The 57,671-nt window shown below is 50.2% G+C and carries 54 protein-coding genes (1 of these 54 only partly in view); 49 read left to right on the top strand and 5 right to left on the bottom strand.

Features of this window, described 5'->3' with window-relative positions; genetic code table 11:
- The first annotated feature begins 140 nt into the window (after positions 1-140).
- The 10 genes from rimM (at position 141) to AWM72_RS01690 (ending at position 11,256) form a co-directional block, all read left to right on the top strand.
- The gene (rimM, locus tag AWM72_RS01735) at positions 141-665 is read left to right on the top strand and encodes a ribosome maturation factor RimM (protein ID WP_067972237.1); all 525 of its coding nucleotides are present in this window, start codon (positions 141-143) and stop codon (positions 663-665) included.
- Positions 665-1,411 (top strand): tRNA (guanosine(37)-N1)-methyltransferase TrmD, encoded by a 747-nt coding sequence (gene trmD / locus AWM72_RS01730; protein WP_067972233.1) that lies wholly within the window; start codon positions 665-667, stop codon positions 1,409-1,411. The genes rimM and trmD overlap by 1 nt, the downstream gene beginning before the upstream one ends.
- Before the next feature lie 136 nt (positions 1,412-1,547).
- Positions 1,548-2,891, top strand: coding sequence for an NAD(P)/FAD-dependent oxidoreductase (locus AWM72_RS01725; protein ID WP_067972230.1), 1,344 nt, complete (start codon positions 1,548-1,550; stop codon positions 2,889-2,891).
- Positions 2,881-4,305, top strand: a complete 1,425-nt coding sequence (locus AWM72_RS09340) for an AcpB/EbpR/MafR family transcriptional regulator (protein WP_067972229.1) — start codon at positions 2,881-2,883, stop codon at positions 4,303-4,305. The genes AWM72_RS01725 and AWM72_RS09340 overlap by 11 nt, the downstream gene beginning before the upstream one ends.
- Positions 4,306-5,573: 1,268 nt before the next feature.
- Positions 5,574-7,094 carry a glycerol kinase GlpK gene (glpK, locus tag AWM72_RS01710; RefSeq protein ID WP_067972224.1) on the top strand — a complete coding sequence of 507 codons (1,521 nt, stop codon included), beginning with the start codon at positions 5,574-5,576 and terminating at the stop codon, positions 7,092-7,094.
- Positions 7,095-7,107: 13 nt separating this feature from the next.
- The gene (glpO, locus tag AWM72_RS01705; RefSeq protein ID WP_067972222.1) at positions 7,108-8,946 is read left to right on the top strand and encodes a type 1 glycerol-3-phosphate oxidase; all 1,839 of its coding nucleotides are present in this window, start codon (positions 7,108-7,110) and stop codon (positions 8,944-8,946) included.
- A gap of 12 nt (positions 8,947-8,958) precedes the next feature.
- The gene (locus tag AWM72_RS01700; RefSeq protein WP_067972219.1) at positions 8,959-9,669 is read left to right on the top strand and encodes an MIP/aquaporin family protein; all 711 of its coding nucleotides are present in this window, start codon (positions 8,959-8,961) and stop codon (positions 9,667-9,669) included.
- 736 nt (positions 9,670-10,405) lie between these two features.
- Positions 10,406-10,552, top strand: coding sequence for a glycine zipper family protein (locus AWM72_RS09270; RefSeq protein ID WP_230080845.1), 147 nt, complete (start codon positions 10,406-10,408; stop codon positions 10,550-10,552).
- Between the two features lie 262 nt (positions 10,553-10,814).
- Positions 10,815-10,973: a hypothetical protein gene (locus AWM72_RS09430; RefSeq protein ID WP_168140240.1), complete on the top strand. Its 159-nt coding sequence runs from the start codon at positions 10,815-10,817 to the stop codon at positions 10,971-10,973.
- A 31-nt stretch (positions 10,974-11,004) separates the two neighbouring features.
- Positions 11,005-11,256 (top strand): hypothetical protein, encoded by a 252-nt coding sequence (locus tag AWM72_RS01690; RefSeq protein ID WP_067972213.1) that lies wholly within the window; start codon positions 11,005-11,007, stop codon positions 11,254-11,256.
- A gap of 1,077 nt (positions 11,257-12,333) precedes the next feature.
- Here AWM72_RS01690 and tpiA read toward each other — a convergent pair.
- Positions 12,334-13,089, bottom strand: coding sequence for a triose-phosphate isomerase (tpiA, locus tag AWM72_RS01685; RefSeq protein WP_067972212.1), 756 nt, complete (start codon positions 13,087-13,089; stop codon positions 12,334-12,336).
- A gap of 343 nt (positions 13,090-13,432) precedes the next feature.
- On the opposite strand from tpiA, the gene AWM72_RS01680 reads away from it, so the two are divergent.
- The 6 genes from AWM72_RS01680 to dhaM all read left to right on the top strand — a co-directional run bounded on the left by AWM72_RS01680 (position 13,433) and on the right by dhaM (position 18,385).
- On the top strand, positions 13,433-14,140 hold the full coding sequence (locus tag AWM72_RS01680; protein WP_067972209.1) for an HAD family hydrolase: 708 nt from the start codon (positions 13,433-13,435) through the stop codon (positions 14,138-14,140).
- Positions 14,141-14,259: 119 nt separating this feature from the next.
- Positions 14,260-14,610 carry a 50S ribosomal protein L19 gene (gene rplS / locus AWM72_RS01675; protein WP_067972206.1) on the top strand — a complete coding sequence of 117 codons (351 nt, stop codon included), beginning with the start codon at positions 14,260-14,262 and terminating at the stop codon, positions 14,608-14,610.
- Positions 14,611-15,249: 639 nt separating this feature from the next.
- Complete coding sequence (locus AWM72_RS01670; protein WP_158444710.1) at positions 15,250-15,984, top strand: CPBP family intramembrane glutamic endopeptidase; 735 nt, start codon at positions 15,250-15,252, stop codon at positions 15,982-15,984.
- Positions 15,985-16,447: 463 nt separating this feature from the next.
- Positions 16,448-17,428 (top strand): dihydroxyacetone kinase subunit DhaK, encoded by a 981-nt coding sequence (gene dhaK, locus AWM72_RS01665; protein ID WP_067972201.1) that lies wholly within the window; start codon positions 16,448-16,450, stop codon positions 17,426-17,428.
- A 2-nt stretch (positions 17,429-17,430) separates the two neighbouring features.
- A complete protein-coding gene (gene dhaL / locus AWM72_RS01660; protein ID WP_067972194.1) occupies positions 17,431-18,024 on the top strand; it encodes a dihydroxyacetone kinase subunit DhaL in 594 nt (197 codons plus the stop codon).
- The gene (dhaM, locus tag AWM72_RS01655; RefSeq protein WP_067972191.1) at positions 18,017-18,385 is read left to right on the top strand and encodes a dihydroxyacetone kinase phosphoryl donor subunit DhaM; all 369 of its coding nucleotides are present in this window, start codon (positions 18,017-18,019) and stop codon (positions 18,383-18,385) included. The genes dhaL and dhaM overlap by 8 nt, the downstream gene beginning before the upstream one ends.
- Positions 18,386-18,587: 202 nt before the next feature.
- Here dhaM and AWM72_RS01650 read toward each other — a convergent pair whose 3' ends face one another.
- Together AWM72_RS01650 and AWM72_RS01645 are read right to left on the bottom strand one after the other, a co-directional pair.
- Positions 18,588-18,953, bottom strand: coding sequence for a PH domain-containing protein (locus AWM72_RS01650; RefSeq protein ID WP_067972188.1), 366 nt, complete (start codon positions 18,951-18,953; stop codon positions 18,588-18,590).
- Positions 18,954-19,207: 254 nt separating this feature from the next.
- A complete protein-coding gene (locus tag AWM72_RS01645; RefSeq protein WP_067972185.1) occupies positions 19,208-20,569 on the bottom strand; it encodes an FAD-dependent oxidoreductase in 1,362 nt (453 codons plus the stop codon).
- Between the two features lie 180 nt (positions 20,570-20,749).
- Between AWM72_RS01645 and AWM72_RS01640 the strand changes: the two genes are divergently transcribed.
- A complete protein-coding gene (locus AWM72_RS01640; RefSeq protein ID WP_067972183.1) occupies positions 20,750-21,634 on the top strand; it encodes a mechanosensitive ion channel family protein in 885 nt (294 codons plus the stop codon).
- A 598-nt stretch (positions 21,635-22,232) separates the two neighbouring features.
- Here the strand turns inward: AWM72_RS01640 and AWM72_RS01635 are convergent.
- A complete protein-coding gene (locus AWM72_RS01635; protein ID WP_067972179.1) occupies positions 22,233-22,556 on the bottom strand; it encodes a nucleotide pyrophosphohydrolase in 324 nt (107 codons plus the stop codon).
- 174 nt (positions 22,557-22,730) lie between these two features.
- On the opposite strand from AWM72_RS01635, the gene hpt reads away from it, so the two are divergent.
- The 12 genes from hpt (at position 22,731) to AWM72_RS01575 (ending at position 36,144) form a co-directional block, all read left to right on the top strand.
- Positions 22,731-23,267: a hypoxanthine phosphoribosyltransferase gene (gene hpt, locus AWM72_RS01630; protein WP_067972177.1), complete on the top strand. Its 537-nt coding sequence runs from the start codon at positions 22,731-22,733 to the stop codon at positions 23,265-23,267.
- 529 nt (positions 23,268-23,796) lie between these two features.
- Positions 23,797-24,504: a DUF937 domain-containing protein gene (locus AWM72_RS01625; RefSeq protein WP_067972174.1), complete on the top strand. Its 708-nt coding sequence runs from the start codon at positions 23,797-23,799 to the stop codon at positions 24,502-24,504.
- A 107-nt stretch (positions 24,505-24,611) separates the two neighbouring features.
- A complete protein-coding gene (locus AWM72_RS01620; RefSeq protein ID WP_067972172.1) occupies positions 24,612-25,163 on the top strand; it encodes a GNAT family N-acetyltransferase in 552 nt (183 codons plus the stop codon).
- Positions 25,160-26,026 carry an NAD(P)-dependent oxidoreductase gene (locus AWM72_RS01615; RefSeq protein WP_067972170.1) on the top strand — a complete coding sequence of 289 codons (867 nt, stop codon included), beginning with the start codon at positions 25,160-25,162 and terminating at the stop codon, positions 26,024-26,026. Before AWM72_RS01620 ends, AWM72_RS01615 begins: the two co-directional genes overlap by 4 nt.
- Before the next feature lie 1,105 nt (positions 26,027-27,131).
- Positions 27,132-28,664, top strand: coding sequence for a 2-isopropylmalate synthase (locus tag AWM72_RS01610; RefSeq protein ID WP_067972166.1), 1,533 nt, complete (start codon positions 27,132-27,134; stop codon positions 28,662-28,664).
- Positions 28,665-28,667: 3 nt separating this feature from the next.
- The gene (gene leuB / locus AWM72_RS01605) at positions 28,668-29,723 is read left to right on the top strand and encodes a 3-isopropylmalate dehydrogenase (protein ID WP_067972163.1); all 1,056 of its coding nucleotides are present in this window, start codon (positions 28,668-28,670) and stop codon (positions 29,721-29,723) included.
- A 3-nt stretch (positions 29,724-29,726) separates the two neighbouring features.
- Positions 29,727-31,133 (top strand): 3-isopropylmalate dehydratase large subunit, encoded by a 1,407-nt coding sequence (gene leuC / locus AWM72_RS01600; protein ID WP_067972156.1) that lies wholly within the window; start codon positions 29,727-29,729, stop codon positions 31,131-31,133.
- Positions 31,120-31,716 (top strand): 3-isopropylmalate dehydratase small subunit, encoded by a 597-nt coding sequence (gene leuD / locus AWM72_RS01595; RefSeq protein WP_067972153.1) that lies wholly within the window; start codon positions 31,120-31,122, stop codon positions 31,714-31,716. Before leuC ends, leuD begins: the two co-directional genes overlap by 14 nt.
- A 21-nt stretch (positions 31,717-31,737) precedes the next feature.
- Positions 31,738-32,526 carry an L-threonylcarbamoyladenylate synthase gene (locus AWM72_RS01590; RefSeq protein ID WP_067972150.1) on the top strand — a complete coding sequence of 263 codons (789 nt, stop codon included), beginning with the start codon at positions 31,738-31,740 and terminating at the stop codon, positions 32,524-32,526.
- Between the two features lie 1,008 nt (positions 32,527-33,534).
- Positions 33,535-34,668: an ATP-NAD kinase family protein gene (locus tag AWM72_RS01585; protein ID WP_067972147.1), complete on the top strand. Its 1,134-nt coding sequence runs from the start codon at positions 33,535-33,537 to the stop codon at positions 34,666-34,668.
- A gap of 216 nt (positions 34,669-34,884) precedes the next feature.
- A complete protein-coding gene (locus tag AWM72_RS01580) occupies positions 34,885-35,445 on the top strand; it encodes an HD domain-containing protein (RefSeq protein WP_067972145.1) in 561 nt (186 codons plus the stop codon).
- A gap of 123 nt (positions 35,446-35,568) precedes the next feature.
- On the top strand, positions 35,569-36,144 hold the full coding sequence (locus AWM72_RS01575) for a hypothetical protein (RefSeq protein WP_067972143.1): 576 nt from the start codon (positions 35,569-35,571) through the stop codon (positions 36,142-36,144).
- 1,022 nt (positions 36,145-37,166) lie between these two features.
- Here AWM72_RS01575 and AWM72_RS01565 read toward each other — a convergent pair.
- On the bottom strand, positions 37,167-38,141 hold the full coding sequence (locus AWM72_RS01565) for an asparaginase (RefSeq protein ID WP_067972139.1): 975 nt from the start codon (positions 38,139-38,141) through the stop codon (positions 37,167-37,169).
- Positions 38,142-38,375: 234 nt separating this feature from the next.
- Here AWM72_RS01565 and AWM72_RS01560 point away from each other — a divergent pair, with 234 nt between their 5' ends.
- From AWM72_RS01560 to rsmH, 20 genes are all read left to right on the top strand, one after another.
- Positions 38,376-39,533, top strand: coding sequence for a helix-hairpin-helix domain-containing protein (locus tag AWM72_RS01560; RefSeq protein ID WP_067972136.1), 1,158 nt, complete (start codon positions 38,376-38,378; stop codon positions 39,531-39,533).
- Between the two features lie 224 nt (positions 39,534-39,757).
- Positions 39,758-40,951, top strand: coding sequence for a dicarboxylate/amino acid:cation symporter (locus AWM72_RS01555; RefSeq protein WP_067972133.1), 1,194 nt, complete (start codon positions 39,758-39,760; stop codon positions 40,949-40,951).
- 109 nt (positions 40,952-41,060) lie between these two features.
- Positions 41,061-42,416: a Y-family DNA polymerase gene (locus tag AWM72_RS01550; RefSeq protein WP_067972130.1), complete on the top strand. Its 1,356-nt coding sequence runs from the start codon at positions 41,061-41,063 to the stop codon at positions 42,414-42,416.
- Positions 42,397-42,792 (top strand): hypothetical protein, encoded by a 396-nt coding sequence (locus AWM72_RS01545; RefSeq protein ID WP_143485101.1) that lies wholly within the window; start codon positions 42,397-42,399, stop codon positions 42,790-42,792. Before AWM72_RS01550 ends, AWM72_RS01545 begins: the two co-directional genes overlap by 20 nt.
- Positions 42,793-42,870: 78 nt before the next feature.
- Positions 42,871-45,471 (top strand): ATP-dependent chaperone ClpB, encoded by a 2,601-nt coding sequence (clpB, locus tag AWM72_RS01540; protein WP_067972125.1) that lies wholly within the window; start codon positions 42,871-42,873, stop codon positions 45,469-45,471.
- 802 nt (positions 45,472-46,273) lie between these two features.
- Positions 46,274-47,749: a pyruvate kinase gene (locus AWM72_RS01535; protein ID WP_067972122.1), complete on the top strand. Its 1,476-nt coding sequence runs from the start codon at positions 46,274-46,276 to the stop codon at positions 47,747-47,749.
- 165 nt (positions 47,750-47,914) lie between these two features.
- Positions 47,915-48,487: a histidine phosphatase family protein gene (locus AWM72_RS01530; RefSeq protein ID WP_067972118.1), complete on the top strand. Its 573-nt coding sequence runs from the start codon at positions 47,915-47,917 to the stop codon at positions 48,485-48,487.
- 278 nt (positions 48,488-48,765) lie between these two features.
- On the top strand, positions 48,766-49,299 hold the full coding sequence (locus AWM72_RS01525) for a YqeG family HAD IIIA-type phosphatase (protein ID WP_067972114.1): 534 nt from the start codon (positions 48,766-48,768) through the stop codon (positions 49,297-49,299).
- Positions 49,289-50,389 (top strand): ribosome biogenesis GTPase YqeH, encoded by a 1,101-nt coding sequence (gene yqeH, locus AWM72_RS01520; RefSeq protein WP_067972111.1) that lies wholly within the window; start codon positions 49,289-49,291, stop codon positions 50,387-50,389. Before AWM72_RS01525 ends, yqeH begins: the two co-directional genes overlap by 11 nt.
- Positions 50,390-50,406: 17 nt before the next feature.
- Positions 50,407-50,718: a ribosome assembly RNA-binding protein YhbY gene (yhbY, locus tag AWM72_RS01515; RefSeq protein WP_067972107.1), complete on the top strand. Its 312-nt coding sequence runs from the start codon at positions 50,407-50,409 to the stop codon at positions 50,716-50,718.
- 11 nt (positions 50,719-50,729) lie between these two features.
- Positions 50,730-51,371, top strand: coding sequence for a nicotinate-nucleotide adenylyltransferase (locus tag AWM72_RS01510; protein ID WP_067972104.1), 642 nt, complete (start codon positions 50,730-50,732; stop codon positions 51,369-51,371).
- On the top strand, positions 51,361-51,978 hold the full coding sequence (gene yqeK, locus AWM72_RS01505) for a bis(5'-nucleosyl)-tetraphosphatase (symmetrical) YqeK (RefSeq protein WP_230080844.1): 618 nt from the start codon (positions 51,361-51,363) through the stop codon (positions 51,976-51,978). The genes AWM72_RS01510 and yqeK overlap by 11 nt, the downstream gene beginning before the upstream one ends.
- Positions 51,978-52,337 carry a ribosome silencing factor gene (gene rsfS, locus AWM72_RS01500; RefSeq protein WP_067972102.1) on the top strand — a complete coding sequence of 120 codons (360 nt, stop codon included), beginning with the start codon at positions 51,978-51,980 and terminating at the stop codon, positions 52,335-52,337. The genes yqeK and rsfS overlap by 1 nt, the downstream gene beginning before the upstream one ends.
- A 1-nt stretch (position 52,338) precedes the next feature.
- Positions 52,339-53,103 carry a class I SAM-dependent DNA methyltransferase gene (locus AWM72_RS01495; RefSeq protein ID WP_067972099.1) on the top strand — a complete coding sequence of 255 codons (765 nt, stop codon included), beginning with the start codon at positions 52,339-52,341 and terminating at the stop codon, positions 53,101-53,103.
- A 1-nt stretch (position 53,104) separates the two neighbouring features.
- Positions 53,105-54,310, top strand: a complete 1,206-nt coding sequence (locus AWM72_RS01490) for a nucleotidyltransferase family protein (protein WP_067972096.1) — start codon at positions 53,105-53,107, stop codon at positions 54,308-54,310.
- A gap of 114 nt (positions 54,311-54,424) precedes the next feature.
- A complete protein-coding gene (locus AWM72_RS01485) occupies positions 54,425-54,976 on the top strand; it encodes a YceD family protein (protein ID WP_067972093.1) in 552 nt (183 codons plus the stop codon).
- Between the two features lie 24 nt (positions 54,977-55,000).
- Positions 55,001-55,186 (top strand): 50S ribosomal protein L32, encoded by a 186-nt coding sequence (rpmF, locus tag AWM72_RS09165; RefSeq protein ID WP_083272321.1) that lies wholly within the window; start codon positions 55,001-55,003, stop codon positions 55,184-55,186.
- 433 nt (positions 55,187-55,619) lie between these two features.
- Positions 55,620-55,997 (top strand): DUF3397 family protein, encoded by a 378-nt coding sequence (locus AWM72_RS01480; protein ID WP_067972090.1) that lies wholly within the window; start codon positions 55,620-55,622, stop codon positions 55,995-55,997.
- Between the two features lie 600 nt (positions 55,998-56,597).
- On the top strand, positions 56,598-57,029 hold the full coding sequence (gene mraZ / locus AWM72_RS01475; protein WP_067972087.1) for a division/cell wall cluster transcriptional repressor MraZ: 432 nt from the start codon (positions 56,598-56,600) through the stop codon (positions 57,027-57,029).
- 14 nt (positions 57,030-57,043) lie between these two features.
- Positions 57,044-57,671, top strand: the 5' portion of a protein-coding gene (gene rsmH / locus AWM72_RS01470; protein WP_067972085.1) for a 16S rRNA (cytosine(1402)-N(4))-methyltransferase RsmH. Its footprint extends 329 nt past the window's final position; only the first 628 of its 957 coding nucleotides appear in the window; it begins with the start codon at positions 57,044-57,046; its stop codon lies off the right edge, out of view.

The raw sequence follows: 57,671 nt of genomic DNA, 5'->3' as shown, positions 1-57,671 counted from the left end.
TAGATGATATAGTAAATCTTTTTTGCTAGCATTAACTAATAAATTGTAATCATCTATACTAAACCCTATTCACTATCTATTTATTACTAAGACAAATATTGTTTCTTTACAATCAAAACCAGTAAAGGGAGGTCATGCAGATGACAGAGACTTATTATCAGGTGGGGAAACTGGTTAATACCCACGGCATTCGCGGCGATGTCCGCGTGATTTCGTCCACCGATTTTCCAGACCAGCGCTACCAAGTGGGGAGCCGGTTGACCCTCTTCGACAAGGGCAAAGCGGTGACGGAGGTGGAAGTGGACAAGCACTACGTTCACAAGAACTTCCACATCCTCCACTTCAAGGGTTACCCGTCCATTAACGATGTGGAGCCGTTTAAGGGCATGGTGCTCATGGTAGCCAGCGAGGACCGCGAGGACGACCTGGAAGAGGGGGCCTTCTACTATGAAGACATCATCGGCCTGGAAGTTCGCACGACAGAGGGCGAGCGCTTGGGCCGGGTCCGGGAGATTACGGCGCTAGGTCCCAATGATGTCTGGCATGTCCAACGTTTTGCCAAGGGGGCGGATATCCTCCTCCCTTATATCGAAGATGTGGTCAAGGAGGTCAACCTGGACGAGGGCTATGTCCTGATTGACCCCATGGAAGGATTGATCGATTAATGCAGATTGATGTTTTAAGTTTATTCCCCGAAATGTTTGCGCCCCTGACCCAGTCCATCATCGGCAAGGCCCAGGAAAAAGGTCTGGTCTCGATTCGGATCACCGACTTCCGCCAATACGCCGAAAACAAGCACGGTCATGTGGACGACTATCCCTTCGGCGGCGGGGCTGGCATGCTGCTCCAGGTGGGGCCCATCTACCGGGCGCTCGAAGCGATTAAAGCGAGCCATCCCGACACCGACAAGCGGGTCATTCTCCTCGATCCAGCAGGCAAAACTTTCGACCAAGCCCAAGCCGAATCCTTAGCCCAGGCGGACCACTTGATCTTTATCTGTGGCCACTATGAGGGCTATGACGAGCGGATCCGCCACTATGTCACGGATGAAATTTCCCTGGGCGACTTTGTCCTAACCGGGGGCGAACTAGGGGCCATGGCAGTGATTGACGCTACCGTCCGCCTCCTGGATGATGCAGTCGGCAATGCCGAATCCGTGGTCGAAGACTCCTTCTCCACCGGCCTCTTGGAGCACCCCCAATACACCCGGCCGCGCGAATTCAATGGCATGGCCGTCCCCGACATCCTCCTCAGCGGCGACCACGCCAAGATCGCTGAGTGGAAGCAAAAAGAATCCTTGCGCCGGACCCTGGAACGCCGACCAGACCTCCTCGAAGACTATGACCTCTCCGACCAAGAAAAAATCTGGTTGGCTGATATCCAAGCCGACCAGGAAGAAAATGACGAATAAAGTGCTATGAAACCGGGTAAAATCGCCCGGTTTTTCTTCGCTCTCGAAATTTATAAAATAGCCAGTGACACTTTTGCATTTCCCAGCTCGTCTCTCTATAATAGGAAGAAAGTAGAAATCAAGAGGAGGGAAGACCATGCGAATTGTGATTATCGGTGGCTCTTTTGCGGGAGTGGCGGCGGCTTTGGCTTGCCGGGAGGAATATCCCGAAGCGGAGGTCAAGCTTTTTGAAGCTGGGGAGGAATTGGCTTTTAGCCCGAACAGCTTGAGGGAGGTTTTGACGGGGCGCTTGGCGGACTTGAGTCAGGGAGCGACCGCCAGCCTTGACCAGCTTCAGGAACAGAGGATTGACTGCCACTTGCAAGCACCGGTCCAGGCGATCCAGGTCGAGGACCGGACCATAACTTACCAGGAGGCTGGCAAAGCCTCTCACCAGGCTTACGACTACCTGATCCTCGCCATGGGCAGCCAGGTCTATCCTAAAGACCTGAGCTTGGACCAGGCCCAGCGCCTAATCCGTACCAAGGACTGTGCGACCAGTCGGCAGAGTCAGGCAATCATCAGTCAGGCGGACCATATCCTAGTGGTTGGGGGCGGTCCTATCGGCATAGAAGCTGCTAGTCTCTACTGCCAGCTGGGCAAGCAAGTGACCCTCATCGAGGCGGGACCTTATCTCGCCTACAAGCTCTTTGACCCTGGGCTAGGCAAGCGGCTCCAAGACCAGCTCATCCAGCTGGGTGTCCAGGTCCACTGCCAGTCGACCTACCAATCTTTTGAAACGGACGCGAGCGGAGTTAAGGTCAAGACCCAGGGGGAGACCTACCGAGCTGATGCCGTCCACTTTGCTATTAACTTGGCGCCGCGAACGGACCTGGTCCAGGACCAGCTGACCCTCAATCCGGACGGGACCATCTGGGTGGACGCCTACCTCCAAACGTCGGCGCCCGGGATTTTTGCCTGCGGTGACTTGGTCCGCCTGCCATTTGGTCCTGACCAGAGCCAGACCTACCTGCCCCTAGTTGGCCATGCCAAGCAGACCGGCCGCCTAGCTGCCTTGAACCTCAATGCTCCCCGCTATCCGCTTCCGACTTCCCAGCGGATTGAGGCAGTAACCCTGGATCATAAGATTTATTTTACGGGCGGGATTAGCCAGGCCGAGGCGGACTACCAGGACCTGGCCTATTGCCTGACCCGCTATGAGGGGGATGGACTGGCTATCCAGATCATCAGTGCGGAAAGTTCAGGCAAGATTTTGGGCTTCCAAGCCTGCCTGCCGAACCGAGCGACTAGTCAAGCCGTCCTGTCCTTGATGGCAACGGCCCTCCAAGCGGGGCTGACCGATCAGTTTCTGAGCCTTCAAGCCAATCTCTATCAAGGGCGCCAGGCCTTGTTTGACCCAGACTACTTCCAGGCCATCCACCAGCACTGGCGGACCCGGCGTCGAATTTTAGATGGAGGGGAGGGCGACCATGCAGATTAGCCAATTAATGGAACGCAGCCAGGCAGCAACCTACCAAGTCGTCCACCAGCTCATCCACCAAGCTGGCCCCCTGGCGACCAAGACGCTCAAAGACCAGGTCGACCTCTCCCAAGCCACCCTGGACAAGTACCTGCGCGCAATCCAGGAAGCCGGTCAAGTAGGGGACATAGCTTGGCGCTTGGACTGGCAGGGTGACCAGGTCAATCTCTGGCTAGACCACCAGCTCTCCCTAGAAGACATCCTGGCCTATTTTCTCCAGGACAGCATCAAGTACCAGATCCTGGACTACTTATTTGACAAAGGGGAGTTCGCCATCAACCAATTGGCCGACCATCTCCTGGTCTCCGAGGCCACCCTCAACCGCCACCTGGCCCAGCTCAACCAAGACCTCCAGGAATTTGACCTGCAGATCAGAAACGGCCGGCTCAAGGGCCCCCACCAACAAATCCTCTATTTTTACTACCAGCTCTACGCCATCAGCCTGCCGCCAGCGACCAAGGAGGCACTGATTAAGCATTATGATTTAAAAGCCTACCTGCCTTATTTTGAGAAGATTAACAAGGGACCCTTCACGCCGCGCGGGGAAGACCGGCTGGCCCTCTGGCTCTATGTGACCCAGCGCCTGGCTCGCTTAAAGGAACGCGATTATGAAAGCCTCTACCGAATCAGTGCCGACCTCCAGGATCGTCCCTTCTACCAACGGGCCCGCCAACACCTCCTCCGCTACCAGGCGCGCCTGGCCCGGGACTTCCAGGAGGGCGACCTGGTCAGCCAGGTCCTCTTCCTGACCTCCCACTACCTGCTCTCGCCCAGCGTCAATGAACAATTCCTGGGCTACGGCGGACCCATCATGGCAGCCACCAGCCAGACCGTCCGCCTGCTCAACCAGCACCAAAGCCTGGACAAGCGAGAAAAGGCCCGGATCGTCTATGAGGCCGGCCAGTCCTACTCCGCCCTCAGCTACTTCCAAGGTTTCCTCCTCCAAGCGCCCCTCCCAAGCTCGGCTACATCTTACGACCAAGCTGCTCGCGAGCTCTTAGCCCAAGTCGTGCCCAAAACCCTGCCTATCTCCCTCACGGACCGGGGCGACCTCCTGACCTGGGTTCAGTGGAAGTGGGGCCAGACTTTGGAGACGCTCGACCTGAGGGAAGAAGCCGTCTACCAAGTCGCCGTCCGCCTGGATCCCTTAACCAACCTGGACCAGAAGACCATGCTGGAATTACGCCAGCACCTAGAAATCCACCGCCGCCTCAGCCTGGACAGCTACCAGGAAGGCATGCCCTACGACTTCCTCATCAGCGACTACCGCCAAGCTGATGACAATCCCCAAAGCAGCTATTACCTCGACCAGCCCCTAACCCCCTACGACCTCAAATCCCTCAAACAGCTCCTCCAGCAAAAAGTTACTCCTTAAGTCAATAGTTTAGCCAAAGAAAAGCAGAAAGCAAAAGGATGATAGCCATACTATAGGCGTCATCCTTTTACTTTATAATTTTACTAGACAAGCACAGCTCAGAAATTCATCTTTTTAATTGATTATTAGATAATAAAATTTTTTGCAATTTACTTGTGAGCAGGAGTGGAGCTTGAAAGGGATCGTTAGCCGTGAAAAAGCAAGCATTATGAATTACGGCTAGTTGGCGGTAGCCTTACTAGCCGTTTGAAGAATGCTAGGCGAGAGACCTTGGCTCGAGCCGGTGCCACGGCTCTTTAATGATCACTTTCAAGGCGGAACGCATGCTCACCAGACAATTTTTAAAAATAAAAAGGATGACGCCCAAACTTGGACCTCATCCTTTTGGCTTATTCTTAGCATCAAGCTTCTTTTGTAATTCGTGGCAGCGTTTAATCGTCAAGTAATTAGAAATAATTAAGACAAGAATCGTTATCATCTGTAGGGTATCTTTCAAGAGGGATCACTCCTTTGCTAGTCATGTTTCTTGTAAGGAAACAACCAAACAAGTAAGATAATAAATAATAGAGTAATCATAATTTTTAAGACTAGGGGGAGGGAACTTGTGACATCTCGAATCGCCTGGCCCCAGTTCGGGTTAATAAACAATCGAATAAAATGATCGATTGTAAAAATACTGACAATGACCCAAAATGAAATCTCTTTATATTTTTCCATAAACAAATCATCCCTCAAAGCAATTATTCTCTGGGCTTAGCTACATCCCCAATCTAACAAAAATGAAAAAAAGATCACAAGAATAATACTCTCAACTCATTAGATAAAGCCTATGCGAAATCTGTCAAGATCAGCTCCTCTAGTTAAAGTCCATCGCCGAAATCTCATTTTTTTAATTCATTTGCTAATATTAAAGACTGATATAGTTTAATTTTGCTATTTACTTGTGAGCAGGAGTGGAGCGTTGAAGTTGGGCCTTAGCCATGAAAAAGCAAGTAAAGCGAATTACGGAGCGTAGGCTTTAGCCGTACGGTCCGTTTGAGATTTGCTAGGTGAGAGACCAAGGCTCGAGCCGGTGCCATGGCTTTTCAAGGCCCAAATTCAACAGCGGAACGCATGCTCACCAGCAGGATTAATAAAGCTACCCCCAGGAACTATCAGCTTTTTTCAAAATCCTAAAAAAGTTAAGACCATCTATGTAAGCGCTACCGGTATAATATAGACAGAACTTAGAAATCAGACCAAAACCATTCGGAAAACAGGAGGCTAAGATGGAAAAATACATTATGGCAATTGACCAAGGAACCACTTCCACACGGGCCATCATCTACAACCACCAGGGTGAGAACGTGGGCTCCTATCAAAAAGAATTTGACCAGATCTTCCCCCACGGTGGCTGGGTGGAGCACAACGCTAACCACATCTGGAATTCTGTCCAATCGGTGATTGCAGGGGCCTTTATCGAATCTGGGCTTAAGCCCGAGCAGATTGAAGGAATCGGCATCACCAACCAGCGGGAAACCACCGTTATCTGGGACAAGGAAACCGGTACGCCAATCTATAACGCCATTGTCTGGCAGTCCCGGCAGACGGCAGCTATCGCCAACCAGCTCAAGGAGGCTGGCCACACGGAAATGATCCGCCAGAAGACGGGGCTTGTGATCGACGCCTACTTCTCAGCCACCAAGATTCGCTGGATCTTGGACCATGTGGACGGGGCCCAGGAACGCGCCGAAAAAGGGGAACTCCTCTTCGGGACCATTGATTCTTGGATTGTCTGGAAGCTGACCGATGGCAAGTGCCATGTGACGGACTACTCCAACGCTGCCCGGACCATGCTCTTTAACCTGAAAGAACTGGACTGGGACCAAGAGATCCTGGACCTGCTTAATATTCCGCGCTGCATGCTGCCGGAAGTTAAGTCCAATTCAGAGGTCTACGGCCACACCATTCCCTTCCACTTCTACGGGGCTGAGGTTCCAATTGCTGGGATGGCGGGGGACCAACAGGCAGCCCTCTTCGGCCAGCTGGCTTTTGAACCGGGCATGGTCAAGAATACTTACGGGACCGGGGCCTTCATTATTATGAATACCGGCTCGGACTTCCAGCTCTCGGACAATCGTTTGATTACGACCATTGCTTATGGGATTGATGGCGAGATCCACTATGCCTTGGAGGGGTCCATCTTCGTGGCAGGCTCGGCCATCCAGTGGCTGCGGGACGGCATGCGATTGATCCAGTCCTCGCCCGAATCTGAAGACCTGGCCCGGGCTTCTAAGTCCGAGGACGAGGTTTATGTGGTGCCCGCCTTTACTGGCCTGGGCGCCCCTTACTGGAATTCGGATGCCCGGGGTGCCGTCTTTGGCCTCAGCCGGGGGACCAGTCGCGAAGACTTTGTCAAGGCGACCCTCCAATCTCTGGCCTACCAGACCCGGGACATCATCGACACCATGGAGAAGGACACGGGCATGCCCATCAATGTCCTCAAGGTAGACGGTGGGGCTGCTATGAACAACTACCTCATGCAGTTCCAAGCGGATATCCTAGGCATTGAAATCGCCCGGGCCCAAAACCTGGAAACCACTGCCCTGGGTGCCGCCTTCCTAGCTGGCCTAGCAGTGGGCTACTGGGACGACCTGGAAGAATTGAAGACCCTCAATGCGGTCGACCAAGCCTTCAATCCGTCCATGAACAATGCCCGCAAGGAACAACTCTACAAGGGCTGGACCCGGGCCGTGAAAGCCACCCAGGTCTTCGCCGATACAAGTGACCAAGCACAAGAGAATCTTTAGAGGAGGATAAACCATGAAATTTTCATACCAAAGCCGTCAACAAGCCATCCAAAAGATGCAGGACCGGGAACTCGACCTGCTCGTGATCGGTGGGGGGATTACCGGGGCCGGCGTGGCCTTACAAGCCGCTGCTTCGGGACTTGAAACCGGTCTGATTGAGATGCAGGACTTCGCGGAAGGGACCTCCAGCCGGTCGACCAAGCTCGTCCATGGGGGGATCCGCTATCTCAAACACTTCGACGTGGAAGTCGTTTCCGATACTGTTAAGGAACGGGCGGTCGTCCAACAGATTGCCCCTCATATTCCTAAGCCTGACCCTATGATTTTGCCGGTCTATGATGAAGAGGGCGCCACCTTTAACCTCTTCCGGCTCAAAGTCGCCATGGACCTCTACGACCTCCTGGCAGGCATCCAGACCTCGCCTTATGCCAACAAGGTCCTCTCCAAGGAAGAAGTCCTGGCTGAAGAACCGGCCCTCAAGCAAGAAGGCTTACTGGGTGGGGGCCGCTACCTCGACTTCAACAATAGCGACATCCGCCTGGTTATCGAAAACATCAAACGCGCCCAAGACGATGGAGCCCTAGTAGCCAGCCGGGTCCAAGCAGTCGGCTATACTTATAATGAAGCCGGCGAAATTACAGGGGTTCGCGCCTTGGACCGTTTGACCGACCAAGAATTTGAAATCAAGGCGCGGGTGGTCATCAATACCACGGGGCCTTGGTCCGATAAGACCCGGAACTTGGACCGGTCTGACCAAGAAGCTATCCATCAAATGCGACCTACCAAGGGCGTTCACTTGGTCATCGATTCCGCCAAACTCAAAGTCAACCACCCTGTCTACTTCGACAGCGGCCACAATGACGGCCGGATGATCTTTGTCATCCCAAGAGAGAATAAGACCTACTTCGGGACCACCGATACCGACTACCGGGGCGACCTCAAGCACCCCCAAGTGACCCAAGAAGACGTGGACTATCTCCTGGCGGCTGTCAACGGACGTTTCCCTGATGCGGATATTAGCTTAGACGACGTGGAGTCTTCCTGGGCAGGGCTCCGGCCACTCCTCGCCGGCAACTCCTCTTCCGACTACAACGGGGGCGACAGCGGCAAGTTGACCGACGACAGCTTCGACCGCTTGATCCAGTCAGTTCAAGCCTATCTCAAGGAGGAAGAGACCCGCGAACAAGTTGAAGGCGTCGTGGCTAACTTAGAAGGCAGCCTGTCCGAACAACAATTGAAACCATCCGAAGTCTCCCGGGGCTCTGACCTCTCGATCGATGATAACGGCTTAATCACCCTGGCTGGCGGCAAGATCACCGACTACCGCAAGATGGCCGCCGGTGCCCTCGAGAAGATTATTGCCATCTTAGCGGAAAAATTCGACCGTCACTTCCGAGCTATCAACTCACGGACCTATCCTGTCTCAGGCGGGGAAATCAACCCCGACAATATCGAGCGCGAATTCGAAGCCTATGCCCAAATTGGGGTGAGCCGGGGCTTGACCAATGAAGAAGCCTATGAAATTGCCTCCCTCTATGGGTCCAACGCTCCTCAAGTCTTCCAACTCGTCGATCAAATCGACAAGGATGACCGCCTGACCCTCAAGGAAAATGTCATGCTGGCCTATGCCATGGCCTATGAAATGACCCTGACCCCAGTGGACTACTTCCTGCGCCGGACTAACTACCTACTCTTCAAGCGGGATGAAGTGGACCATATGATCGCACCGGTCTTGGATATCATGGCAAGCGCCTATGACTGGACCGCTGAGGAAAAACAAGCCCAGCTCGACCAGCTCAAAGCCACTATCGAAGAAAACGACCTGCAAGCCCTCAAGGACCAGGCCGGATAAGGAGGGACCACCATGCCGACAGATGTACTCGGAGAATTTCTTGGAACGGCCTTCCTGGTCCTCCTCGGGGACGGGGTCGTGGCCAATGTCAGCCTGGACCGGACCAAGGGCAAGGACGCTGGCTGGCTGACCATCACCCTGGGCTGGGGCCTGGCTGTCGCTATCGCTGCCTACGCTACTGGCCACATGGGACCGGCTCATCTCAACCCAGCCGTCAGCTTGGCCTTCGCCCTCAGAGGGGCCATCAGCTGGGGGACCTTCCTGGCCTATGTCCTGGCCCAAGTCTTGGGAGCTGTCCTAGGAGCCGCCTGTGTCTGGCTCCTCTACCGGCCCCACTACGCCCGGACCGAAGACCCAGATACTATCCTGGGGACCTTCGCCACGGCGCCAGCTATCGACTCGCCGCTGGATAATGTGATCGCGGAAGTTATTGGCACCTTCATCCTGGCCTACGGGATTCTAGCCTTCGCCAATACCGAAATGGCGCCAGGCCTCAGTACCGCAGTGGTCAGCGCCCTGATCGTCAGCATCGGGGTCTCCCTGGGCGGCCCCACCGGCTACGCCATCAACCCAGCCCGGGACTTTGGCCCTCGCTTGGCCCACAGCTTCCTGCCTATTCCTCATAAGGGGTCTAGCCAGTGGTCTTATGCCTGGGTGCCCATTCTTGGCCCCATGTTAGGGGGATTTTTGGCAGCGGGATTGGATGTTTTGATTAATGCATAAAGTGGATGGAAGAGTCGGCCTGGGGGCTGGCTCTTTTAATTTGGAATGGTTTGGGATGGTGCTGGTGAGCATGCGCTCCGTCTTGAAAGTGATCGTTAAAATTCAGAGGATCAACACGGCTGAAGCCGTCTTGTATTTTATCCGTAAGTCGCTAACGCTCCAACGGCTAAAGCATAGCACCGGTGCGAGCCAAGGTCCCTCATCTAGCGAGCTTCAAAGGGCTAGTACGGCTAGTGCCTACTATCCCTAATTTACATCGCTTGCTTATTCATGGCTAACGATCACTTTCAAACTCCGCTTCTGCTCACGAGTGAATTGATGCCAAATTAAAAGATGTGTGTAATATGAGTAATTGACAAATAGGATTGTGCTGGTGAGTATGCGTTGCGCTGTTGAATTTGGTCTTTGAAGAGCCATGGCATCGGTTCGGGCCAAGGTCCCTCGCCTAGCAAATCTCAAACGGACCGTACGGCTAAAGCCTACGCTCCGTAATTCGCTTTACTTGCTTTTCATGGCTAAGGACCAACTTCAACGCTCCACTCCTGCTCACGAGTGAATGGCTGCCAAATTAAAAAAGTGTGTATTTAATAGGGCTTGGATAAGTGAAGAGGTGCTGGTGAGGATCTGCTTTGCTTTCTTATCTGCTGCTTATTACATTTGATGAGCAGTTTGAGAAGTTTTAAAGTGAATTTGTAAGATGGATTTATGATTCTTTTGAAGTCAAGGAGGAGTGGTAATGAAGGATAACTTGGAATTGTGGATTGGTTTAGGATTAATTTTTGGAGTAGTTTTCGGTGTATTAACAGGTAGACTCGGGATTGGAATAGGTTTTGGTTTAATCATCGGAGCTTCTGTAGGTGTTGCTTTTGAAGGGGATGAATAGCCTGACCCCTAGCATTATCTTATGCATGATGCGATTAGATTCTATGGGATATAAAGGTCGGCCTTGAGCTGACTCTTTTTATTAATTCAAAACAGCAAATATAATAGCCTTTGCTTATATATATATATATATAATTTCTGCATATATAATAAAAAATAAAACCAATATTGATTGACAAGGGAAGCTAAAGCCTTTACAGTAGTTTTAGAAGCTAAGAAAATTTAATCTTTCAAGTGTGGTTATCGATTGGGGGAGGAAAGGTATGAAAGATAATTTTGGATTCTGGCTTGGTTTAGCGATGATAGTTGGCGTGTTCCTGGAGTGGACGATTGATAGTGTGCCCCTTGGTATTGGATTGAGTCTTGCAGTCGGTACGGGAATCGGTATGGGCTTCAAGGATGATGGTAAGAAGGAAGATTAAGTGAGTGATGATTAGATAGAGGAGGCCTGTAATGAATGACCAGTTAAGAAAGCGCCAGTTGAGTGCCAAGTATGGCTTTTATGCCTATTTCCTTATTTTTGCGATCACAATTATTGTGGATGGGGTGGCCGGGAAGTTCCAGTATGTGCTCGACACGTCGGCCAGTCATATTCTTGTTTTTGTTCTGCAGAAGTTCTTGGCTTATAATGTAATTGCCATCCTTCCGGCAGTGATTATAGCCTTAACTTTTTACTTTTTTATCTTGAGAGATTGTGAAGATTAATCCTTAGCGACAATGATTTTCGAAGTTTGAAGCATCATTTAATTTAAGGAGGAACTATGAAGAATTTTATACTCGATGTCATAACCCTTGCCCTAGCTTTTATTATCCAAAGTGTGCTAGGAAATTGGATAAATTTAGACAATCTGTTGATTGATTTTCTTTCTTTTGTGATCATCTTTTTCATCATTCATGGCTTAATATTCAAGGCCTACGATTAAAGAGATAGCCCTTATAAACTCGTCAAGCATGTCGAAATCTAATGACTGTAAAATAAAAACAGGCCTCCCAACACATACCGTTAGGAGGCCTGACTGCTTATGATAGGCTAGAAGGGGGCCATGACGTTAAAGAGTGTGCTCAATAGAATACCGACGACTAAGCCGCCCACAAAAATTAAGATATTGCGAATGGTCTTGTTGTCCTTCATCACTTGCCAGCTCCTCTCTAAAAAACTCACTGCCTCTTGCACCTCCATTCTAACAAGAAAACATAAGTGCTTTCAATCGATAAGAGTCAAAAACAGCACTTATTGACTAGGAAATAAAAAATACAGTTTTTCCTACTCCTCTTAAATTCAATGATCAAAGTCAAAAGCACTATAGCTATCCCTAGCTATTATTTAAAAAGAAAGCTTTCCTTTTGTAATGTGTAATTAGAAATAAAAAATCTATATCAGTTACTTTTGAGCAGGAGTGGAGAGTTGAAGTTGGCCCTTAGCCGTGACCAAGCAAGCATCAGGGTGCGAGTAAGAGCGTTCAGCTTTGGATGCTTGGAGTAAGTTGGAATAAGGGCAAGCCCGCTTGCACGTTTCCAACTTGCGAAAGCACTCCAAAGCTGCTCTTGCAAACCCGACTAGATGTGAATTACGGCTAGTCGGCGTCAGCCGTTACTAGGCGTTTGAAGCTTGCTAGGTGAGGGACTTTGGCCCGAACCGGTGCCACGGCTCTTCAAGGGCCAAATTCAAAAGCGCAAGGCATGCTCACCAGCACAATTCATTGAATCAGCAAACAAAGCCCCCAAAAGCTGACCACTACCAGGCTTTTGGGGGCTCTATCTTTATTTAAATTTTAGATCAACTTATTTAACCGCATCAATAATCCCAGTGAAGCTGTCAACTTCTAGGCTGGCGCCACCAACGAGCACGCCGTTGATGTTGTCTTGGGATAGGATTTCTTTGGCGTTAGCGGCTTTAACAGAACCGCCGTAGAGGATGCTGGCTTCTTTAGCGACATCTTCTGAAGTCAATTCCGCAATGACTTGACGGATTTCTGCACAGACTTCTTCTGCGTCTTGGGCAGAAGCTGTCTTACCAGTTCCGATCGCCCAGATGGGTTCGTAAGCGAAGACAACTTGTGAGATGTCATTAGCGTCTAAGCCTTTGAGGGCAGCCTTTAATTGTTCCGTGATGAAGGCCACGTATTCATTAGCTTCACGTTGTTCAAGCGTTTCACCCACACAGAGGATAGGGGTCAACTTGTTGTCTAAGGCAGCTTTCACCTTAGCGTTGATCTCTTCGTCAGTTTCTTTGAAGATTTCGCGGCGTTCGGAGTGGCCGAGGACCACATAGTCTACGCCGAGGTCGCTCAAGGCAGCAGGGCTAGTTTCGCCTGTGAAGGCACCGCTATCTTCAGAGTAGCAGTTTTGGGCTCCCACTTTAAGGGCAGAATCTTGAGTGCGTTCCACAGCGTCAGCTACGAAGAGGGCAGGTGGGATAACGACCACATCAGCGTCCACGTCAGCGTCCACTTGGGCTTTTAAGTCATCGATGAAGCTTTTCGCTTCCCCAGCAGTCTTGTTTAATTTCCAGTTTCCGGCAATAATTGTCTTAACCAATTTAAAATCTCCCTTCAGAAATTAAGTACACTTGTATTCTACCATTTTTGCTTTGAAAACACTATTGTAAAGTGAAGAAAATCTCAAAGGGGGTGGAGGCTAGCGGGAGAAATAGAGCTCTAGACCAAGAGAGCATAGAAGGTTGAAGGCCGCCTTCTATAGTTTCTTGTGAAGAAGACCTATTTCTGCTAGCCTGAGCCCAAGAAATAAGCAACATAAAAGTCAGTTCCAGCGAAATTTATGACGAGGCGCCTAAGATTTTTCTCATTCGCTAGGGAAGGGGCTGAAATGTGTTAGAATGGAGGGGATGTGTGACGCGAGAAGAGAGTGAGAAGGAGAGTTTATGCTGAAGAATTTTATTTTTGATATTGATGACACCCTCTACGACCAGATGGATCCCTTCCGCCGGGCTTTGACAGAGGTCTTTCCCGACTTGGACCAGGATCGGGCGCCGATCTGGTATAAGAAGAGCCGCTATATTTCGGATACAGAATTCCCAGGTCTTGCCTTCGACCCCGAGGGCATCAAGCAGATGCAGATCAAGCGCATCCAGTCCCCCCTGGCTGATGATGGGATTGACATTTCCAGTGAACAAGGCTGGGCCTTCCAAGAAGCCTACCAGCGCTACCAAAAGGACCTGGACCTCCAAGACGATATGCGCCAAGTCCTCGACCTAGTCAAGGAAGCGGACCAGGCCATGGGTGTCATTACCAATGGCGAAACCGCTAAGCAATGGGCCAAGGTAGCGACCATGGGCTTGACGGACTGGATTCCAGAAGCCTATATCCTGGTTTCAGAAGAGGTAGGGGTGGCCAAACCCGAGCGCGAAATTTTTGACCTGATCTGCCAGCGGATGGGTATCCGACCTGAAGATAGTGTCTACTTCGGCGATAACTTCAAGCACGATATGGTGGCGGCCAAGGAAGCTGGTTTCTACACGGTTTGGCTCAACCACCGGGACCGCGAATTTGAAGGGGTTGACGACTATGTGGACCAGGTCTGCATGAACTTCCCTGAGGTCCTCACTTGGGTCCAAAAAAATCTCAAATAATCCTTTACAAATCCGCGCGAGTTTGGTAGACTATGTACTTGTGAGTAATTGTCACGTATCAAACGATATTCCGCTGGCAGGACGGCCTGCTATGAGTGTTTGTTGGAAGGAGAAAAAACATGAGTAAATTAATTGAAAGCATTACAAATGAACAATTACGTTCTGATATCCCAGACTTCCGTCCTGGTGACACCGTTCGTGTCCACGCTAAGGTTGTCGAAGGTGACCGTGAACGTATCCAGATCTTCGAAGGTGTTGTCATCAAACGCCGCGGCCAAGGTATCAGCGAAACTTACACTGTTCGTAAGATTTCTAGTGGTGTTGGTGTGGAACGGACTTTCCCAGTTCATACCCCACGTGTTGACCAAATCGAAGTGATCCGTCAAGGTAAAGTTCGTCGTGCGAAATTATACTACTTACGTGATCGTCACGGTAAGGCAGCTCGGATTGCTGAACGCCGTCGTAAATAGTTCGATAGATATTGAAGCAGCAGGCTTGGCTTGCTGCTTTTTCTTTTTGGGGGATGGGTATATAAATTGTAATGATGAGCATCCGTTCCGCTTTTGAATTTGATTGTTAAATATTCAGAGGATCAACACTGGCTAAAGCCGTCTTGTACTTTATCCGTAAGTCGCTATCGCTCCAACGGCTAAAGCATAGCACCGGCTCGAGCCAAGGTCTCTCGCCTAGCGAGACTTAAACGGACCGTATGGCTAAAGCCTACGCTCCGTAATTCGCTTCTAGTTGGGTTCAAGCTAGCAGAAATAGCTCCTCTTCACAAAGAGCCGCCGAAGACTTTCAGTCTTCTCTGTCTCTTTGCTCCAGAGGTCTATTTCTCCCACTAGCCTTCGCACCCTGGCTTGCTTGTTCATGGCTAACAATCAACTTCAACGCTTCACTCCTGCTCATGAGTAAATTGTTAATTACCAAAAAACAATGTTTAACTTATGGAAAAAGTGGAATTTTCTCTCTTACAAAAATGGCAGTTTGATGCCTGCTTCATGACTGACTCTTATGAGGGAAAGGACCCGCTGGTTAAACCGCTTTCCCTTTTTGATTGAGTTGGGCTTTTTGCCTGTGTTAAAATGAAGTTAAAGGAGGTCGTGATGATGACTGAAGAATATACGACGGAAGAGAAGGGCTGGGGGCAGCGCTTCTTGGATATTTTGAAATGGCTTGGCTTAATGGTTTGGGGGACCCTGCCTATGGGCTTGATGCTTGTGGTCAACGGAAATTCCCACAGGTTATCATGGCCAGTAGTAGCTATTTTGACCCTCTTAGTTCTACTTTTTGCTTATGTGACTTACCGTTTTCTTTATAATTTTTATTACAAACGCGCCCAAGGCAAGGATAACTTCGACCGCTTGGGATGGAAGGACGTAGGAATCGTTTTCCTCTATTATATTGGGGTTCGCGTGGCGGTGGTAGTCTTGACCATGGCCAACCAAGCTGTGTATGAGACAGGGGTATCGGCCAATGACCAGATGCTCTTCTCCGGTAATCCTGATTTGGTCTCGCCTATTTCCAATATTGCCTTCTTCATTATGATGGGCTTTGCGGTGCCTTTTTTAGAAGAGTTGGTCTTCCGGGGCATCTTCCAGCACCTCTTCTTCAAGGCTGAGAGCTTCTGGTGGCCCCTGGTCTTGAGTTCAGTGATTTTTGGTCTCAACCACTTGTCCAGTAACATTGTTGAGGCGGTGATGTACATCATCATCGGGGTGGCCCTCTACCTGGTCTACCGCCGGCGGAACAACATCAAAGACGCCATCCTACTCCATATGATGAACAACGGCTTCGCTGCCATCATCCTCTTAGGCTCCTACCTCTTCCACATACTCGGCTAAAACCACCCCTCCCAGTCTTTCCAGGCTGGGAGTTTTTTGCTTTCTTTATCAAATTGTGCTAGTGAGCATCCGTTCCGCTTTTGAATTTAATCGTTAAAGAGCCGTGGCACCGGCTCGGGCCAAGGTCCCTCACCTAGCGAGCTTCAAAGGGCTAGTAACGGCTAACGCCGACTATCCCTAATTCACATCGCTTGCTTTGTCACGGCTAACGATCAAATTCAAAGCTCAACTCCTGCTCAAAACAAGTTGGTAAAGAATTATTGTTTAATCAGTAGTCATCCACCATAAAAACAAAGAATCTTTTTTTGATTCAATTGAAATTCAAGGCCCAAATTCAACAGTGCAAGGCATGCTCAACTACTCTGTATAATAGAAGATTAAAAAATAGAAAAGAAACCGCTTTTATGTTAAATTATAGGAGAAAAGAATGTGCGCATCGAATGAAAGAAAGGAAAGATCAATCATGAAAAAGATTATCAACCAAGCTTCGGATGTGGTCGATGAGATGCTTTCGGGCATGGTTCTGGCCAATCCCAAGATCGAGCGGATTGAGGATACAGGAATCCTCCTAGCCAAGGACCGGCCCGACCAAGTTTCGGTCATTAGTGGTGGGGGCAGCGGGCACGAGCCTAGCCATGCCGGCTTTATTGGGGATGGCATGCTGATGGGAGCGGTTTGTGGCCAGGTCTTCACTTCGCCAACTTCCGACCAGGTTTACCGGGCCATCCAGGAAGCCAACCAGGGCCAGGGAGTCATGCTGGTGATCAAGAATTATTCGGGGGATATCATGAACTTCGAGATGGCCATGGAGATGGCGGAGATGGACGATATTCCGGTGGCTAAGGTGGTCGTGGATGACGACATTGCGGTGGAAGATTCCGACTTCACCCAGGGCAAGCGCGGGGTGGCTGGCACTGTCTTCGTTCATAAGATTCTTGGCGCTGCTGCCCGGTCTGGAGCCAGTCTGGAAGACTTAGCCAGCCTGGGTCAGCAGGTAGTCGATCATTTATCCTCCATCGGCCTAGCCTTGTCTGGCGCCACAGTCCCAGAGTCCGGCAAGCAAGGCTTCAACTTGGCCGATGATGAGATCGAGTTCGGGGTCGGCATCCACGGTGAGCCCGGCTACAAACGCGAAAAACTCCAACCTTCCCGGGCGATGGCCCAAGAAATGTTGGAGAAGCTGAAGGCCTATAACCACTGGCAGGCCGGGGACCGCTATGCCATCCTCGTCAACGGCATGGGGGCTACGCCGCTGATGGAGCAATATATCTTTTTAAATGATGTGATGGGCCTCCTAGCAGACGAGGACTTGGACATTGCCTTCACCAAGGTCGGTAACCTGATGACCTCGATTGATATGGCAGGGATTTCCCTGACTTTCTTAAAATTAGAAGACGATTGGCTGGACCTACTCCAAGCCGATGTTGACGTGGAAGGATGGTAGACATGAGTCAAGAACAAGCAGTGCGCGAGGCTTTAAGCCTTTTTAGCCAAAAAGTTACGGAAAACAAGGACTATTTGTCCGAACTCGATACGCCAATCGGGGACGGGGACCATGGTGGCAACATGAAGCGGGGCGTGGATGCCCTCCAAGAGAAGCTGGACGACCAAGCGGAGGATGCCTCAGTGGTGGACCTCTTAAAGGCGGCAGCCATGGCGATGATGTCCAAGGTTGGCGGGGCTTCGGGTCCGCTCTACGGGACGGCCTTCTTGGAGATGGCCAAGGCCTTGCAGGGTCAAGCGGGCGACTGGGGAGCCGCTATCCAGGCAGCAGCAGATGGGATCGCCAAGCGCGGCCATGCCCAAGCTGGGGACAAGACCATGCTGGATGTCTGGCTGCCCGCTGCGGAAGCTGCCCAGGAAGGAAAGCTGACCGCGGATCAGATCGACAGCTGGGTTCAAGCGACAGAGGACATGCAGGCGCGCAAAGGTCGGGCTTCCTATGTGGGCGAACGGTCAGTTGGCCACATCGATCCCGGAGCTATGTCCACCGCTTACTGGCTCAAGGCCCTAGTGGAAGCAGGTGTTCTCAATGACTAGCGCCATTCTTTTAGTTTCCCACGTGGAAGGCCTAGCCCAGGGTGTGGTTGACCTCTTGGAAGAAGTAGCTAAGGACGTCGAAATTATCCAGGCCGCTGGGCTAGATGATGGTGGCATCGGGACCTCCTTCGAACGGATCCAAGCTGCCATCGAGGCCTCCCAAGCCGACCAGATCTACGCCTTCTATGACCTCGGCTCAGCCAAGATGAACCTGGAAATGGTCCAGGAAATGTCCGACAAAAAAATCACCATCTATGACACTGCCTTTGTCGAAGGTGCCTACAACGCCGCTGCCCTCACCCAGGCCGGTTTGAACCAGGAAGAAATGGAAAAACAGTTGAAAGATTTAGTGGTTAAATAAAAATCGCTTAGAAATAGATAGCGCTAGCGAGCATCCGCTACCTCTTGAAAGTAATCGCTAAAGAGCCATGGCTAAGTCTCAGTTTCAACGCCCCACTCCTGGTCTTAAGATCGTTCTAAGGCGATAACTTTAATCGCTAGCTACTAAATAAAAAGTGCCGATTCTCTTTTTATCGAGAGAATCGGCACTTTTTATTATGCAGTTAGAGACAAACGCGGGCGAGGAGGTCGTCGAATTCGCGGACGTCTACCTTGCGGCCGAGGCTGATCTTGATATGGCCTGCCCGGGTCCAGAGTTCGATTTCAGAAGTGAAGTCGAGCCGGCCCGCATTTTCCGTAGACCACATGTTGATGGACCGGTAGGGGAGGCTGTAGATTTCAATCTTCTTGCCGGTTAGGCCCTGGCTATCGCGGACAATCAAGCGCTTGTTGGTAAAGATAGCCACATCACGGATGGTTTTAAAGGCGCGGAAGGCTTCTTCACCTGGCACTAACATCTTTTGAACGTCATCTGGAACAGGCACTTCTTCGTCAAAGATCCAGGACGTGACTTCATTAATTTCGGACATAGGGTCCTCCTTTTTTGCCTTTAGTCTAACAAAAAGCAAGCAAAAAAGCTAGGCGGGTGGCCTAGCTTTAAAGTGGTCTGTTTACTTGGGTTTGCAGAGGCAAAAGCTTCTTAGCGCTCTTGCTCATACCCTGTAGTCGGGTTCAGGCTGGCAGCTTTCGTGTCACTTCACAAGTCACCGCCGCAGTCTGCTTGACTGCTCTGGTGACTTGTTCCAGTGAACGAAAGCTAAGCGCCAGCCTTCACACCCTTTTTTTAAAACAATTGTTTGTCGCTGCCGAAGCGTTGACCGAGTGCTTCTTGGGCGACTTGGTTGAAGTAGTGCCAGGTGTTGTCGTATTCGGGTTGGAAGAAGAAGTCGGCTAAGGCGAGATCTTCGAGGGTCCAACCGGCTGAGATGGCAACGGATAGGGTGTTGATGTCCCGTGCTAAGTTGACGGTGGACATGATTTGTGCCCCAACTAATTTGTGGTCGTCCTTGCGGTAGTGGATCTTCATGAAGACATCTTGGTCGTCTTTCATAAATTTAGGCAGGACAGGAATTTGTAGGAATTGACTTTCCACTTCACCGTCTACTTCTGCCTTGTCGCAATCCTTAACCCCCGTTGCCGCAAAGTGGTAGTCGAAGAGGGCTAAGCCGCTAGTCCCGTTGACGCTAGGTGATTTGACTTTATTTTCCCCAGCAATGATGTTTTGGGCAGCTGTAACGGCTTGGCGGCGGGCATTGCTGGCGAGAGCGATGGCCTTGCCTTTACCAGTTGGGGTAAAGGGGATTTCAGTCGCATCACCGGCAACATAGATGTCTTTCACAGAGGATTCCAGGTATTCGTTGACTTTAACGAAGCCCTTGTCATCCAATTCCAGGGTACCCTTGAGCCATTCGGTGTTTGGTTTAACCCCAACAGCGAAGAGAACAGTGTCGGCAGGGTATTCACCCTTGTCTGTAATCACTTTGGCAACTTGGCCATCTTTGCCTTCGATGGATTGGACGCATTCATTGCCGTGGAAGTCGAGCCCTTTATCAGCTGCATGGGCTTCGAGGACTTCGGTGAATTCCTTGTCCAGGTAAGTTGGTAAGATGCGGTCTTGGCTGTCGATCACAGTTGTCTTAATACCAGCCTTGGTGAAGGCTTCAGCTGCTTCGATCCCAATGTAGCCGCCACCCACAACGACTGCTTCTTTGGCTTCAGCCATGCGTTTTTTGACGCGGTCTGCCCAGTCACGGCCCCGCAGATAGTAGACGTGGTCGAGGTCAGTCCCTTCAATAGGGAGTTCAACCGGAACAGCCCCTGGACTTAAGAAGAGCTTGTCATAGCTGACTTGGTGTTCGCCTTGGTCATCTTTAACAGTCACTTCTTTTGCATCACTGTCAATAGCAACCACTTGGCTATTGGTGTAGGCATTGATACCTTGTTTCTTGTAAGAGTCTTCTGTCGCATAGTGGAGGTCATCCAGATGATCGGACTTGCCTTCTAAGTAAGACTGGATCCCACAGGACAGGAAGGACATAGTCGATCCACTTTCGTAGAGATCGATTTCGATATCTTGGTCTGCCTTGAGTAAGGTTTGAACCATTTCGTAACCTGCATGGGATGTCCCAACAACAACAACTTTCATATAATAAATCCTCCTTTATAGATCTTATACCTATATGCTAGTATAAAGCGCTTGATTTAACAAATAAAAGGCTCAAAAGATCGTGAGAATTATGATAAAAAATTTCCTAGCCTTTTGCCTACTTATAAAACTCCAACTTATGCTAAGATTAGAATGAGTGAACAAGCAAAGGAGGCGCTTATGAACCATTTCTTAGAATACCTCAACAGTGACCAACTCGATTCTGAACTCTTTATTGAAAAGGCTCTCTATTCCTTGGCTGCTATCTTGTTGACCTTCTTCCTCATGAAGGGGCTCAAATGGCTCTTACCTAAACTAACGGATAATGAAAACCTGGCCCAGCGGATTAACCGCTTCAGCCGACTCATTGTCTTTTTCTTGGCCTTTATCTTTATCCTCAGCCTCTGGTTCTCCCAGGCCAAGCTCCTGGGGGTCATCATCCTGATCATCCTGGCCTTCCTCACCCTGGCCTCGCGGGATGTGGTGGTGGACCTGGTGGCCTATCTCTATATTATCCTGCGCTCGCCTTTAGAAGTGGGCAGTGTGATCGATATTAATGGCGTCTCCGGCGAAGTGGTGGACCTGGATTTTCTCCAGATTAACCTCGCTGAAGTGGGGACCATGACCAAGGCCCGGACCCATACCGGCCGCTACATCTCGGTACCCAACCGCTGGATCTTCGAGCATGCCATCTACAATTACAACCATGATAGCCCCTATGTGGTGGTGGATGTTATGGTGCCTATTGATTACGGCCAAGACTTGGAAAAGGTGAAGAAGATTACCGCCAAGGTGGCCTATGAAAAGTACGAAGGCTTCCTCGAACAGTGCACGGAAGAAGAACTCAAACTCTTCAAACGGAAGATGGATGGTTTAGAGGCCTCGACCAAGCCCCAGATCCGGATCGAATACGGCAACCGGTCCATGAATGTCTACATCCAATTCTTCACTCCTTATGATAAGATCGCCGTCAACAAGATGATCATGCAAAACGCCCTCTACTTCGACCTGCGCAACCGCGGCATCCAAGTCACCAGCATGCAAGTGGTTAAATTTGAAGAATAGAATGCGTCAATAGTCGTCTAGCCCTGGATGATTGGCAGAAAAGCCGGGCGAGTCATGCCTAAGACTCGCCCGGCTTTTTATGATAGGGATTTTAGGATCGGGACCATTGTAAGTTACAAGCAATCCCCACTCCCCGACTTTGCTTGTGGCTTGCTTCATTCCAACAGCCATTCGGAGCTCTCCATTGTGGCTTGAGGACTCGCAAGACTCACTCCAAGGTCTCGAATGTGTGTTGGTCGTCCGCAACACACATTCGAAGGTCTTGAGTGTGTGTCAAGACTTGCCAAGACCCAATCGCAGGCTCCGTTTGGGGGTTATCAGTTTTTAAGTATGTATAATCACCCTCCACCCCCTTCTTAGTCTGGTTCGCAGTTGCAGACTTGAAGTGACTTCACCCAATCGGAACGATCGGCTAAAGCCGCTCTTTTCCGTTTGGGCTCCAGTCATTCAAGTCTGGGCGCAACTGCTCACATCCTTCGTAGTCGGGTTCGGTCGCGCAGAAGTGGCTCCTCTTCACAAAGCGCCACCGAAGACTTTTAGTCTTCTCTGACACTTTGCTCCAGAGGTCCACTTCTACCCGCGCTCCCTCACACCCTTCCTAAATCTCCGTATATTTTTTATTCTGTCCCCGGCTCTTGTCCACCGGATACTTAATGGCATTCTTGGCGAGTTTGCGGGGGATGAGTTCTTCGATGTCGAGGTCCAAGTTGTCCGCTAGCATGAAGGCATAGATCAGGACATCAGCCAGTTCATCCTTGATAGCTTCGATGTTCTGGTTACCTTCCTCCGCGCTCTTCCACTGGTAGATCTCCAGGAGTTCGCTCGCCTCCAGGACCAGAGACAGGGCCAGGTCCTTCTCATTGTGGAATTGCCGCCAGTCTCTTTCGTCGCGAAAAGCGTTAATATCGTCCATTAGGGTCATTTAAATCATCCTTTCTTTAATGCTATTATAAGGCTTTTGCTCGCTTGGACAAAGGGCGGATGATTGTAAGGTACCCAATTGCCAAGCTGAGCCCTTTACTGGTAGAATAGGAGTAACCAGGCCTCAAAATGAGGCCTCAGTATAAGCTTTAAGCAGAAGTGGGAGTGTCGAATGATGGATGAATTAATGGAAGAAATTCTAGTTTCTAAGGAAGACCTGCAGGCCCGGATTAAAGGGTTGGCAGCGGAAATTGCCCAAGACTACCAGGATAAAAATCCGCTCTTGGTCTGTGTGCTCAAGGGGGGCATGCCCTTTATGGCAGACCTGATGAAGGAGATGGATATTCTCCTGGAGATTGATTTTATGGATGTGTCGAGCTATGGGGATGGCTTCGAGTCGACCGGTGAGGTGAAGATTGTCAAGGACCTCTCCCAGCCGGTCAAGGACCGCCATATCATCTTTGTGGAGGATATCATTGATACTGGACGGACCCTGACCTATCTCTACCAGGTCTTGGAGAGTCGTCAGGCAGCTTCCATTAAGACCGTAGCTCTCCTAGACAAACCCGCTCGCCGGACCAAGGACTTCCAAGCTGACTGGATTGGTTTTGAGATTCCTGATAAGTTTGTGGTGGGCTATGGCTTGGACTTCAAGGGCCAATTGCGCAACTACCCACAGATTGCAGTTCTCAAAGAAGAAGTTTATAGTTAGGAGTTTAGCGTCAGGTAAAAGCCTGGTGCTTTTTTGTTGAAAAACATCATTTTAACTATTAATGGCACGGGTGAGCATGCGTTCCGCTTTTGAATCTGGTCCTTCATATGTTTTTTTGCTAGGCCCTATTAAAATGAATATGTAAATTAAGAAATCCAATTTACATATTTTTTGTAATTAACTTTAATATTGAACTTAGCAATATATGTTAGAGATGAGCAGTAGTGAAGCTTTGATTGTGATCGTTAGCCGTGACCAAGCAAGCGATGTGAATTACGGATAGTCGGCCTAAGCCGTTACTAGCCGTTTGAAGCTCGCTAGGCGAGAGACCTTGGCTCGAGCCGGTGCCACGGCTTTTTAACGATCACAATCAAAGCGTAACGGATGCTCATTAGTGCAATTTAGATAAACAAGCTATAAACAAATTAAATATGAAAAAATTATTTTACTTGATAATAGGGATTCATTTTGTTTGTGGGGGCTGTTTTTTTGAATTATAATAAAAGAAAAAAGAAGGGACGTGTGTGTAATGGGTTTATTTGACCAAGCAGGCAATTTAATTGGGATGTTGACGGGTCAGGGCGGCCAGTCCAATGACTCCTTAGCCAAGCAAGCCAATGTTTCCTCAGCGGACTTCGGGAAGATTATGACGCTGGGCTTGCCGATGATTATGAAGGCGATCAACCGCAACAGCCAGGACCAGTCGGGGATTGACTCGCTCAACCAGGCCCTAAATGACCACGATAAGGCCGACCAGTTCGAATCCGTCGATCAGGCAGCTAAGCAAGTGGACCAGGAGGATGGCGACAAGATCCTCAACCATGTCTTCAAGGATCAGAATGAGAAAGAAGGGATCATTGATAAGATCGCCCAAGCCTTGAATATGGATGCGGCCTCTGTTAAGCGGACCCTGGTTGTCCTAGCGCCCATGGTTCTCATGTACTTGGCCCACCGCCGGAAGTCCAACAATGTATCGGCCGAAGATATGGGCCAAGAAGCCGACCAAGTCTCTCGTGAAGTGGAAGACCATGCCCGCCAACAAGAAGGGGGCAGTCTCTTAGAACGGGTCCTCGATGCCGTGACCGTAGATGAAAACCAGACTGAAGACGATAGCCTTCTAGGTAAGGTCATCGACAATGTCACCGTCGATGAAAAGGACCAAGCATCTAAGAAAGAAGCGAATCAAGAGGACGACGGCGGTCTCTTGGGCGGCCTGATTGATAAGCTGACCAAGTAAATGTATCATTCTTTGAAAAAGCAGCCCTGGAAGCTGCTTTTTCTTTATTTTCAGAGGCCAATCTGCCACAATAGGATTAAGAAGACTTTATGGAGAGGGGGAGATGGATGGCGGAGCTGATTATTGAAGCGATCCCTGTTGAGGAAGCGGGGTACTTGTCTGAACTGAGCCGCGAGTGTTACTTGGCGACTTTTGAGGGAACGTGTTCGGATGAGGATATGACGGCTTACTTAGAGACCGCTTATGCGCCAGAGCGATTGGCCCAGGAATTGTCCCAAAAAGATGCTTCCTTCTATTATCTCAAGGAGGGTGACGCTATCTTGGGCTATATCAAAATCAATCGCGGCGACCAGCAGTCGGAAGAACAAGCCCGAGACTGGCTAGAGGTCGAACGCCTCTATATTCGTCCGGGATACCAGGGGCGAGGGCTCGGTTCGGTACTTATGGATTTTGCCCTGGCTAAGGCTGGAGACTGGAGCTGCCCCTATATTTGGTTGGGGGTTTGGGAGCATAATCTGAGGGCCCAGGCCTTCTATAAGAAATATCACTTTGAACGTTTCTCCGAGCATGCTTTTGTGATGGGCGAGGAAGTCCAGTGTGACTGGCTCCTCAAACGTCCCCTGCAGGTCGGTGAAGAAAGGGAGGAAGATGACAGATGAAAGTTGGATTTATTGGTTTGGGTGTGATGGGACAGTCCATGGCCCGGCACATCCTTGAAGCAGGTTATGAGCTCTTTGTCTATAACCGCACCAAGGCCAAGGCAGATGACCTAGTTGCTTCGGGAGCGCATTGGTGTGATTCACCTGAAGCCCTCGCTGGCCAGGTGGATTTAGTCTTAAGCATTGTCGGCTATCCCGATGATGTGCGGGATGTTTACCTGGGTGACCAGGGCCTCTTTGCGGGGGCGCGCCAGGGGCAGATCTTTGTCGATATGACCACCTCAACGCCGGCCCTAGCCCAGGAACTAGCCCAAGCTGGTCAAGACAAAGGCATCCAGGTCTTGGATGCTCCCGTGACAGGGGGCGATATCGGGGCACGCGAGGGACGTTTGACCTGCCTATTAGCGGGCGACCAAGCTGCAGCGGATAAAATTCGCCCTGTCTTAGACACTTTCTGTGCCAGCGTCCAGTACTTCGGCCAAGCAGGTGCTGGCCAGCATGCCAAGATGGCTAATCAGATCATGATTGCTGCGACCATGTTAGGGGTCATGGAAACCCTCGTTTATGCCAAAGCGGCGGGGCTCGGTGTCAACCAGGTCATTGACACCCTATCCTCAGGTGCCGCTGGGAACTTCTCCTTGTCCTCCTATGGGCCACGGATTGTCAAAGGTGACTACAGCCCCGGCTTCTTCGTCAAACACTTCATCAAAGACCTGGGCATCGCCCTAGCCGAAGCCGACCGCATGAAAATCGACCTCCCCGCCTGCCAAATGGCCTACGACTTCTACCAACGCCTAGCCAGCAAAGGCTACGAAGACGCCGGCACCCAGGCCCTGATGAAACTCTGGGATGAAAAATTTTAAAACAGGGTGCGAAGGCTAGCGCTAAGCTTAGAAAAGTCCACTGCCTTACAAATTTAACAAATCTAGTATTATGCTGAGAGGTTGAGCTTTTGTCTCAACCTTTTTATGTGCTAAATTGACGCTTCTCTTCCCTAAAGCTCTTCAACTTTCAAATGAGGGCCTAGTTAGCAAGTAGTCCCTTTTCAACTTTCAAACGAGGGTCTGGTTAGCAAGTAGCCGCTCTCCAACTTTCAAATGAGGGTCTAGTTAGCAAGTAGCCGCTCTCCAACTTTCAAATGAGGACCTAGTTAGCAAGTAGTCCCTCTCCAACTTTCAAACGAGAGCCTCCTTAGCAAGTAGCCACTTCTAAAATTTACGAATAGGCCACTTTAATAGGAAACCATAGAATTCTAAGTCAATCTTTTTTATAACCATTCTACATTTCCTAGCATAATTTAAATTTTAACTAGAATTTGTTCAGCAATGCATTTATGAGCAGGAGTGAAGCGTTGAAGTTGGTCCTTAGCCACGTCTAAGCAAGCAAAGCGAATTACGGCTAGTAGGCTAATTTTTAGCCGTACGAGCCGTTTGAGATTTGCTAGGCGAGAGACCAAGGCTCGAACCGGTGGTGTATAGCTATCTGAGCGCAAGCGACTTACGGATATAGTACAAAACGGCGTTAGCCGTTCTTGACCCTTTAAAATTCAAGGACCAAATTCAAAAGCGTAACGTATGCTCATCAGCACCGTTCTAAAAGCTTTACAAGCCAAAGATTAAAATCATTTCAAAAAAACTTAATTTTTCCGCAATAATAGTTTGACAATTCGATCAAATTAGACTAAGATTAAAACATGAATTAAGAAACCACAGAAAGGGAGTAAGAGACATGGACTTTATGACTTCGCAAACTAACATGCCAATGACCAGCAACTATCCTTGTTGTAAACTTTTCCGTCAACTTGCTCTCTTATTATTATGCTAGCAGGCGCATATGTGGTTCTTAAACTAACATCTGCGTCCTATTTGCGTACACAAAGGGGAGCAGGTGGCAGGCACCTTGTTCCGTAACAAGGTGCCTTTTCTTTTGAAGTGATGGATTCCAAAAATGTGGAAAGGGAGAGACGAAATGAAACAGATCGATTTTTTTGATACAACCCTCCGTGATGGGGAACAGACGCCAGGCGTTAACTTCAATACCCAAGAAAAAGTTCGTATCGCTAAACAATTAGAAGAGTGGGGCATTGATGCCATTGAAGCCGGCTTCCCTATTTCAAGTCCTGGTGACTTCGAAGCCGTGAAAGCTATTGCAGATAGCCTAGAGTCAACAACGACTGTTGGTCTGGCGCGCTGCCGTGAGAAGGATATCGATGCGGTTCGTGATGCCTTAGTGAATGCTAAGTCACCTTCCATCCACGTCTTCCTTGCCACCAGCCCGATCCACCGCGAATATAAATTAAAGATGACTAAAGAAGAGGTCCTTGAAAATATTGCCCACCATGTTCGCTATGCCAAGCAATACTTCGAAAGTGTTCAATTCTCACCGGAAGATGCGACGCGGACCGAGCTCGACTTCTTAGCTGAAGCTGTTAATACCGCTATCGAAGCCGGGGCAACCATTATTAATATCCCAGACACGACCGGCTACACTAACCCTAAAGAAATGGCCGAGATCTTCCAATACTTACAAAAGGAATGTCCGAAGTTCGATGAGGTCATGTTCTCCTGCCACTGCCACAATGACTTAGGGATGGCAACGGCCAACGCCTTAGCAGCGATTGAGAACGGGGCCACCCGGGTAGAAGGAACCATTAACGGGATTGGTGAACGAGCTGGGAACACAGCCTTGGAAGAAGTAGCCACGGCCTTAAGAATCCGGGAAGACCACTACCAATGCACCAGCCATATCAACCTGGAACAGACCAAGCGCTTGTCTGATCTCGTGTCCCACTTGTCCGGGATGCCTGTTCCACGTAACAAACCGATCATCGGGGACAATGCCTTCGCCCATGAATCCGGCATCCACCAAGATGGCGTCCTCAAGAATGCCTCAACTTACGAAATTATTACGCCACAAATGGTGGGGGTTCAAACCAATGCCTTGCCACTGGGTAAACTTTCTGGCCGTCACGCCTTCAGCAAGCGTCTGGAAGACTTGGGCTTCGACTTGTCAGAAGAAGATATCAAGTCTGCCTTTGCTAAGTTCAAGGTCCTGGCTGATAAGAAGAAACAGGTATCGAATGAAGATATCCGCTACTTAGTCCTCGGCCATGAAGATGAACAAGCCGCTGACTACAAACTGGTTAGTCTCCAATTGATGACGGGGACCAATGGCATTCCATCTACCGTGATCCAAATCAAGGAAAACAAGGAAGATGCCGAAGTGGTAACCGGCCAAGGCATGGGCAAGGGGCCGATCGAAGCCATCTTCAATACGGTCGATGACATCATGCAGGCCAATTCCCACTTGACCGACTACCGCTTAGAAGCTCTGACCGGTGGGATCGATGCCCAGGCTGAAGTCCATGTGGCTGTTGCTAATGAAGACGGGACCCAGTACAATGGGAGCGGGATCGACTACGATGTGGTCACCGCTTCCGCCATGGCCTATGTCCAAGCCTGCGGTAAACTGAAAGCTGACCAAGACACAAAGGAGGCCTAGCCGATGACTGATACCAAGAAGATTGTTGTCCTAGCTGGGGATGGCATCGGTGAAGAGATCATGGCCAGCGGTTTGGCGGTTCTCGATGCGGTAGCTGACCGCTACGGTTACCAGTTTGACCTTGATCCTCAGCCCTTTGGTGGAGCTGGGATCGACGCTTGCGGCCATCCCTATCCAAAGACTACCCAAGAAGCCCTCCACCAAGCGGATGCCATCCTCTTAGGGGCCATTGGAGCACCCCAGTATGAGCACTGCGAGGTCACCCCTGAAGCCGGGCTCTTAGCCATGCGCAAGGACTTAGGCCTTTTCGCCAACTATCGGCCGGTGAAGGTAGGGGCTTCCCTAGCCGACCTCTCGCCATTAAAGGCTGACCGGGTGATTGGGACAGACTTTGTCGTGGTGAGAGAGTTAACTGGCGGGGCCTATTTCGGCGACAAGGTGGAAGGGACGGACTATGCCTCTGACCTCATGCCTTACCGCCGGGAGGAAGTGGAGCGGATTGCCCGCAAAGCTTTCGAACTGGCCCAGAGCCGGCGCGGGAAATTAACTAGCGTTGACAAGGCTAATGTCTTAGCCTCTAGCCGCTTGTGGCGCCATACGGTTGAAGCCATCAAGGCGGACTATCCGGATGTTGAGGTCAACCACCTCTATGTCGACGCAGCATCGATGAAGATTGTCACCCAACCCCAGGACTTCGATGTGGTCTTAACCGAGAACCTCTTTGGGGACATCTTATCCGACGAAGCTTCTGTTCTTTCTGGCTCTTTAGGCATGCAGGCCTCGGCTAGCCACGGCACAGTGGGGCCTTCGCTCTACGAACCCATCCACGGCTCAGCGCCTGATATTGCCGGCCAGAATATCGCCAACCCCATGTCCATGATTCTCAGTGTGACCATGATGCTCAGACAGAGCTTTGGCTTCTATGAGGCCGCCGACTTTGTGGAAGCATCAGCTGAAGAATTAATGGCTAAAGGAATAAAAACCAAGGATTTAGGGGGTGAAGCAAGTACGACGACCTTTACCCAAGCCTTGTTAGACTTGATGAAAGGAGCCAAATAAAAAATGGGAAAAACACTCTTTGATAAAGTTTGGGACCGCCACGTCCTAGCGGGCGAAGAAGGCGGGTCGCAGCTCCTCTATGTGGACTTGCACTTGATTCACGAGGTAACGACGCCTCAAGGTTTTGAGTCCTTACGTGAACAGGGACGGCCAGTGAGACGCCCGGACAAGATCATCGCGACTATCGATCACAATGTGCCAACGAAAGATGTCTTCAATATTAAAGATGAAATCAGCCGCCAACAGATCGATGCCCTGCGCAAGAACTGCGAGGACTTCGGCATCGAGCTTAACGGTATCGGCTCGGATGGCCAGGGGATTGTCCATATGATTGGACCAGAACTCGGGGCCAGCCAACCAGGACGGACCATCGTCTGCGGGGACTCCCACACGGCGACCCACGGGGCTTTCGGTGCCCTGGCTTTCGGGATTGGTTCCTCAGAAGTGGAACACGTTCTCGCTACCCAGTCGATTTGGCAAACCAAGCCCAAGAAAATGGGGGTTGAAATCACCGGTAAGCTGCCCCACGGAACCTATGCCAAAGATATTATTCTTAAATTAATTGCGAGCTACGGTTCCGGCTTCGGGACAGGTTATGCAGTGGAATACTTCGGGGAAACCATTGAAAATCTAACCATGGAAGCCCGGATGACCATCTGCAACATGAGTATCGAATTTGGCGCCAAGATGGGGATGATCGCACCCGACCAAACCACCTTCGATTGGATTGAAGGCCGGCCTGAAGCTCCAGAAAATATGGCAGCCGCCATTGCGGACTGGAAGGAACTGAAGACCGATCCGGATGCCCAGTATGATGCTTATATTAGTTTGGATGTATCGGACCTCAAACCTTATGTGACTTGGGGGACCAACCCTGAGATGGGGGTCGCCATCGACGAACCCTATCCTGAAATCAACGGCAATGCGGACTATGAGCGGGCCTATGAATACATGGATGAGGAACCCGGCATGTACCACCAAGATGTGCCCCTCCAACATATCTTCATCGGCTCTTGCACCAATTCCCGCCTGAGCGACCTGGTGGAAGCCGCCAAGTACCTCAAGGGGCATAAGATTGCCGATAATATTTCAGGCATTGTGGTTCCTGGCTCTAAGCGGGTGAAGCATGCAGCAGAAGAGATGGGCATTGCCCAAATCTTTATTGACGCAGGTCTGGAGTGGCGGGAGCCAGGCTGTTCCGCCTGCCTGGGCATGAACCCGGATAGCTATCCAGCTTATGAGCATGTTCTTTCAACCACCAACCGGAACTATGAGCACCGGATGGGCCAGAATGCGCGGACCCACCTAGCCAGTCCCGCAACCGTAGCGGCCTCAGCCGTAGCCGGTAAGATTGTTGATGTTCGCCAAATCCAACCAGCAGAAATCGAGGTGGCAGATGGAAGCTATTAGACAGCACACCGGCCGTGTTGTGCCGATGATGAACGATAATATTGATACCGACCAGATCATGCCCAAAGCCTTTATCAAGCGGATCTCCAAGTTCGGTTACGAAGACTTCATCTTCTTTGAACAGCGCTACTTGGACAAGGAGATGACTGACAACCCTGACTTTATCCTCAACCAAGACGCCTACCAAGGGGCCAGCATCTTAGTGGCTGGCGACAACTTTGGCTGCGGGTCCTCGCGTGAACACGCGGTTTGGGGGCTCAGCCAGTATGGCTTCAAGGTAGTCATTGCAGGAAGTTTTTCGGATATTTTCTACATGAACTGTACCAAGAACTCGCTCCTGCCAGTTGCCATTGAAGATGAAGCCTACCGCCAGGGTCTGGCTGACCTTGATCCTGAGACAGAGATTGAAGTGGACCTTGAAGAACAAGTCATCCACTCACCATTGGGGGACAAGCATTTTGACATCGATGATCAGATCAAGAACAAGTTCCTCCAAGGTCTGGACGATATTACGGAAACTTTGAAACACGAAGATGCTATCGCCGCTTATGAAGCAGCGAATGACCATAAATATGATGCTTAAATAATAGAAAGAAGGATTACTATGACAGAGACAAAGAAAGTACATTGGGATGGCCAAACAAACCAGGAAGCCGTTGATATTCTTTTAGGCCAAGGTGGGATGATTGTATCTCCAACTAAGGTGGGCTACATTATCGGGACTAGCGACAAGGAAGGCTTGGAACGTAAATTCGCAGTGAAACACCGTAAACGGAACAAACCAGGCGTTACCCTCTGCGGTTCTATGGAACAATTGAAGAGCCTAGCTAAGATGACCCCTGAAATCGAAGCCTTCTACCAACAATGCTGGGACGAAGACATCTTGATGGGCTGCATCCTCCCTTGGCAAGAAGAGGCTAAGGCTAAATACATGCCAGGAGACGGGTCTGAAGAATTAGCGACGGACGTTCGTGGCACCAGCTGCTTCGTTATCCGCTTCGGGGTACCTGGTGAACAAATCGCCCATGAACTCTGGGAACGCGAAGGCCGCCTCATGTTCGCTTCCTCTGCCAATCCTTCCGGTAAAGGGAACCGCGGTGTCGTTGAAGGCATCGGGGAAGAAATCGAAAACGAAGCCGACCTGATTATCGAAGCCGATGACTATGTCGCTTCCATCCAACCCAACAAGGACGAAAACACCCGCTACGAACAAGGGGTCATGGTCTCCTTCGTTGAAGACGAATCCGGTGAATTAGTACCTGAACAACACGGTGAACGCGACATCACCCCAGCTCCAATCTTAATCCGTAAAGGCGTCTACAACGACCGCATCCTCCAAATCCTAGCCGACCACTTCAACAGCTGGGACTACCGCCACGGACATTATTATTAAGATAGGGTGTGAGCAAAGGCGTTCAGAAAGGGATGACTGGAGGCAAAAGGGATAAGAACGGCTTTAGCCGGTCGTTCCCTTTTGCTGAAGTCACTCCCTTTCTGCCTTTGCGAACCCGACTACAAAGGGTGCGAGGGCTGGCGCTTAGCTTTCCTTCACTGGAGCAAGTCAGCAGAGCCAGTCTAAAAGACTGCGGCGGAGACTTGTGAAGTGACAGGAAAGCTGCCAGACCGAACCTGACTAGATAGGGTGCGAGACTTGGCAGTTAGACACGGATGCTTGGAGTAAGTTGGAATAAGAGCAAGCAAGGCTTGCACGTTTCCAACTTGCGAAAGCACTCCAAAGCTGCTCTTGCGAACCCGACTACACAGGGTGTGAGCAAAGGCGTTCAGAAAGGGATGACTGGAGGCAAAAGGGATAAGAACGACTTTAGCCGGTCGTTCCCTTTTGCTGAAGTCACTCCCTTTCTGCCTTTGCGAACCTGACTACAAAAGGTGTGAGGGAGCACGATTACTCTCCCCAAGCATAGACGAAGAAACTAGCAAGACACTGTTTAGCCTTGCTAGTTTTTTAATTATTGAGAGCAACATCGATTTTTAGGGATTTCTTTGCGAGCAGAGGCTTCCTTGGAGGCTTTGTGTACTCCTAGTTTTGAATAGAGGCCTTATTCAAAAGTTACTCTGCACCTAGTTCTAAATTAATCCTGTATTTGAAAGTTAAGGCCTGGCTACTTTCGAATAGAAGTGCCATTTGAAAGTTTGTGTACTTCTACTTTCAAATAGAGTTAGCATTCAAAAGCTCTACCGCTCCTACTTCCAAATTAAGCGCCTATTCGAAAGTCCATGTCCAAGGCCCTATACTCAAGAATTTTATTAGCAGGTCATTGTCCCTCAATGTCCAGACAGAAGGAAGCGGAGCGACTAGCGCCCTTATTCCAGCATTTCCCTAGCCGGCAGCCCAGGGAAATGTTATAATGAAAACGCTAACATATTTAAGAGGAGTGATGGGATGAAAACAATGGCATTATTAATTAACCCGATTGCTGGTATGGGTGGTCGGGCTGGCTTGAAGGGGACGGATGGGGCCGATATCTTGCAGCGGGCTCTAGACCTGGGCGCCCAACCGGAAGCGGAGCTCAAGGCTGGCAAGGCCCTAGACCAATTGGCGGCTGTTGATGCCCCGGTGAAAGTTCTGGTGGCTGCTGGCGCCATGGGTGAAAATGCGGTCAAGGCAGCAGGTCTCGACTATGAGGTCATCTATGAACCGAGCGGAAAGGCAGCCTTGGAGACTCAAAAGTCTGATACAGAAGCCTTCCTGGATGCCGCCAAAGCTGCCCAACCGGACCTCCTTGTCTTTGTGGGGGGCGATGGGACAGCCCGGGATGTCTGCCGGAAGATTGGTTTGGACATCCCAGCTCTCGGCGTTCCAGCAGGGGTTAAAATCTACTCCGCTGTCTATGCCAATTCCCCAGAGTCTGCCGGTCGCTTACTGGCGGAATGGGCCCAGGACAGCCCCATGGACTACCATGAAACTGAGGTCTTGGACCTGGACGAAGCTGGTTTCCGCCAGGATGAGGTGGATATTCAAGTCTTCGGTTACCTCCGCGTGCCCCAGCACAGTCAATTCATGCAGAACTTGAAATCGGCCAGTCCCCAGTCGGACGAGGCGGCCCAGGAATCTATCGCCCTGGATGTTTTGGACCATATGGATGACGACGCCATGTACTTGATTGGCTCAGGGACCTCCACCCGCCATATCATGGACGAATTGGGTCTAGATGTGACGGTCCTCGGGGTAGATATCATCAAGAACCGCCAGCTCCTCGTTAAGGATGCCAATGAGCAGGAGATCTTGGATACCATTGAAGGGGAAGAAGATGTCCGCCTGATCGTGACGCCAATGGGTGGCCAGGGCTATATCCTCGGCCGGGGCAACCAGCAGCTCTCCAAGCGGGTCCTCGCCCACATCGACAAGGATAAGCTAAGCATTGTCGCCACCCCAAGTAAGATCATGACCATCGGCACCAACCCCTTCCTCATCTACACCATGGATGACGCCATCGATGAGAAGTTCACCGGCTACTACAAGGTCACCACCGGCTACGGCCAGTACTCCATGCACAAGGTCGAAGCCATGAAGTAAAAAATACCAGTAAAAAGCCCCAGCTTTCTCCTAGGCTTGGCAAGCTTGCTTGTCGAGCTAGGGAGGGGGCTTTTTGATTTGGAATGATTTGTGGCTCAAGCGAGTAAAAATAGCATCAGCCCACCGCAAGCTCCAGAGTCTTCTCAAAGTTGAAAAGTTTGTGTTAGGATAAATAGAGAATGATGAAATCCCAAGCGCTTGTTAAGGAGGACGCCAATGAACCCAAGAGAATTACTCGATGCTTTATCAGTGGCTGCCAAGTTAAAGGACACGACCCGGCATTGTTACACAGAGGAGGGCCGGCATGAGAGTGTGGCTGAGCACTCCTGGATGATGACCCTGATGGCTTTTCTTTTGATGGAGGAATTCCCCCAGGCGGATATGCATAAGGTGATTCAAATGTGTATCATCCATGACCTGGGCGAGTGCTTCACGGGAGATATTCCGACCTTTGACAAGGGGGAAGCGGACGAGGTCAAGGAGCAGGACTTGCTGAAGAATTGGGTGAATTCTCTTCCTGATGATACCGCACAAAAAATGACGGCCCTATACCGTGAGATGGAAGAGCGCACGACGCTTGAAGCGAAGATCTATAAGGCCATCGATAGCCAGGAAGCCCTGATCCAGCATAACCTGTCCGACCTAGATACCTGGACTGACTTTGAGAAGTCCTTCAACCTGACCTATGCCGACGACAAGGTTCAGTTCTCTGACTACATGACCCAGCTCCGGGAAGAAATCCGCAAAGATACCCAGGCTAAGTTAGCGGATGAGTAAATAATGAGTTAGATAAAAAATGTCTAATATAATATAGGTTTAGGCAATATTGCTTGAAAGCGCTTGTAATTTTTGTTACTTTAAACATGTAGCTAGCCCCCTTGGACAAGAAAGGAGCACTATATGTATAAAAAGAAGTTTTTAGCCTCAACTGCAGTCGCCCTTTTACTTTCACCCATTGCTTTAAGCTCTGGCTCTAATATTGTACAAGCTTCCCAAGTTGAAGAGGAAACTGTACAAACGCAGGAGCAAACTATAGTGACTTTTACGAACCAAGACATTGTTAATTCTGCTCAAGAAGCCTATCGATCTGGTCAGATTGATAAAGAAACATATGATTATGTTTATGCGACTTTGAATCCTACTTCAAGAGCAACCACACGTGGAGAGAATAAGATCGTTGATTTAGGAAATGGCCAGTTTGATGTCTATATGAATAGCTTAGTTGTTACAACTTTAGTTGGTACGGGGGTAGCAGCTGCTGGTGCTATACTTGCACCAGTAATTGGACCGGCATTAGTAGGTATTGGAATTAGTACGACAGCTCAAAATTTCGTAGGAACTATTTTAACTTTTGTTTTAGGGAGTGTGACGGAGGATGCACTAAGTAATGGAGCCATCGTGCGTGCCCAATATATTGAAGGGGCTCCTGCTGAATATGGCCCACTGGTAAGCCCAATCAGTATTCGCTCACAATAAGAAAGGACAGGTAACATGGTTAACTGGTTCAGTATATTTATCTTTGTCCTTTCGGCTTCACTAACTTTCGCTTTTATTGAGTGGATCAAGAAGAAATATCTGTACGAAGATAAGGACCAAGACCAAGGAAGAGACGATGAGGAAAAAGACAATCATTAAATGTTAACAATGATACAAGTAGATTAAGTTTAGCTCGAAGGTCAATCAATGGATTTATCTTCGAGTTATTTTTTCTAAGTTAGGGGATTAAGAAATGATAGCTGATATCAGGTAGATATAGACAATATCACTTGCAAGCGTCTATTATTCTTGTTAACTTTGACATGTAAACATGCCACGATATCAGGCTAAGAGAGGGCTTCCCATGCTGAATAAAATCCACCAATTCTTTTACAAACTACCTGACCTTGTAAAGTTCTTTTACATTACCGTTTTAACTTCCGCTACATTAGATTATTTATTCGAAGATGGCTTAACCGTCTTTAAAGTTATTGTCATTCTGGCAATGACTATCTTTAATTGCCTGATCATATTTAAGCCAAAAGAAAAATAATTTGCTTGCCCAATAGCTAACAGTTATCTTTAGTTAATACACTAACACAATAAAATCGAAGCTTATTGTTTTGACAAATTGTGCTAGTGAGCATCCGTTCCGCTTTTAAATTTGGCCCTTGAAAAGCCATGGCACCGGCTCGAGCCAAGGTCTCTCGCCTAGCGAGCTTCAAAGGGCTAGTAAGGCTTAACGCCAACTATCCCTAATTCACATCGCTTGCTTAGTCATGGCTAAGGGCCAACTTCAAAGCTCTACTCCTGCTCAAAATAATCAGTATAGTTTTTGGATTACTAGTCATTAATACTGAGAATTAGAGAAGTTTAAATTTTAGAAAGTATAGGCTATAAAATTTATCATAGCTTTCTTTAAATATGAAAGTCCTTGTCTTCTGTTAATTAGTGCTATATTAAAGCAAAAGAAAAAGTTGAGATCCTAGCTCAAGCTAGTTTCTCAACTTTTTTCTTATCTTCTAATACCGTCCAAAGGCTTCTCGAATGGCTTGGGGGTCCTGGGTCTGGGTCAAGAGAAGGGTCAACAAGATCTTGGCCTTGCTTGGGGGGAGGCTGCCGGAGGGGATGAAGGGCATGCCCTCGTCGACACTGCTTTCGTAGACGGTTAGGCCGTTTGCCACCCGGGAGCTGCGGACCATAGGGGGGAGCTGATCTTCTTGGGACTTGATGTAGTCGCACCAGTCCTGGCTGATATTGCCGGTCCCTACCCCAGCGAGGACGATGCCGTCTGCGTGGTCCTTGAAGAAGTCCAGGATGTCTGCTGAGGCACCCACATGGTAGTAGGCGATGTCCACCCGGGGGAGCTGGTCGATGCCGCTTAGGTCGATCCGAGGACTGGGCTTGGTGGGGCGCTGGAGGAAGTAGGCCTGGTCTTCGCGCAGGTAGCCCAGGCAGCCCAGGTTCCGGCTGTCGAAGGCTTGGGGGCGGAAGTTGCTGGTCTTTTGGACATCGCGCCCAGAGTAGATGCCGTCGGAGAAGGCAACCAAGGCTCCCATGCCCACTGCTTGGTCGCTAGCGGCTAGGCAGATGGCCTGGTAGAGGTTCATGGGGCCGTCTGCACTGGCAGCCGTGGCGGGGCGCATGGCTCCGGTCAGGACGATGGGCTTGTCTGAAGGGGCGGTGAGATGGAGGAAGTAGGCCGTTTCCTCCAGGGTGTCGGTCCCATGGCTGATGACGACACCATCGACGCTTTCATCGGCCAAGACCGCTTGCACGCGCTGGCCCAGTTGGAGGAGCTGGGCATTGGACAGGGACTCGCTGGCTACCGAGAAGATCTGCTCATAGGTCAGGTCGGCTATGCCATCCAGGCTCGGTAGTCCCTCCAGCAATTGGCTGGCATCGAAGGCTCCCGCTTGGTAGGATGTGGTCTTGCCAGCCTCACCCGCCGCTGAGATAGTGCCACCGGTCCCGATAACGTGAATTCTTTTGATCATAGAAAGCTCCTTTCTGGGGTCTTTTTTCCTTAATTAAAGGCCACAGCGGTAGAAAAGTCAATAGCTGTCAGCTGAACTTGTACAAAAGGCCAGTAGATGTCAAGCTCAGCAGCCAAAACTGTCAAGATTATTGCAAATTTTGCAAGAAAAGGACAAAATGATCAAAAAGGCTTATTTTATCACTTGGACATGCTATAATGACCCTAAATGAAAGGAATAGAGGAGGACGTCTGAATGGGAGAATGGACTGTTGAAATCGAATTTTACCGCTTGCGGAAGGCGCCTGGAGATGAGGAAAAGGCCCAGTCCTTGGAGTGCCTGGAGCGGGCCTGGGCCCTGGAGATTGTGTCGGCACATGAGCGCTACCTGGACCAGGCCCTAGAGCTATGGCCGGAGAACTTAGATGCTCTGATGTTGCGCTTGGAGCGGATTCCCCTGCCTGCCCGGCTCCTCTACCTGGAGGCGCTGGCCCAGGAACACAAGGGGACTTATCTGAAGGAAGCTAGGCTCTCCTATGCCAATCTTGCTCAGCGGCCCTATCTCCGTTTGCTCCACGAGATTGGCTCGCTCTATACGGAGATGGGGCGCTATCCTTTGGCGGCTCAGCTCTATGACATCTTGCTCCGGGCAGGGATGACTGAGCGTTTTGAATTTAAGCGGGAGCTCCTGATTCTCTACTACCATATGGGGGACTGGGAAGGGATGGTCCAAGTTTACCCAGAGATAGCGGCGGACGAGATCCATGAGATCATCCTCCTACCTTGTCTTCTACTCGCTTACCGGACCGACCACTTGCTCTGGGTGGATTATTTCTGGCAGGAACTCAACCGCCTCAACTCGGACTTGGTCGACTTCTTCAGCCAGGATAACTGGCCCATCGAAGACATTGTGGACCTCGAAATGACCCCCCGCCATCTAGTCGATTACCTGACCAAGCACGACTACCAGACCCTGATCTTGGCGGCTAACCCCATCCTGCCTAGTCTCTTGTCTGATGACTACAGTTATAAGTTCTTCAAGGAAAAGGCCAAAGCCAAACCAGCTCAAAGCTTGACCTTGGCTGACCTGGAAGAGGACCAGAACTTAGCGGAAAGCCTCAATCTCTACCACCTGTATAATGCCGGGGATGATGACGGCGAGAGCTTCCGCAACCAGGCCTATTCCGCCTTTCTTTTCGAAAGGGGCGAAGCGCATGGCCAAGAAGCTGGACCAGAAGTGGCGGCTTGGTGGCTTGAACAAGTGCTCGGTGAGAAGGGCGCTGCCTTGTTGGCAGAAGCAGGCTATGCGAGCTTCCAAGCCCTGGCCCAAGCTGACGCCAATGACCTCCTCGCCATCAAGGGCATCGAATCCGGCATGATAGCCCGCCTCAGACAATGGGGACTGCCTATCTAAGGGCTCAATTGGAAAGACATGCCGCTAATCAAATAACTGAGATCCTGTTGACCGCAGGATCTTTTTGTTTTGCCGTGTCATCAAGCCCCTGTAAAGCTTAAGATCCTTTAAAATATTGTTTACTTTGCCTGGCGCTTTTGCTATGATTAGAAGACAGTGGGAAAAATTAAAAAATACTCATATTTTCCACCCCGGTGGTTTTTTTAATTATAGGAGGATTGCTTATGACAAGTGAGCAGAAAAAGAAAAAATTAGGCCTTGTGCCGCGACTGATTATTGCTATTATTTTAGGGATTATTGCCGGACAATTATCCTTTATTCCGGAATGGTTCCTGCGTGCCTTTATCACCTTCTCCGCCATCTTCTCTAGTTTCCTGAACTTCGTGATTCCTTTTATGATCATTGGTTTAGTGATCAAGGGGATTGCTGACTTGAGTGATGGGGCTGGGCGTCTGTTGGGGATTACCGCACTGACTTCCTATATTTCGACCTTGATCGCGGGGTCCATCGCCTATACCACCGCTATTACCCTCTTTCCTCACTTCATCACGGATGACTTAGTCCAGAAGCTGAATGAGGCAGGGGAGGGTCTGACCCCTATCTTTGAAATTCCCTTGGAGCCCTTCTTCGATGTGACAGGTGCTATTATTTTTGCCTTCATGATGGGGCTAGGGATTTCTTGGTTACGGCAAAAAGGCCAGGGCGAGGCCCTCTATGAAGTTTTTAGCGACTTTGGTGAAGTGATCACCCAGGTCTTAGCGACAGTGGTGATTCCCTTACTTCCTATTTATATCTTCGGGAACTTCGCCAACTTATCCTACACCGGCTCGGTCTTCACGATTCTGGGTGTCTTCTGGAAGGTCTTCATTGTGGTGATTATTCTTCACCTGCTCTATATCAGCGCTATGTTCGTGGTAGCTGGTCTCTATGCGGGTAAGAATCCGATCCAATTGATCAAGAACCAGATTCCAGGCTATATTACAGCCGTTGGGACCCAGTCATCAGCAGCAACCATTCCGGTCAATATTGAATGTGCCGAGAAGAATGGGGTGTCTGAAGATATCCGGAACTTTGTGGTGCCGCTCTGTGCGACCATCCACTTGGCCGGGTCGATGATCACCATTACTTGCTGTTCCATGACCCTCTTGCTGATGTATGATATGCCTCATCCTTTCTCGATGATGCTTGGCTTTATCATGATGCTGGGAGTCGCCATGGTCGCTGCGCCAGGAGCGCCAGGTGGAGCCATTATGTCGGCCTTGCCTTTCCTGCCAATGGTTGGGATTGTTTCAGACTCTATGCAGCAGCTGATGATTTCTCTCTATATTACCCAAGATAGTTTCGGAACAGCCGCCAATGTGTCGGGTGACAATGCCATTGCGGTCTTCATCGATAAGTTACACCAAGACAAGAAGTAAAATACTTTCCCACTGAAGAGCTCGATTTTGCCGGGCTCTTTTTTAATTGCATTTACAGAACATGTGTTCTATAATAGATGGGAACACATGTTCTGTAGGAGGGAGTATTATGGAAGTTCATGATGATTATGTTTTTGACTATGACAAGGAACCGCGCCGGGAGATTCTCTGCATTGACTGCAAGTCCTTTTATGCTTCTGTGGAGGCGGTAGACCGCGGCTTAGATCCTTTAACCGCTAAGTTAGTCGTGATGTCTTATCCAGCAGATGGCCCTAGGCAAAGAGCTTCGGGCTTGATCCTAGCCTCGTCACCAGCTGCCAAGCAAGCCTATGGGATTTCCAATGTGTCCCGGGCCGGGGACCTGCCCTATCCTTATCCCGATGACCTCTATATTGTGCCCCCGCGCATGCGCTATTATATGGAGAAAAACCAGGAGATTAACCAGATCTATCGGTCTTTTGTGGCGGCGGAGGACCATGCTGTCTACAGCATCGATGAGAGCTTTCTGGATATCAGTGCTTCCATGCGCCTCTTTAAGCAGGCGACAGCGGGTGATTTTGCAGCTATGGTCCAGCGGGCGGTCTATGAAGGAACCGGCATCTATGTGACGGTCGGTATCGGGGACAATCCTTTATTAGCCAAGCTGGCCTTGGATAATGCGGCTAAACATCAGAAAAATATGCGGGCGGAGTGGCGCTATGAAGATGTGCCCCAGACTCTCTGGCAAATGGACGGCCTGACGGACTTTTGGGGGATCGGTAAGCGGATGGCCCGCAAGCTCCAGGCCCTGGGCATCCAGTCCATTTACGACCTAGCCCACAGCAATCCCTATCTGCTCCGCGATAAATTTGGTCGGCTAGGCGAGCAGCTCTATGCCCACAGCTGGGGGATCGACCGGTCTTTTATCGAACCCCTCAAGCCGCCGGAGACTAAGAGCCTGGGTAACCATCAAATCTTGCCCCGCGATTATGACCAGGCTGGCGAGATCCTGACTGTGGTCAAGGAGATGGGTGAGCAGCTGGCCACGCGTTTGCGCCGGGAGGGCTATAAGGCGCAGGGCCTGACCTTGGTCCTGGGCTATTCCAAGGGCTACTGTTCGCCGGATGGGAAGACCTTTCGCCGGGCTTCGGGTCGACTCTTGGCCAGCCAGCGCCGGTCTGAGCTTCTTCCCGTCCTCGAGCGCTTATTTGCTCAAATTTACCAGGGGCAAGTGGTTCGAAATATCGGCGTTTCGGCCTTTGACCTGGAGGAAGCGGGCTGTGAGCAGCTGTCCCTCTTCGCCGCTGATCCCAAGACGGATGCTCTGGAAGCAGTCATCGATAAGATCCGTCAGAAGTATGGCTTTAAGAGCCTGGTCCCCGCTACCTCGCTATGTTCCGGTGCCCGCGCTATCGCACGGTCCCAGCTCGTGGGCGGACATGCAGGGGGCATGGCGGGGATCGAGGATGTGGCAACTGATGGCTAGGAGGGGCAAGCACTTTACCGATTATAATGCCTACCACGACCGCGGCTTTCACTTGAAGTGGCGGACGGCCTTTGCCTTAGATGAACTGGTCCAGAGCATTGAAGGCAATATCAAAGAAGACCAAAAAGACAATGTTAAAGAAGCTCAAATGTCTGCTCAAGCGATTAGTCAAGTCCTCTACCAGGCTTATGTTTACCGGCGCCCGGTTGAATTCCAGCTCAACCGCTATGACCGGCTGGGACGCATCTGGGACAAGCGCCAGGCTTATTTTAAGGGCTTCTGGGATGCTAGGGGGCTTTGGCTGGATGGGGACTTTTACCCCTGGGAAGACCTCCGCCACATCCGCCTCCTGCCTTATCAGAAATGGTCAAAATAAAGGTCAAAAAATGTCAATTAAAAGGTTGACCTTTCCTGACCAATAGGCTATAATAAAAGTATGCAAAGGAGTGATAAGATGAATAATATGGAAATGACAACGGCCATGCAAGAAGCCTTAGCTAATGCCCAACAGATTGCTAAGGTCCGCCAACACCAAGAGATTACCGTTGCACATTTATTCAAAGCCATGGTAGAGCCAGGCAACTTCGCATACAATTTCTATCAACGTTTAAACATCGATATGAATGCTTTAGAAGCTGAATTAGACCGTGAACTCGATAAAATTGCAAGTGTCAAAGGGGACAATGTCCAATATGGTCAAGCCATTTCAAGAGGCCTCGCCGAATTGATTCAAAAGGCTCAAGAGCTTGCCAGCGAAAGAGGGGATGACTACCTCTCAACAGAAGTCGTCCTCTATGCGATCTTTGACTTGACTTATTTAGAGCTCAGTCAGTGGCTCAACCGCGTATCCAGTAAAGAGGCTGCCCAAGCCTTGATCGATGACTTAAGAAAGGGTGATCGTGTGACTTCCAAGAATGCAGAAGAAAACTACGAAGCATTAGAAAAATATGGGGCCGACCTGACCCAACTTGCCCGGGAAGGGAAGATGGATCCAATCATTGGTCGGAACGAAGAAATCCGTGATGTGATTCGGATTCTCTCGCGTAAAACCAAGAATAATCCTGTCCTAATCGGGGAACCAGGGGTCGGGAAGACCGCCATTATTGAAGGCCTCGCCCAAAGAATTGTCAAAGGGGACGTCCCTAGCAACTTAAAAGATAAGAAACTGATCTCCCTCGATATGGGGGCGTTGATTGCAGGAGCCAAGTATCGGGGTGAATTCGAAGAACGGCTGAAGGCTGTTTTAAATGATGTGAAAGCTTCTGATGGAGAAATTATCCTCTTCATCGATGAAATCCACATGATTGTTGGGGCTGGGAAGACAGAAGGCTCTATGGATGCCGGCAACTTGCTGAAGCCTATGTTAGCCCGGGGTGAATTGCACTGCATCGGAGCCACGACCCTGGACGAATACCGGGAATACATGGAAACCGATAAGGCCCTGGAACGCCGCTTCCAAAGAGTCTTGGTTAAGGAACCAACTGTGGAAGATACTATCTCCATCCTGCGTGGCTTGAGCGAAAGTTTTGAAAACCACCACCATGTCAAGGTCCACGACCAAGCCTTAGTGGCAGCAGCCCAGTTATCGGACCGCTACATTACCGACCGCTACCTGCCAGACAAGGCCATTGACCTGGTCGACGAAGCCTGTGCTGAGATCCGGGTTGAGATGAATTCAATCCCAACTGAATTGGATATGCAACGCCGCCGTCTCCTCCAATTAGAGATTGAAGAAGAAGCCCTCAAGGAAGAAGAGGATGACTTTTCTAAGCAAAGATTGGCTGAACTCCAGGAAGAATTGGCTGAAGTTCGGGAAAAAACCAACCAGTTAACCATGGAATGGGAAAACGAAAAAGAAGGGCTCAAGAAGATCCAAGACAAACGTCAAGAATTGGATGATGCCAAGCGGCAATTAGAAATCGCCCAACAAAATTATGACCTGGAAAAGGCAGCTACCCTCCAACACGGGACCATCCCAGCCTTAGAAAAAGAACTGAGCCAGATGGAAGCTGACTATGCTGAGGACATGGAAGGCCGGTCCAGCCTAGTCCAAGAAGCCGTCACGGAAGAACAAATTTCTGAAGTGGTTTCTCGTCAAACCGGCATCCCTGTGTCGAAATTGGCTGAAAGTGAACGGCAAAAACTCCTCGACCTAGATGGCCGCCTCCACCAACGCGTGATTGGTCAAGATGAAGCCGTGGATACCGTCAGCAACGCTGTTCTCCGCTCACGGGCCGGCATTCAAGATCCTGACCGCCCACTCGGTTCCTTCCTCTTCCTAGGACCAACTGGGGTCGGGAAGACCGAACTGGCCAAGGCCTTGGCTGAACAAATGTTTGACAGCGAAGACAACATTGTCCGCATCGACATGAGTGAATACATGGAAAAAGCTAATGTCTCCCGCTTAGTCGGTGCCGCACCAGGCTATATCGGTTACGAAGAAGGGGGCCAATTAACCGAAGCTGTCCGCCGCCACCCTTACTCTGTCGTTCTTTTAGACGAAATCGAAAAGGCCCATCCGGATGTTTACAACATCCTCTTACAAATTCTAGATGATGGCCGCTTGACTGATGGTCAAGGTCGGACCGTCGACTTCAAGAACACCATTATCATCATGACCTCTAACCTGGGATCCGACATCCTGCTAGAAGATAGCGAATCAGGCCATGATGAAATTTCTGAAGAAGCTCGTGATCAAGTCAAAGACCGCCTCCACAGCTACTTTAAACCTGAATTCTTGAACCGGATTGATGACATTATCTTCTTCAGTCCACTGTCTAAAGACAATATGACTGGCATTGTGGCTAAGCTCTTGGAACAACTCAACCAACGCTTAGCTGATCAAAACATCCACCTCGACTACAGCCAAGAGGTCTTACAATGGATTGCTGATGAAGCCTATGAACCTCAATTCGGGGCTCGTCCACTGCGTCGTTTCATCACCAACCATATCGAAACCCCACTGGCCCGGGCAATTATTGCCGGCGATATCCAATCGGGTCAAGCCGTGCAAATTAAAGAAAAAGACGACCAAGTTAGCTTTGAAGTCGAATAAGCTTAATGGTGCTAGGGAGCATTCGTTCCGCTTTTGAATTTGGTCGTTAAAAAGCCATGGCATCGGTTCGGGCCAAGGTCCCTCACCTAGCGAGCTTCAAAGGGCTAGTACGGCTAGCGCCTACTATCCCTAATTCACACCGCTTGCTAGGTCATGGCTAACGACCAACTTCAACGCTCCACTACTGCTCATAGCTGGGATGGCTTAACTAGTTGTTAGTAAATCATTAGCTTTAAATATTAAAAGCTGTAACCTGCGATAAGAGAGCGTGGCAGAAGTCAATAGTGACTTTTGCCACGCTCTTTTATTTATCTTTCCTCTGTGGCCTTGAATTTGTTGTGTCAACCTACACTCAGAGGGACTGATTGAGCCTTGGGTGCTAGTGATCCACACTTAGGGCTTTTGTTTGAGTGTTAGGTGGTATCAACCCACACTGAGGCCCTCTATTTGAATGTTGGTTCTTGCCAAGCCACACTTCAGAGCTCTTTTTGTGTGTTAAATACTAGCAAGCCACACTCATAGCCTTGGATTAAAAGTTGGAGACTTATCAAAGATTAAGTGACCTTTCTATACACCCTACTCGCGCTCCCTCACACCCTGTAGTCGGGTTCGCAGTTGCAGACTTGAAGTGACTTCACCCAATCGGAACGATCGGCTAGAGCCGCTCTTTTCCGCTTGGGCTCCAGTCATTCAAGTCTGGACGCAACTGCTCACACCCTAAGAGTATATTCTTTTTGTTTTCTTTGGGATACTGGTAAGATAGGGTTAAAGGAATGTCTTATAATTAAGAGAGGTGGTTTCTATGGAGAAGCAGTCTTTAGTTGAAGTAGTCAGACAATTGCGAAAAGAGATTCAGGAGGAGGGACAGGCTCTCTATGCGAGTTGGGAGCCTCAGACTATCCGGGAAGATTTTCGTTCGAGTGCTAAAAATCTGGCGGCCTATGCGGTGATGCGGCGGAGGGACCTGCGCGAGCTTCAGGATCGTCTGGATAGACTCGGTTACCAGGGTTTTCGAGGGATTGAGGCCAATGTACTCGCGGGCCTCGACCACTTAGTCCAGGTCATCCAGGGGGAGCCGGTGGGCAACGAGGAGGCGCGCTGGGCTGAAATGGACCAAGCCAAGGCCCGCACCTTCCAGGTTTTTGGCCTAGAAGCTGGTAAGCGGGCCCAGAACCTGGTGACCTTGCCCACGGAGGCTGGTCGCGATCCCCATTATGTTAATGATTTAAGCCAGGCGGGCATGGACCTGGCCCGGATTAATTGTGCCCATGATCAGGCTAAGACCTGGCAGGCTATGGCCAAAAATATCCAAGCGGCTGGCAAAGCCAAGGGCCGCCAGCATCCCATCTACTGTGACTTAGCAGGGCCCAAAGTCCGCATCGAAGCCCTCTATACCGAGCAGCAGAATCCCCGGGTCTTTACAGCTGATACTTTCTTCATTAGCCATGTCAAGCCCTTGGAAGATTTCCAAGACCAAAACTTGGTGCTCTACACTCCTCAGCAAGACCTGATCCAATCTCTAGAAGTGGGGGACCCGGTGGTGATGTATGATGGCGACCTCCTCGCCCATGTGACCTCCCAGCACGAGGAGGGAGTTGTGGTTGAAGTCGACCGAGTGCGCAAGACCAAGGGGCAGAAGATTAAGGCGACCAAGGGGATGAACTTTCCCGGTCGAGATAGCCAGCTGCCCATTCTCACGCCTGCTGACTGCCAAGCCATGGAAGCAGTCAAGGATTTTACCCGGGGTTATAACTTTTCTTTTGTCCGCCAAGTGGAAGATATTGTAGCGATTAAGGCCCAGCTCGCTGAAGTCTACGGGGAAGATACGAGCCAACATCCGCCATTCTTTATCAAAATTGAAACCCAGTCGATCCTCGAAAATCTTTTCCAAGTCTTAGTGGAGGCTAACCGTAACCACTATGCGGGTCTGATGATTGCCCGGGGCGACTTGGCGGCTGAATTGGGCTTCTTGCGCTTGGCCAGTGTCCAAGAAGACCTGGTCGCGATCGCCCGAGCCGCCCGGATTCCGGTGATTTGGGCCACTCAAGTGATGGAGAATATGGTCAAGACTGGCATCCCCACCCGGGCTGAGATGGCCGATGTCATGTTGGCTGGCCGCTGTGACCTGGTCATGCTCAATAAGGGCGGCCACATCCAGGAAGGCATCCAACTCCTCAACCAGGTCCTAGACCAGTCGCGCTACTATATGCCAACCAGTCCCTCCCCCTTGCGTCCACTAGATTTAGATCCTGACAAAAAAGATGCCACTAGCTTTTAACTCACGAGTTTTACAAAAAAATTAGCCCTGGTGTCATTTCAAAAAATGATGGCCCAGGGCTAAAGGCTTTTGTCAGAGTCTTGGTTCTGCCTCTCGTCCTTTTTACTTGCGGGCTTGCCCGTGCTATACTAGGGGAGAAAAAAGGAAATGAAGAGGCGGTAAAGGATGAAAACTCTATATTTAATGCGACACGGCCAGACCCAATACAATGTGGAAGGCCGGATCCAGGGCTGGTGCGATTCGCCCCTAACAGAAACAGGACGCGACCAGGCCAGCCGGGTGAATGACTACCTCCAAGCAGAGGGGCTAGAAGACTGGGCCTATGTGGCAAGCTCTGACTTAAAACGAGCCCAGGACACCCTGACCCTAGCGCAGAGCCCCAGAGAAGATTTCCACTTGCTATCGGGGCTAAGAGAAGCTTGCTTCGGCCAATACGAGAAGCAGTCCCGCGACCACCTGCCCCGGGAAGACTTCAACCGCAAGATCAAGGCAGCGGGTGGGGAGACCATCCCTGAAGTCCAAGAGCGGCTGGTGCGCACCTGCACCTATATCATGGAACAAATTGAAGAAGGTGAGAAGGCCTTTGCGGTTGCTCATGGCCGTTGTATCCGCCTCTTTGCGGATTACTGGCAGGCCAAACAAGGGAAAGAAGCGGTCGGCGAAATCGCCAACTGCTCACTTTTGGTCTTTAACTACGACGGCCAAGCCTTCCAACTCAAAGAAATCATCGTCCCCTAGGGTGTGAGCAAGAGCGTTTAGACTTGAATGATTGGAGCCCAAACGGAAAAGAGCGGCTTTAGCCGATCGTTCCGATTGGGTGAAATCACTTCAAGTCTGCTCTTGCGAACCCGACTAGGGTGTGAGAGGATGCGGGAGAAAGGGAGCTCTGGAGCAAAAGACTAGAGAAGGCTGGCAGTTACATTGATAGGATGCTCGATCTGCTTAGGGTCCAATCGGCTTTTGTCACAGTCTTGGCTATGGTATACTTAGGCTAAGAAATAAACGGAGGACAAGCCATGTTAAAAAAATTCCAACCGACCTGGATGTTGGATACGATTCTACAGATTAGCCCGGACCAGGCCCGAAAGCACCAGATCAAGGCCATCATTACGGACTTAGATAATACACTCATACCTTGGAATTCCGCCCAGGTTCCGGAATACTTGAAACAGTGGGCGGAGGAGATGACCAGTTCGGGCATTGAGATCTTGATTTTGTCCAATAATAACGGCCTCCGTGTTGCCGATGTGGCCAAGCAGTTGGGGGTCCGCTATCTGGCTCCAGCCTACAAGCCGCGCTCGTCGGGTTACCTGGCAGCCCTCAAGACATTGGATATGACCAAGGAAGAGGTGGCCTTTGTGGGTGACCAGCTCCTGACCGATGTCTTTGGTGCCAACCGGGTGGGCATTCGTACCATCCTGGTCAAGCCCGTCGTTAAGACAGATGGCATGTGGACCCGGGTCAACCGCGGTGTTGAAAAACCGTTGAAATTTTTACTAGATAAATTCCATAAGAATTGGGAATGGAGGAATCAATTAGATGACAGATGAGTCATTGAAATGTATCGGATGCGGCGCTAGCATACAGACAGTTGATAAGAACCAGCGAGGCTATACGCCCAAGTCCGCCTATGAGGCTGGGCTTGAGACTGGTGAACTGTACTGCCAGCGCTGTTTTAAATTGCGCCACTACAATGAATTGCAGGGGGTGACCATGAGCCACGATGACTTCCTGGCTATCCTCAATGGGATTAGCGACGAGGATGCCTTGGTGGTGAATGTGGTGGATATTTTTGATATCTCGGGCAGCCTGATCCCTGGCCTCAAGCGCTTTGTGGGGGACAACGACCTCTTATTGGTGGCCAATAAGCTGGACCTGCTGCCTAGCTCCATCAAGGAAAGCCGCTTGACCCACTGGGTGAAAAAATACGCCCGGTCCCAGGGGCTAGTGGTGGAGGAGGTGCTCTTAACCAGCGCCCAAACTCAGCACCATGTGGATGACTTATTGGAAGAGATCGAGCGCCTGCGCAAGGGCCGCAATGTCTATGTGGTCGGTGTCAGCAATGTCGGCAAGTCAACCTTGATTAACAGTATCCTCAAGGCGACAGGGATTGCGGGTGACCTCATCACGACCAGCGTTTTCCCGGGAACGACTTTGGACTTGGTGGAAATTCCCTTCGATGAATCCTCTTATCTCATCGATACCCCGGGGATTATGGAAGACGGCCAGCTCACTTCCCAGCTGTCTGCTGAAGGGCTCAAGCAAGTCATGCCCAGGAAACGAGTTAAGGCCCGGACCTATCAAGTCAACCCTGAGCAGAGCTTCTTTATCGGAGGCTTGGTCCAGGTTGACTACCTGGCAGGGGACCGTAATAGTTTCACCTTCTACCTGAGCAATGCGCTGAAGATCCACCGCCGCAAGTTGGAAGGGGCTGAAGCCTTCTACCTTGACCATGTGGGGGAACTGTTGACCCCTACGATTGAGGGAGCTGGCGACCGGGTCCGGCGCGAGTTCCAGCTCAAGGCCGGTCAGGATTTGGTGATCTCAGGCCTGGGTTGGTTAACCGTAGCAGAGGATGCCAAGCTAGCCATTTACAGTCCTAAGGGGATCGATGTCCTCGTGCGGGAAGCCCTCATTTAAATTAAGGAGCGTGAAAGATGTTAAACAATAAAGAAAAGAAGTATCTCAAAAAGATTGCTCAAAAGGAAAAGGCCATTTTTCAGATTGGAAAGAATGGCTTGAATGATGAATTAATCAAGCAAGTGGACCAGGCCTTGGAGAAGCGGGAATTGGTTAAATTAAACATCCTCCAAAATTCCAGCGCTGAGGTCGACCAAGCAGCTGAGGAATTGGCGACTGGCTTGCGAGCAGAGATTGTCCAAACCATCGGCAAGACTTTGGTTCTCTACCGGCCTTCCCAAGAAGCCAAGAACCAAAAGCTGTCAGCTGAAGTTAAGGCTTTGGGCTAGGAGGCGAGCGTATGGGAGCGCGTGACCAACAAAGCGCTGGCCTTGCGCTAGCCAGCCAATTAGAAGAAAGGACCAAGAAGCGGCGCCGTGTGGGGATCTTGGGTGGGAGTTTTAACCCCATCCACCAGGGCCACTTAATCATTGCCGACCAGGTCTATGATAAACTTTGCCTGGACCAGGTTTACCTGATGCCCAACTACCAGGCCCCCCATGTGGACCCCAAGGCTTTTCTCGATGCAGACAAGCGCTTGGCCATGTTAGAGTTGGCAATTGCTGGCAATGAACACTTGGCCATTGAAAAGCTTGAACTCGAACGCAAGGGCAAGTCCTATAGCTTTGACACCATGGATATCCTGACCAAGCTCAACCCCGATACGGATTATTACTTCATTATTGGAGCGGATATGGTGGAATACTTGCCGACCTGGTACCGGATCGATGACTTGGTCGAGACGGTTCAATTTGTCGGGGTCAAGCGCCCGGGCTATCAACTAGAAACTGACTACCCGGTCCTCTATGTCGATGTTCCGGAAATGGCGATTTCTTCGACCCAGATCCGCCAGGCCGTTAGCCAGGGCCACAGTATCCGCTACCTTGTCCCCGAAGCTGTCAGACACTATATTGAAGAGGAGGGATTGTATCTTGACGCTTGACGAGATGACCTATCAAAAAAATTTAATTCAAGTTTCTCGAGCAGAGCTCTTGGACCGGGCCCAAGCCCGTTTGTCCAAGAAACGCTTCCGCCACCTCTTAGGGGTGGAAGAGGCAGCTGTCCAACTAGCTGACCGCTATGGTGAAGATAAGGAGCGGGCCAGTATCGCAGCCTTGCTCCATGACTATGCCAAAGAGGCGAGCTTAGACGAGCTCCAGGCCTTTGCTGACCATCCGGATTACGATCCAGATTGGCCTGAAGCGGGCAATGCCATTTGGCACGGTCCCCTTGCTGTTCTGATGGCCAAACGCGACCTGGGATTGGGCGATCGGCTGATTGAGCAAGCCGTTTGGAACCACACCCTGGGGAGTTTAGCTTGGACGGGCTTGGATAAGATTTTATATATTGCTGATTATATTGAAGCCAACCGCGACTTTCCCGGGGTCAAAGAAGCCCGCAAAGTCGCTGAAAAATCACTGGACGCTGCCGTTGACTACAAGATCCGGCACAGTTTAATGCACTTATTGGAAACAAGGAAGCCAATCCACCCACAAACGATTGCCGTTTATAACCAGTGGGTGCAAGCACATGAGGAGGATGCCTTTTAATGACAGCTAAGAATACGGAACTATTAGAATGCGTGGTAAAAGCGGCGGACGACCGTTTGGGTAAGGACATTGTTGCCTTAGATATGGCGGGTTTGACGACCTTGGCTGACTACTTCGTGATCGTAACGGCCAATAATGAGCGCCAGGTGAATGCAGTCGCCGATGCTGTGGAAGAAGCGGTTTACAAGAACGGCTTTGACGTTAAACAGGTGGAAGGCCGCCAAGCAGGCAAATGGGTCCTGCTGGATTGCCAGGATGTCATTGTCCACATCTTCCAAGCGGACGAGCGGGAACGCTATAACTTGGAAAAACTCTGGCATGAAGCCCCGCTTCTAAACCTTAACGACTGGTTGAGCTAAGATGGCCGATAAGAATTACCAAGTCTTCCAGGAGGTTTACGACCTCCTCTTCGACAAGTCCCTCTATCCGGCCTGGGCTGATTTTTGCCAGGAGGCCCTGGACCGCTACCTGCCAGGCCAAGACCATTACCGGCTCTTGGATGTGGCTTGCGGGGACGGGGAGTTTGCCTTGGAGATGCTCGATCGCGGTTTTGACGTCAGGGGCTATGACCTGTCTGAAGACATGGTAGCCCGCGCCCAAACCCGTTTGGCAGAAGCTGGTTACAAGGACCGCATCTACCAGGGGAATATGTTGGAAGACCAAGCAGAAACAGGCTATGACCTGCTGACTCTTTTCTGCGACAGCCTCTGCTACTTGGAGGGCCCAGAAGAGCTAAGCCGATGCTTCTTGGCCCAGGCCAAGGCCTTAAAAGCTGGGGGACTTTTTATCTTTGACATCCACTCGGCCTATCAGATGAACCAGGTCTATCCCGGCTACCAATATATTGAAGAATGGGATGATGCGGTCTTTACCTGGCGGAGTGAGCAAGTACGGGGCGAGGGGACCATCGACCACTTGCTAAATATCTTTGTCGAAGACCCAGAAACGGGCTATTATGAACGTCATGAGGAGCTTCACCGGGAACAGATTTTTCCTGTGTCCTGCTACCAAGACTTGCTCAAACAAGCTGGCTTTGGGGACGTGCAGGTGAGTGCTGACTTTAGCTTTGAAGCTCCCGGTCCCGAAAGTCAGCGGCTCTTTTTTACCTGTGTGAAGGAGGGTTAGGATGCGTGCCTGCGGTGTGATTGCGGAGTGGAATCCTTTCCACAATGGCCACGCTTACTTGTTAGCTGAGGCCAGGCGGGTCAGCCGAGCCGACCTGCTTGTGGCCGTGATGAGCGGCAATTACTGCCAGCGCGGGGAACCGGCTATCGCCTCGAAGTGGGACCGGGCTGGGGCGGCTTTGGCCAATGGGGCTGACCTGGTCGTGGAACTCCCGCTTTGGTGGGCTAGCCAATCGGCCGATTATTTTGCCCAAGCGGCCATTGCTTATTTGAATGCCCTGGGCTGCCAGGATATCGCTTTTGGGGTTGAGACGGCTGATTTTAGCCCTTATCTGACCTTTGCGTCCTGGCTGGCCCAACACCCTGAAGCTTTGGACCGGGCCCGGCAGACAGTCAGCCAAGATAAGGCCAGCCATGCTGACCAGGAATTAGCGGCTTGGGCCTATCTTTTGGACCAAGAAGAAGAATTGGCGGGTCTTCACTTGGATTTTGAAGACCAGTCCAATACCCTCTTGGCCATGGTCTATGCCTTAACGATTTACCGTGGTCAATTCGAGATGATGCCCCATCCTATCCAGAGGCGGGGCGATAGCCACCGGCAAGACCAGGCGGTGGACCAACACTTCGTCTCGGGAACCTATCTCAGGCAGGCGCTCCAGTCAGGGGAGCTAGGGGACCTGGCCCCTTACTTGCCGGAAGAGATGCTTTCGCGCTTGGCCCAACAGGAGACTTTTCCCAGTCTCGAAGCCCTTTATCCCTATATCCGCTACCTGCTCCTGGTTCAGGACCGAAAGACGCTGGCCCAGATCCATCTGATGGATGGGGGCATTGAAGGTCGGCTCCAAGACGCCGCCCGTCGGCACCGGAATTTAGAGGACTTCCTAACTAGCGCTCAAACGCGGTCCTGGCCCCGCTTGCGGCTCCAGCGTCTCCTTCTCATGCTGGCCCTGCAAGTTTCCAAAGGCCGACTCCAAGCCCTCCACCAGGGGTCCCAGCCCATTTTTATCCTGGCCCAGTCAGAGCCAGGACGGGCCTATTGCCGGGCCATCAAGAAACAACTTCCCGCTAATTACCGCTGGATAGGGCGGGTCAACCGTGACGTCGCCCAGACCTGGCCCGAGTGGCTAGCGGCCGACCAAATCTACAGCGACTATTTACTCCAGACAGACCGAGACGAGAACTTTGGGCGTTGGCCGATAAGCCCTTGAAAAAATAATCATAGAAAGGGAGCAAGAAGAAAAAATTGACTTGTCAAGGAAATATCATTGACAAATGCTCGATGAGTCGGTATAATTTTTCTTGTTGCTTAATGGTGGTCAATCATGAAATGGTCATTTCAAGAATTACGAATTCAGGCGCAAGATCCTCTAGCCATTGATACCAGCATCGAAATCTCCGATGAGATGCAGGAGCGTAGCGATGAGATCCTAGCCATGTCGCCCGTAAAGGTTGACGGCTTCGTGATTTATGAAGAGGCAACTGTATTGGCACAACTGCAAATAGCATTAGATGTGACGCTACCATCTTCACGATCCTTAGAGCCTGTCAATGTGTCGATGGCCTTTTCCATTAATGAGCGTTACTTGCCTAAGGGCATGGAAACAGATATCATTGATGATGAGGCGGTTCTACAAATCGAAGTTGAAGGGAATTCAGTCGATCTTACTAGAGCGATTGAAGACAACATCTTGCTCCATTTGCCGCAACAGCGCTTAACAGCTGAAGAAGCAGAGGAGCAAGAACTTCCAATGGGCAAGGACTGGGATATGATGACGGAGGATTCTTACCGCTCAAGTCTTAAGGGCGAGGAAAAAATCGATCCGCGCCTTGCAAAGCTGAAGGACTTGTTTGCTGATGAAGCGTCTGAAGATTAAATGACGATATAGGAGGTGTGAATGATGGCAGTACCAAAGCGTAAAACATCAAAAGCAAAAAAACGTTCACGTCGTACACATTATAAATTAAACGTACCAGGTATGAACGAATGCCCTAACTGCGGCGAATTACGTAAATCACATCACGTATGCCCAGCATGTGGTTACTACAACGGTAAAGATGTGATGACTGAAGAAGCAGCTGAATAAGTTGACTAGAAAGGTTGGGATCCCCAGCCTTTTTTTGTTAGGGTGTGAGGGCTGGCGGGAGAAATAGACCTCTGGAGCCAAAAGCCAGAGAAGACTGAAAGTCTTCGGCGGATTTTGGTGAAGAGGAGCTATTTCTGCCAGCCCGAACCCGACTATAGGGTGTGAGCAAAGGCGATTAGAAAGGGATGACTGGAGGCAAAGAAGATAAGAGCGGCTTTAGCCGATCGTTCCACTTTGCTGAAGTCACTCCCTTTCTCCCTTTGTGAACCCGACTGGATATGATGAGGGGAGCTACTTCTGTGCGAGCAAATCCAACTTTGTTAGGGTGAGGGTTACTCCAGTTAAAGAAAGTCACCGTAAGTGCTTACAGACTTTTGCCACATTCCTTATTAAAAGTATGCTAAAATAAAAGAAAAAAGACGGGGTGTTGCTCATGGAAGCTTTTACTTGGTTTGAAATTATTCTCTATATCCTTCCCATCCTCACTATTATTTTGGTGGCCAAATATGGGAAGCCTTATTTGAGTGATGGCAAGCACATTAACTTAGTGGTGATTGATGTGGTCCATCCGATTCTCTGGCTCTGCTTCCACCTCGTCTCTCAGTTGGTCCTCCACTGGTCCTTCCTGCCTATTGTGCTCGGTATCGTTTCTGTTCTGGCCCTGGCCATCCTCGCCATCCAGTTCCGCGATAACCTGCCCTTCACACCGGGACGCTTCCTGCGCCGGCTATCTAACCTAAGCTTTATCATCGTTTTCCTTCTCTATTACGGCTTTGTTTTCTATCGGATCTTCGCTTTGATCTTCGCCTAGGCCGATCATCTAAAAATTTAATCGCTTGAAATCCACCAACCCTAAGGCCCCAAACCAGCAGCCACTAGCTCTTGGTTTGGGGTCTTTTATTATGGCAACTTATTACTTAATGATTGAACAAAAAGGTTGTTTCTTATTGGTGTTTCTTTATGAGCAGAAGTGGAGCTTTGAAGTTGGCACTTAGCCATGAACAAGCAAGCAATGTGAATTACGGCTAGTAGGCCCTTTTTTTGAGGGCCGTACTAGCCGTTTGAAGCTCGCTAGGTGAGGGACCTAGGCCCGAACCGGTGCCATGCTTTAGCCGTTGGAGCAAAGCGACTTACGGATAAAGTACAAGACGGCTTCAGCCGTTGTTGATCCTCTAAACGTTTAAGGGCTAAATTCAAAAGCGGAACGCGCTCACCAATAGCCTGTTAAAGTATTTCTTTGCATCTTCCCCCTCAATCTTTAAACTTTTGTTTAGTCTGTTCACGAAAGGGGAAAAATTGTGGAGAATTGTGGTGCAAAGTGGTAGATTATGGTAAACTTAACTTAATTTAGGAATTAAATCTTTGAAAAGTGCTTTAAACAATCGGGGCTGAGGCTGAGGGTGACGATAAGATGTTAATGGGCGAGTACAAACATAATATCGATAGCAAGGGTCGTCTAATTATTCCAGCGAAACTGCGGGAAGAATTAGGGGAGCTTTTTGTGCTTACCCGGGGGCTCGATGCCTGCATCTTCGCCTATCCCTTGTCCACTTGGGAGCAGATCCAGTCGAAATTAAAGGACCTGCCCTTGGTGAAACGCCAGGCCCGGGCCTTCACCCGCTTCTTTTATTCAGCAGCGGTTGAGGTTTCGGTCGACAAGCAGGGTCGGGTTAACATTCCCCAGGTCTTATTGGACCATGCCCAGATTGAGAAGGCTTGCCAGATTGTGGGCGTTATGGACCGGGTAGAAATCTGGAGTAGCGACACTTGGCAGGCCTACCAAGATGAACTGGATGATAGCTTTGAAGATATTGCTGAAGAATTATTTGACTTAGGTTTATAGGAGGAGGTCTTAGGGTGACAGAAGACTTTAAACATATTACCGTGCTGCGTGAGGAAAGCGTGGAGGCCCTGCAGGTTAAAGCAGATGGCATCTATGTGGATTGTACCTTGGGCGGTGGGGGCCATAGCCGGCTGATTTTAGATTACTTGTCTGACCAAGGCCGGCTCTACGCCTTTGACCAGGACCTCACAGCTATCCAACATGCAGAAGAACGTTTTGCTGAGGAAATCGCCCAAGGCAAGCTGCAATTGATCCACCGCAACTTCCGCTATCTCAAGGAAGAATTGGCGCGTTTGGACGTTGACGGTGTGGATGGTGTCCTCTATGACCTGGGCGTCTCGTCCCCCCAGCTGGACCAAGTCGAGCGGGGTTTTAGCTACCACCAGAACGCGCCCTTGGACATGCGGATGGACCAAACAGCGCCTTTGACGGCCGAAGATATTGTCAACGACTGGTCCTATGACCAGCTAGTTAAGATCTTTTACCGCTATGGTGAAGAGAAGTTTGCCAAGCAGATTGCCCGGCAGATTGAACGCCGCCGCCAGGACCACCGGATCAAGGAAACCGGCGAATTAGTCGAGCTCATTAAAGAAGCCATTCCAGCTCCTGCCCGGCGTAAAGGCGGTCACCCGGCTAAACGGG

The sequence above is a fragment of the Aerococcus sanguinicola genome, from assembly GCF_001543145.1.
Lineage (GTDB): Bacteria > Bacillota > Bacilli > Lactobacillales > Aerococcaceae > Aerococcus > Aerococcus sanguinicola.
The sequence above is the reverse complement of the archived record's forward strand: the minus strand, read 5'-3'. Positions and strand labels throughout refer to the sequence as shown.

Excerpts from the sequence above, each read along its gene's own strand:
- rimM (WP_067972237.1), top strand. The coding sequence starts at position 141 with ATGACAGAGACTTATTATCAGGTGGGGAAACTGGTTAATACCCACGGC.
- trmD (WP_067972233.1), top strand. The coding sequence starts at position 665 with ATGCAGATTGATGTTTTAAGTTTATTCCCCGAAATGTTTGCGCCCCTG.
- AWM72_RS01725 (WP_067972230.1), top strand. The coding sequence starts at position 1,548 with ATGCGAATTGTGATTATCGGTGGCTCTTTTGCGGGAGTGGCGGCGGCT.
- AWM72_RS09340 (WP_067972229.1), top strand. The coding sequence starts at position 2,881 with ATGCAGATTAGCCAATTAATGGAACGCAGCCAGGCAGCAACCTACCAA.
- glpK (WP_067972224.1), top strand. The coding sequence starts at position 5,574 with ATGGAAAAATACATTATGGCAATTGACCAAGGAACCACTTCCACACGG.
- glpO (WP_067972222.1), top strand. The coding sequence starts at position 7,108 with ATGAAATTTTCATACCAAAGCCGTCAACAAGCCATCCAAAAGATGCAG.
- AWM72_RS01700 (WP_067972219.1), top strand. The coding sequence starts at position 8,959 with ATGCCGACAGATGTACTCGGAGAATTTCTTGGAACGGCCTTCCTGGTC.
- AWM72_RS09270 (WP_230080845.1), top strand. The coding sequence starts at position 10,406 with ATGAAGGATAACTTGGAATTGTGGATTGGTTTAGGATTAATTTTTGGA.
- AWM72_RS09430 (WP_168140240.1), top strand. The coding sequence starts at position 10,815 with ATGAAAGATAATTTTGGATTCTGGCTTGGTTTAGCGATGATAGTTGGC.
- AWM72_RS01690 (WP_067972213.1), top strand. The coding sequence starts at position 11,005 with ATGAATGACCAGTTAAGAAAGCGCCAGTTGAGTGCCAAGTATGGCTTT.
- AWM72_RS01680 (WP_067972209.1), top strand. The coding sequence starts at position 13,433 with ATGCTGAAGAATTTTATTTTTGATATTGATGACACCCTCTACGACCAG.
- rplS (WP_067972206.1), top strand. The coding sequence starts at position 14,260 with ATGAGTAAATTAATTGAAAGCATTACAAATGAACAATTACGTTCTGAT.
- AWM72_RS01670 (WP_158444710.1), top strand. The coding sequence starts at position 15,250 with ATGACTGAAGAATATACGACGGAAGAGAAGGGCTGGGGGCAGCGCTTC.
- dhaK (WP_067972201.1), top strand. The coding sequence starts at position 16,448 with ATGAAAAAGATTATCAACCAAGCTTCGGATGTGGTCGATGAGATGCTT.
- dhaL (WP_067972194.1), top strand. The coding sequence starts at position 17,431 with ATGAGTCAAGAACAAGCAGTGCGCGAGGCTTTAAGCCTTTTTAGCCAA.
- dhaM (WP_067972191.1), top strand. The coding sequence starts at position 18,017 with ATGACTAGCGCCATTCTTTTAGTTTCCCACGTGGAAGGCCTAGCCCAG.
- AWM72_RS01650 (WP_067972188.1), bottom strand. The coding sequence starts at position 18,953 with ATGTCCGAAATTAATGAAGTCACGTCCTGGATCTTTGACGAAGAAGTG.
- AWM72_RS01645 (WP_067972185.1), bottom strand. The coding sequence starts at position 20,569 with ATGAAAGTTGTTGTTGTTGGGACATCCCATGCAGGTTACGAAATGGTT.
- AWM72_RS01640 (WP_067972183.1), top strand. The coding sequence starts at position 20,750 with ATGAACCATTTCTTAGAATACCTCAACAGTGACCAACTCGATTCTGAA.
- AWM72_RS01635 (WP_067972179.1), bottom strand. The coding sequence starts at position 22,556 with ATGACCCTAATGGACGATATTAACGCTTTTCGCGACGAAAGAGACTGG.
- hpt (WP_067972177.1), top strand. The coding sequence starts at position 22,731 with ATGGATGAATTAATGGAAGAAATTCTAGTTTCTAAGGAAGACCTGCAG.
- AWM72_RS01625 (WP_067972174.1), top strand. The coding sequence starts at position 23,797 with ATGGGTTTATTTGACCAAGCAGGCAATTTAATTGGGATGTTGACGGGT.
- AWM72_RS01620 (WP_067972172.1), top strand. The coding sequence starts at position 24,612 with ATGGCGGAGCTGATTATTGAAGCGATCCCTGTTGAGGAAGCGGGGTAC.
- AWM72_RS01615 (WP_067972170.1), top strand. The coding sequence starts at position 25,160 with ATGAAAGTTGGATTTATTGGTTTGGGTGTGATGGGACAGTCCATGGCC.
- AWM72_RS01610 (WP_067972166.1), top strand. The coding sequence starts at position 27,132 with ATGAAACAGATCGATTTTTTTGATACAACCCTCCGTGATGGGGAACAG.
- leuB (WP_067972163.1), top strand. The coding sequence starts at position 28,668 with ATGACTGATACCAAGAAGATTGTTGTCCTAGCTGGGGATGGCATCGGT.
- leuC (WP_067972156.1), top strand. The coding sequence starts at position 29,727 with ATGGGAAAAACACTCTTTGATAAAGTTTGGGACCGCCACGTCCTAGCG.
- leuD (WP_067972153.1), top strand. The coding sequence starts at position 31,120 with ATGGAAGCTATTAGACAGCACACCGGCCGTGTTGTGCCGATGATGAAC.
- AWM72_RS01590 (WP_067972150.1), top strand. The coding sequence starts at position 31,738 with ATGACAGAGACAAAGAAAGTACATTGGGATGGCCAAACAAACCAGGAA.
- AWM72_RS01585 (WP_067972147.1), top strand. The coding sequence starts at position 33,535 with ATGAAAACAATGGCATTATTAATTAACCCGATTGCTGGTATGGGTGGT.
- AWM72_RS01580 (WP_067972145.1), top strand. The coding sequence starts at position 34,885 with ATGAACCCAAGAGAATTACTCGATGCTTTATCAGTGGCTGCCAAGTTA.
- AWM72_RS01575 (WP_067972143.1), top strand. The coding sequence starts at position 35,569 with ATGTATAAAAAGAAGTTTTTAGCCTCAACTGCAGTCGCCCTTTTACTT.
- AWM72_RS01565 (WP_067972139.1), bottom strand. The coding sequence starts at position 38,141 with ATGATCAAAAGAATTCACGTTATCGGGACCGGTGGCACTATCTCAGCG.
- AWM72_RS01560 (WP_067972136.1), top strand. The coding sequence starts at position 38,376 with ATGGGAGAATGGACTGTTGAAATCGAATTTTACCGCTTGCGGAAGGCG.
- AWM72_RS01555 (WP_067972133.1), top strand. The coding sequence starts at position 39,758 with ATGACAAGTGAGCAGAAAAAGAAAAAATTAGGCCTTGTGCCGCGACTG.
- AWM72_RS01550 (WP_067972130.1), top strand. The coding sequence starts at position 41,061 with ATGGAAGTTCATGATGATTATGTTTTTGACTATGACAAGGAACCGCGC.
- AWM72_RS01545 (WP_143485101.1), top strand. The coding sequence starts at position 42,397 with ATGTGGCAACTGATGGCTAGGAGGGGCAAGCACTTTACCGATTATAAT.
- clpB (WP_067972125.1), top strand. The coding sequence starts at position 42,871 with ATGAATAATATGGAAATGACAACGGCCATGCAAGAAGCCTTAGCTAAT.
- AWM72_RS01535 (WP_067972122.1), top strand. The coding sequence starts at position 46,274 with ATGGAGAAGCAGTCTTTAGTTGAAGTAGTCAGACAATTGCGAAAAGAG.
- AWM72_RS01530 (WP_067972118.1), top strand. The coding sequence starts at position 47,915 with ATGAAAACTCTATATTTAATGCGACACGGCCAGACCCAATACAATGTG.
- AWM72_RS01525 (WP_067972114.1), top strand. The coding sequence starts at position 48,766 with ATGTTAAAAAAATTCCAACCGACCTGGATGTTGGATACGATTCTACAG.
- yqeH (WP_067972111.1), top strand. The coding sequence starts at position 49,289 with ATGACAGATGAGTCATTGAAATGTATCGGATGCGGCGCTAGCATACAG.
- yhbY (WP_067972107.1), top strand. The coding sequence starts at position 50,407 with ATGTTAAACAATAAAGAAAAGAAGTATCTCAAAAAGATTGCTCAAAAG.
- AWM72_RS01510 (WP_067972104.1), top strand. The coding sequence starts at position 50,730 with ATGGGAGCGCGTGACCAACAAAGCGCTGGCCTTGCGCTAGCCAGCCAA.
- rsfS (WP_067972102.1), top strand. The coding sequence starts at position 51,978 with ATGACAGCTAAGAATACGGAACTATTAGAATGCGTGGTAAAAGCGGCG.
- AWM72_RS01495 (WP_067972099.1), top strand. The coding sequence starts at position 52,339 with ATGGCCGATAAGAATTACCAAGTCTTCCAGGAGGTTTACGACCTCCTC.
- AWM72_RS01490 (WP_067972096.1), top strand. The coding sequence starts at position 53,105 with ATGCGTGCCTGCGGTGTGATTGCGGAGTGGAATCCTTTCCACAATGGC.
- AWM72_RS01485 (WP_067972093.1), top strand. The coding sequence starts at position 54,425 with ATGAAATGGTCATTTCAAGAATTACGAATTCAGGCGCAAGATCCTCTA.
- rpmF (WP_083272321.1), top strand. The coding sequence starts at position 55,001 with ATGGCAGTACCAAAGCGTAAAACATCAAAAGCAAAAAAACGTTCACGT.
- AWM72_RS01480 (WP_067972090.1), top strand. The coding sequence starts at position 55,620 with ATGGAAGCTTTTACTTGGTTTGAAATTATTCTCTATATCCTTCCCATC.
- mraZ (WP_067972087.1), top strand. The coding sequence starts at position 56,598 with ATGTTAATGGGCGAGTACAAACATAATATCGATAGCAAGGGTCGTCTA.